Source organism: Streptomyces sp. NPDC058663 (assembly GCF_042716745.1).
In the GTDB taxonomy this organism is placed as follows: domain Bacteria; phylum Actinomycetota; class Actinomycetes; order Streptomycetales; family Streptomycetaceae; genus Streptomyces.
Window position 1 is genome coordinate 1 of the sequence record NZ_JBHXRV010000050.1, and the last position, 55,721, is coordinate 55,721.

At 71.2% G+C, this 55,721-nt stretch carries 52 protein-coding genes and 2 pseudogenes (1 of these 54 running past the window's edge); 20 read left to right on the forward strand and 34 right to left on the reverse strand.

The annotated features are described in order from the left end of the window. The first annotated feature begins 708 nt into the window (after nt 1–708). From ACFWVV_RS30030 to ACFWVV_RS30040, 3 genes are all read left to right on the forward strand, one after another. Nucleotides 709–1,302, forward strand: a complete 594-nt coding sequence (locus ACFWVV_RS30030; RefSeq protein ID WP_384355613.1) for a DJ-1/PfpI family protein — start codon at nt 709–711, stop codon at nt 1,300–1,302. After that, the gene (locus ACFWVV_RS30035) at nt 1,299–1,793 is read left to right on the forward strand and encodes a MarR family winged helix-turn-helix transcriptional regulator (RefSeq protein WP_384355611.1); all 495 of its coding nucleotides are present in this window, start codon (nt 1,299–1,301) and stop codon (nt 1,791–1,793) included. The genes ACFWVV_RS30030 and ACFWVV_RS30035 overlap by 4 nt, the downstream gene beginning before the upstream one ends. Before the next feature lie 88 nt (nt 1,794–1,881). After that, entirely contained in the window at nt 1,882–4,017 is a 2,136-nt protein-coding gene (locus ACFWVV_RS30040) for a serine/threonine-protein kinase (RefSeq protein WP_384355609.1), read from the forward strand. Nucleotides 4,018–4,035: 18 nt separating this feature from the next. On the opposite strand, the gene ACFWVV_RS30045 is transcribed toward ACFWVV_RS30040, so the two are convergent. Next, a complete protein-coding gene (locus tag ACFWVV_RS30045) occupies nt 4,036–4,998 on the reverse strand; it encodes a hypothetical protein (RefSeq protein WP_384355607.1) in 963 nt (320 codons plus the stop codon). Between the two features lie 132 nt (nt 4,999–5,130). Then, a complete protein-coding gene (locus ACFWVV_RS30050; RefSeq protein WP_384355605.1) occupies nt 5,131–5,562 on the reverse strand; it encodes a hypothetical protein in 432 nt (143 codons plus the stop codon). 146 nt (nt 5,563–5,708) lie between these two features. On the opposite strand from ACFWVV_RS30050, the gene ACFWVV_RS30055 reads away from it, so the two are divergent. From ACFWVV_RS30055 to ACFWVV_RS30075, 5 genes are all read left to right on the forward strand, one after another. Next, nucleotides 5,709–6,545, forward strand: coding sequence for a Scr1 family TA system antitoxin-like transcriptional regulator (locus tag ACFWVV_RS30055; protein ID WP_384355603.1), 837 nt, complete (start codon nt 5,709–5,711; stop codon nt 6,543–6,545). Next, the gene (locus ACFWVV_RS30060; RefSeq protein ID WP_384355601.1) at nt 6,542–6,784 is read left to right on the forward strand and encodes a DUF397 domain-containing protein; all 243 of its coding nucleotides are present in this window, start codon (nt 6,542–6,544) and stop codon (nt 6,782–6,784) included. Before ACFWVV_RS30055 ends, ACFWVV_RS30060 begins: the two co-directional genes overlap by 4 nt. Before the next feature lie 65 nt (nt 6,785–6,849). Beyond that, entirely contained in the window at nt 6,850–7,260 is a 411-nt protein-coding gene (locus ACFWVV_RS30065; protein WP_384355599.1) for a VOC family protein, read from the forward strand. Nucleotides 7,261–7,347: 87 nt separating this feature from the next. Further along, entirely contained in the window at nt 7,348–7,695 is a 348-nt protein-coding gene (locus ACFWVV_RS30070) for a VOC family protein (protein ID WP_384355597.1), read from the forward strand. Between the two features lie 108 nt (nt 7,696–7,803). Beyond that, a complete protein-coding gene (locus tag ACFWVV_RS30075; RefSeq protein WP_384355595.1) occupies nt 7,804–8,160 on the forward strand; it encodes a TetR-like C-terminal domain-containing protein in 357 nt (118 codons plus the stop codon). Nucleotides 8,161–8,298: 138 nt separating this feature from the next. On the opposite strand, the gene ACFWVV_RS30080 is transcribed toward ACFWVV_RS30075, so the two are convergent. The 3 genes from ACFWVV_RS30080 to ACFWVV_RS30090 all read right to left on the reverse strand — a co-directional run bounded on the left by ACFWVV_RS30080 (nt 8,299) and on the right by ACFWVV_RS30090 (nt 13,770). After that, nucleotides 8,299–10,917 (reverse strand): RICIN domain-containing protein, encoded by a 2,619-nt coding sequence (locus ACFWVV_RS30080; protein WP_384355593.1) that lies wholly within the window; start codon nt 10,915–10,917, stop codon nt 8,299–8,301. Between the two features lie 271 nt (nt 10,918–11,188). Beyond that, the gene (locus tag ACFWVV_RS30085) at nt 11,189–12,817 is read right to left on the reverse strand and encodes an ABC transporter permease (protein WP_384355591.1); all 1,629 of its coding nucleotides are present in this window, start codon (nt 12,815–12,817) and stop codon (nt 11,189–11,191) included. Continuing rightward, a complete protein-coding gene (locus tag ACFWVV_RS30090; RefSeq protein ID WP_384355589.1) occupies nt 12,814–13,770 on the reverse strand; it encodes an ATP-binding cassette domain-containing protein in 957 nt (318 codons plus the stop codon). Before ACFWVV_RS30090 ends, ACFWVV_RS30085 begins: the two co-directional genes overlap by 4 nt. 252 nt (nt 13,771–14,022) lie before the next feature. Between ACFWVV_RS30090 and ACFWVV_RS30095 the strand changes: the two genes are divergently transcribed. Further along, complete coding sequence (locus tag ACFWVV_RS30095) at nt 14,023–14,460, forward strand: GbsR/MarR family transcriptional regulator (RefSeq protein ID WP_384355619.1); 438 nt, start codon at nt 14,023–14,025, stop codon at nt 14,458–14,460. A gap of 9 nt (nt 14,461–14,469) precedes the next feature. On the opposite strand, the gene ACFWVV_RS30100 is transcribed toward ACFWVV_RS30095, so the two are convergent. Beyond that, nucleotides 14,470–15,063: a Uma2 family endonuclease gene (locus ACFWVV_RS30100; RefSeq protein ID WP_384355587.1), complete on the reverse strand. Its 594-nt coding sequence runs from the start codon at nt 15,061–15,063 to the stop codon at nt 14,470–14,472. Between the two features lie 119 nt (nt 15,064–15,182). After that, nucleotides 15,183–15,995, reverse strand: a complete 813-nt coding sequence (locus ACFWVV_RS30105; protein ID WP_384355617.1) for a diacylglycerol kinase family protein — start codon at nt 15,993–15,995, stop codon at nt 15,183–15,185. Between the two features lie 218 nt (nt 15,996–16,213). Here ACFWVV_RS30105 and ACFWVV_RS30110 point away from each other — a divergent pair, with 218 nt between their 5' ends. Further along, the gene (locus ACFWVV_RS30110) at nt 16,214–17,497 is read left to right on the forward strand and encodes an adenylosuccinate synthase (protein ID WP_384355585.1); all 1,284 of its coding nucleotides are present in this window, start codon (nt 16,214–16,216) and stop codon (nt 17,495–17,497) included. A gap of 140 nt (nt 17,498–17,637) precedes the next feature. Here ACFWVV_RS30110 and ACFWVV_RS30115 read toward each other — a convergent pair whose 3' ends face one another. From ACFWVV_RS30115 to ACFWVV_RS30185, 15 genes and pseudogenes are all read right to left on the reverse strand, one after another. Beyond that, the gene (locus tag ACFWVV_RS30115) at nt 17,638–18,300 is read right to left on the reverse strand and encodes a response regulator (protein WP_384355583.1); all 663 of its coding nucleotides are present in this window, start codon (nt 18,298–18,300) and stop codon (nt 17,638–17,640) included. After that, on the reverse strand, nt 18,297–19,838 hold the full coding sequence (locus ACFWVV_RS30120; RefSeq protein WP_384355581.1) for a sensor histidine kinase: 1,542 nt from the start codon (nt 19,836–19,838) through the stop codon (nt 18,297–18,299). The genes ACFWVV_RS30115 and ACFWVV_RS30120 overlap by 4 nt, the downstream gene beginning before the upstream one ends. Nucleotides 19,839–20,042: 204 nt before the next feature. Continuing rightward, nucleotides 20,043–20,912, reverse strand: a complete 870-nt coding sequence (locus ACFWVV_RS30125) for an alpha/beta hydrolase (protein ID WP_384355579.1) — start codon at nt 20,910–20,912, stop codon at nt 20,043–20,045. A gap of 186 nt (nt 20,913–21,098) precedes the next feature. Continuing rightward, nucleotides 21,099–22,460, reverse strand: coding sequence for a kynureninase (kynU, locus tag ACFWVV_RS30130; protein ID WP_384355577.1), 1,362 nt, complete (start codon nt 22,458–22,460; stop codon nt 21,099–21,101). Further along, nucleotides 22,453–23,310, reverse strand: a complete 858-nt coding sequence (locus tag ACFWVV_RS30135) for a tryptophan 2,3-dioxygenase family protein (RefSeq protein WP_384355575.1) — start codon at nt 23,308–23,310, stop codon at nt 22,453–22,455. The genes kynU and ACFWVV_RS30135 overlap by 8 nt, the downstream gene beginning before the upstream one ends. A 108-nt stretch (nt 23,311–23,418) precedes the next feature. Next, on the reverse strand, nt 23,419–24,216 hold the full coding sequence (locus ACFWVV_RS30140) for a DUF3152 domain-containing protein (RefSeq protein WP_384355574.1): 798 nt from the start codon (nt 24,214–24,216) through the stop codon (nt 23,419–23,421). Nucleotides 24,217–24,512: 296 nt separating this feature from the next. Further along, on the reverse strand, nt 24,513–24,926 hold the full coding sequence (locus tag ACFWVV_RS30145; protein WP_384355572.1) for a DUF3151 domain-containing protein: 414 nt from the start codon (nt 24,924–24,926) through the stop codon (nt 24,513–24,515). 20 nt (nt 24,927–24,946) lie between these two features. Further along, nucleotides 24,947–26,460: pseudogene (locus ACFWVV_RS30150) on the reverse strand (MFS transporter). 198 nt (nt 26,461–26,658) lie between these two features. Beyond that, nucleotides 26,659–27,681, reverse strand: coding sequence for a class II fructose-bisphosphate aldolase (gene fbaA / locus ACFWVV_RS30155; RefSeq protein WP_384355570.1), 1,023 nt, complete (start codon nt 27,679–27,681; stop codon nt 26,659–26,661). 231 nt (nt 27,682–27,912) lie between these two features. Beyond that, the gene (pyrE, locus tag ACFWVV_RS30160; protein ID WP_384355568.1) at nt 27,913–28,452 is read right to left on the reverse strand and encodes an orotate phosphoribosyltransferase; all 540 of its coding nucleotides are present in this window, start codon (nt 28,450–28,452) and stop codon (nt 27,913–27,915) included. A 21-nt stretch (nt 28,453–28,473) separates the two neighbouring features. Beyond that, entirely contained in the window at nt 28,474–29,298 is an 825-nt protein-coding gene (locus ACFWVV_RS30165) for an aldose 1-epimerase (RefSeq protein WP_384355566.1), read from the reverse strand. Between the two features lie 157 nt (nt 29,299–29,455). Beyond that, nucleotides 29,456–30,316 (reverse strand): SRPBCC domain-containing protein, encoded by an 861-nt coding sequence (locus ACFWVV_RS30170; RefSeq protein WP_384355564.1) that lies wholly within the window; start codon nt 30,314–30,316, stop codon nt 29,456–29,458. Between the two features lie 109 nt (nt 30,317–30,425). Continuing rightward, on the reverse strand, nt 30,426–32,162 hold the full coding sequence (locus ACFWVV_RS30175) for a polyamine aminopropyltransferase (RefSeq protein ID WP_384355562.1): 1,737 nt from the start codon (nt 32,160–32,162) through the stop codon (nt 30,426–30,428). A 126-nt stretch (nt 32,163–32,288) separates the two neighbouring features. Then, complete coding sequence (locus tag ACFWVV_RS30180; protein ID WP_384355560.1) at nt 32,289–32,870, reverse strand: DUF2617 family protein; 582 nt, start codon at nt 32,868–32,870, stop codon at nt 32,289–32,291. Between the two features lie 555 nt (nt 32,871–33,425). Continuing rightward, entirely contained in the window at nt 33,426–33,680 is a 255-nt protein-coding gene (locus ACFWVV_RS30185; RefSeq protein ID WP_384355558.1) for a hypothetical protein, read from the reverse strand. Nucleotides 33,681–33,819: 139 nt separating this feature from the next. On the opposite strand from ACFWVV_RS30185, the gene ACFWVV_RS30190 reads away from it, so the two are divergent. Then, nucleotides 33,820–35,022 carry a pyridoxal phosphate-dependent aminotransferase gene (locus tag ACFWVV_RS30190; protein WP_384355556.1) on the forward strand — a complete coding sequence of 401 codons (1,203 nt, stop codon included), beginning with the start codon at nt 33,820–33,822 and terminating at the stop codon, nt 35,020–35,022. 200 nt (nt 35,023–35,222) lie between these two features. Then, a complete protein-coding gene (locus ACFWVV_RS30195; RefSeq protein ID WP_384355554.1) occupies nt 35,223–36,422 on the forward strand; it encodes a glycosyltransferase family 39 protein in 1,200 nt (399 codons plus the stop codon). An 87-nt stretch (nt 36,423–36,509) separates the two neighbouring features. On the opposite strand, the gene ACFWVV_RS30200 is transcribed toward ACFWVV_RS30195, so the two are convergent. The 3 genes from ACFWVV_RS30200 to clpB form a co-directional block, all read right to left on the reverse strand. Continuing rightward, nucleotides 36,510–36,698, reverse strand: coding sequence for a hypothetical protein (locus ACFWVV_RS30200; RefSeq protein WP_384355552.1), 189 nt, complete (start codon nt 36,696–36,698; stop codon nt 36,510–36,512). Between the two features lie 255 nt (nt 36,699–36,953). Next, on the reverse strand, nt 36,954–37,490 hold the full coding sequence (locus ACFWVV_RS30205; protein ID WP_384355550.1) for a YbjN domain-containing protein: 537 nt from the start codon (nt 37,488–37,490) through the stop codon (nt 36,954–36,956). Between the two features lie 132 nt (nt 37,491–37,622). Further along, the gene (gene clpB, locus ACFWVV_RS30210) at nt 37,623–40,244 is read right to left on the reverse strand and encodes an ATP-dependent chaperone ClpB (RefSeq protein WP_384355548.1); all 2,622 of its coding nucleotides are present in this window, start codon (nt 40,242–40,244) and stop codon (nt 37,623–37,625) included. Between the two features lie 79 nt (nt 40,245–40,323). Between clpB and ACFWVV_RS30215 the strand changes: the two genes are divergently transcribed. Both ACFWVV_RS30215 and ACFWVV_RS30220 read left to right on the forward strand, forming a co-directional pair. Beyond that, entirely contained in the window at nt 40,324–40,452 is a 129-nt protein-coding gene (locus ACFWVV_RS30215) for a hypothetical protein (protein ID WP_384355546.1), read from the forward strand. Between the two features lie 10 nt (nt 40,453–40,462). Continuing rightward, nucleotides 40,463–40,861, forward strand: a pseudogene (locus tag ACFWVV_RS30220) (pyridoxamine 5'-phosphate oxidase family protein); the annotation flags it as partial. Nucleotides 40,862–41,133: 272 nt separating this feature from the next. On the opposite strand, the gene ACFWVV_RS30225 reads toward ACFWVV_RS30220, so the two are convergent. Continuing rightward, nucleotides 41,134–41,490 (reverse strand): (2Fe-2S)-binding protein, encoded by a 357-nt coding sequence (locus tag ACFWVV_RS30225; protein ID WP_384355615.1) that lies wholly within the window; start codon nt 41,488–41,490, stop codon nt 41,134–41,136. Next, nucleotides 41,487–41,669 carry a hypothetical protein gene (locus tag ACFWVV_RS30230; RefSeq protein ID WP_384355544.1) on the reverse strand — a complete coding sequence of 61 codons (183 nt, stop codon included), beginning with the start codon at nt 41,667–41,669 and terminating at the stop codon, nt 41,487–41,489. Before ACFWVV_RS30230 ends, ACFWVV_RS30225 begins: the two co-directional genes overlap by 4 nt. Before the next feature lie 169 nt (nt 41,670–41,838). Between ACFWVV_RS30230 and ACFWVV_RS30235 the strand changes: the two genes are divergently transcribed. From ACFWVV_RS30235 to ACFWVV_RS30245, 3 genes are read left to right on the forward strand one after another with little or no spacing between them, the layout of a single operon-like run. Further along, nucleotides 41,839–42,777, forward strand: coding sequence for a helix-turn-helix transcriptional regulator (locus ACFWVV_RS30235; RefSeq protein WP_384355543.1), 939 nt, complete (start codon nt 41,839–41,841; stop codon nt 42,775–42,777). A 34-nt stretch (nt 42,778–42,811) separates the two neighbouring features. Further along, nucleotides 42,812–43,525, forward strand: coding sequence for a helix-turn-helix transcriptional regulator (locus ACFWVV_RS30240; protein WP_384355541.1), 714 nt, complete (start codon nt 42,812–42,814; stop codon nt 43,523–43,525). Continuing rightward, the gene (locus tag ACFWVV_RS30245; protein ID WP_384355539.1) at nt 43,522–44,103 is read left to right on the forward strand and encodes a hypothetical protein; all 582 of its coding nucleotides are present in this window, start codon (nt 43,522–43,524) and stop codon (nt 44,101–44,103) included. The genes ACFWVV_RS30240 and ACFWVV_RS30245 overlap by 4 nt, the downstream gene beginning before the upstream one ends. 79 nt (nt 44,104–44,182) lie before the next feature. Here ACFWVV_RS30245 and ACFWVV_RS30250 read toward each other — a convergent pair whose 3' ends face one another. From ACFWVV_RS30250 to ACFWVV_RS30270, 5 genes are all read right to left on the reverse strand, one after another. Next, nucleotides 44,183–44,632: a heat shock protein transcriptional repressor HspR gene (locus ACFWVV_RS30250; RefSeq protein ID WP_384355537.1), complete on the reverse strand. Its 450-nt coding sequence runs from the start codon at nt 44,630–44,632 to the stop codon at nt 44,183–44,185. A 7-nt stretch (nt 44,633–44,639) separates the two neighbouring features. After that, on the reverse strand, nt 44,640–45,818 hold the full coding sequence (gene dnaJ, locus ACFWVV_RS30255) for a molecular chaperone DnaJ (protein ID WP_384355535.1): 1,179 nt from the start codon (nt 45,816–45,818) through the stop codon (nt 44,640–44,642). Between the two features lie 45 nt (nt 45,819–45,863). Continuing rightward, complete coding sequence (gene grpE, locus ACFWVV_RS30260) at nt 45,864–46,517, reverse strand: nucleotide exchange factor GrpE (protein ID WP_384355533.1); 654 nt, start codon at nt 46,515–46,517, stop codon at nt 45,864–45,866. Then, nucleotides 46,517–48,379: a molecular chaperone DnaK gene (dnaK, locus tag ACFWVV_RS30265; protein WP_384355531.1), complete on the reverse strand. Its 1,863-nt coding sequence runs from the start codon at nt 48,377–48,379 to the stop codon at nt 46,517–46,519. Before dnaK ends, grpE begins: the two co-directional genes overlap by 1 nt. Before the next feature lie 229 nt (nt 48,380–48,608). Next, entirely contained in the window at nt 48,609–49,703 is a 1,095-nt protein-coding gene (locus ACFWVV_RS30270) for an LCP family protein (RefSeq protein ID WP_384355529.1), read from the reverse strand. Between the two features lie 254 nt (nt 49,704–49,957). On the opposite strand from ACFWVV_RS30270, the gene ACFWVV_RS30275 reads away from it, so the two are divergent. The 3 genes from ACFWVV_RS30275 to ACFWVV_RS30285 all read left to right on the forward strand — a co-directional run bounded on the left by ACFWVV_RS30275 (nt 49,958) and on the right by ACFWVV_RS30285 (nt 54,862). Beyond that, complete coding sequence (locus ACFWVV_RS30275) at nt 49,958–50,887, forward strand: sugar transferase (RefSeq protein WP_384355527.1); 930 nt, start codon at nt 49,958–49,960, stop codon at nt 50,885–50,887. A 330-nt stretch (nt 50,888–51,217) separates the two neighbouring features. After that, nucleotides 51,218–53,485, forward strand: coding sequence for a (Fe-S)-binding protein (locus tag ACFWVV_RS30280; protein WP_384355525.1), 2,268 nt, complete (start codon nt 51,218–51,220; stop codon nt 53,483–53,485). 414 nt (nt 53,486–53,899) lie between these two features. Then, complete coding sequence (locus ACFWVV_RS30285; RefSeq protein WP_384355523.1) at nt 53,900–54,862, forward strand: Yip1 family protein; 963 nt, start codon at nt 53,900–53,902, stop codon at nt 54,860–54,862. Nucleotides 54,863–54,955: 93 nt separating this feature from the next. Here ACFWVV_RS30285 and ACFWVV_RS30290 read toward each other — a convergent pair whose 3' ends face one another. Continuing rightward, a complete protein-coding gene (locus ACFWVV_RS30290) occupies nt 54,956–55,453 on the reverse strand; it encodes a phosphoribosyltransferase (RefSeq protein ID WP_384355521.1) in 498 nt (165 codons plus the stop codon). Nucleotides 55,454–55,460: 7 nt separating this feature from the next. Further along, nucleotides 55,461–55,721: the final stretch of a dCTP deaminase gene (gene dcd / locus ACFWVV_RS30295; RefSeq protein ID WP_384355519.1), read on the reverse strand. 315 nt of this gene lie beyond the right edge of the window; 261 of the gene's 576 nt are visible here — the last part of the coding sequence; the start codon falls outside the window, past its right edge; the stop codon is at nt 55,461–55,463.

Consider the following 55,721-nt stretch of genomic DNA (forward strand, 5'->3'; position numbering starts at 1 on the left):
CCAGAACACCCACCATCACCCTCGCCGCATAACCACCTCAAACAGCCCCCACACCCGGCACCACGTCCTTGACGAAGGACATAGAGACACCCCCCAGTCCGCTTGGGCGACGGGGCCGCCCGGGTCACCCCGCCCCCCCTGGGCGGCGGGGTAGCCCGACCCTCCCCCCCCCAGCCCGCTTGGGCGACGGGGCCGCCCCCCGGGGGCGGGACGGGCGGGCAAGGGGGCGGCCCCCGGCGGAGCCGCACCCTCGGGCCCCGCCCCACCCCGGCTCCGCCGTGAAGGTTCCGCTCCGCACCAGGAGTGGTCCGCTGCGCGGAGCCTCACCCCACCCCGCCCCTTCCCGACTGTGACACTTTGCGGCTCCGCCGCGCGGGGGGCTCCGCCCCGGACCCCTGGGTGGCAGCCCGGCCAGGGTGGGAGGGGTGTGCGGCTCATACGTGGCTGGCCGCGCAGTTCCCCGCGCCCCTGAAGGGCGCACCCGCAGCTGGCCGCGCCCACGCGGCGGAGCCGCACAAAGACACAGCCCCGCGCCCCTGAAGGGCGCACCCGCAGCTGGCCGCGCCCACGCGGCGGAGCCGCACAGCGATACAGCCCCACGCGGCGGAGCCGCACAGTGACCCAAACCCATTGACAGCACACTGTCTCAATGACAGCATTCTGTCATCGCCCCAAAGGCCGATCGCCACGATCCAGAGGAGACACCCCATGTCCCGCAAGACCGTGCACCTCGCCGTCTACGACTCCTACGCCGACTGGGAGTCCGGCCACATCACCGCCGAGCTCACCGACCACGGCTACACCGTCCGTACGGTGGCCCTCACCGACGCCCCCGTCACCACCAAGGGCGGCCTCCGCGTACTCCCGGACATGGTGCTCGGCGACCTGCGCCCCGACGACAGCGCCGTCCTCATCCTCACCGGCAGCGAGCTCTGGGACACGGGCGACGAGCTGGCACCGTTCGCCGCCACCGCCCGCACCTTCCTCTCCGCCGGCATCCCCGTCGCCGCCATCTGCGGTGCCACCGCCGGGCTCGCCCGCGAAGGGCTGCTCGACGACCGCCCCCACACCAGCAACGTGTCCTTCTACCTGGACGCCACCGGCTACAAGGGCTCCGCCCACTACGTCGACACCGACGCCCTCACCGACGGCGACCTGATCACCGCCAACAGCACCCAGCCCGAGGCCTTCGCCCGCGAGATCCTGCGCCGCCTCGACGTGTTCCCGCCACAGAAGCTGGACGCCTGGTACCGGCTCTTCCACGACTCCGACCCCTCGGCGTACGAGATCCTGGCCTCGTGACCGATTCCCCCACCGCAAGCCCCGAAGGCACGGACCCCCAGCAGCTCCTCACCCGTACCGCCCTCGGCGTCTTCCACCTCAACGGCCAGTTCATCGCCGTCTCCGACCGGATGGCCCGCGAGGTGGGGCTCACCGCCGCCTGGTGGCAGGTGCTGGGGGCGGTCAACCGCGCCCCGGCCCCCGTCGCCTCCATCGCCCGCACCATGGGCATCACCCGCCAGAGCGTGCAGCGCATCGCGGACCTCCTCGTCACCAAGGGGCTCGCCGAGTACGCCGACAACCCGGCGCACCGCCGCGCCAAGCTCCTGCGCATCACCCCCGACGGCGCCGAGGCCGTCCGCCGCCTCGACCCCTCCCACGCCGCCCTCGCCGAACGGCTGCGCACGGAACTGGGCGAGGAGGGCTTCGCCGAGACCGTCCGCGTAATCGAACGCCTCTCCGCAGCCATGGCCACGGTCCCCGATTCGTTCCCCTCAGTGACGGAACGGTAGCGATCGGCTGACTCCTTCGTCGTACAACGGCACTAAACTCGGGGCCATCGCTGTCACATCGGGGGAGGGTGGCACCACAGTCATGGCCATGGAGAAGCTGGGGCCCTCGGACCCCCAACGCATTGGCGCCTACCGCCTGTTGGCCCGCCTCGGCGCAGGCGGGATGGGCCAGGTCTATCTCGCCCGCTCCGACCGGGGCCGCACCGTCGCCGTCAAGCTGGTCCGGCGCGAGCTCGCCGAGCAGGAGGAGTTCCGCAGCCGCTTCCGGCAGGAGGTTCACGCCGCCCGACGCGTCGGCGGCCGGTGGACCGCGCCCGTCCTCGACGCCGACACCGATGCCGACATCCCCTGGGTCGCCACCGGTTACGTCGCCGGGCCCACTCTCCAGCAGGTGGTCTCCGGCGGCCACGGCCCCCTCCCCGAACGCTCGGTCCTCGTGCTCGCGGCCGGCCTCACCCACGCCCTCCAGGACATTCACGCGGCGGGCCTGATCCACCGCGACCTCAAGCCCTCCAACGTCCTGGTCACCATCGACGGCCCCCGGGTCATCGACTTCGGCATCGCCCGCGCCCTCGTCACGGTCACCGACAGCGGCCTGACCCGCACCGGCGCACTGGTCGGCTCGCCCGGTTTCATGGCCCCCGAGCAGGTGCGCGGTGAGCGCGTGACCGCCGCCTGCGACGTCTTCTGCCTCGGCTCGGTCCTCGCGTACGCGGCCACCGGCAGGCTTCCCTTCGGTACGTCGCACAGTGGCGTGCACGCGATGATGTTCCGCATCGCCCAGGAGCCGCCGGACCTCACCGACGTGCCCGAGAGCCTGCACGACCTGATCCGCGACTGCCTCCAGAAACCGCCGGAGGCCCGCCCCACCCTCGCGCAGCTCCGCACCCGCACGGGCCCGGGTCCCACCCCCGGCGATCCCTGGCTGCCCGCCTCCCTGGTGGCCCAACTGGGCATTCACGCGGTCCAGTTGCTCGACCTGGAGAACCCCACCACCTCCTTCGCCACCGATGCCGTTCCCGGACCGGGACTGGGTCACGGGCCGGGGCACGGGCAGGGGCCCGGGGTGGCCGGGCCAGGGCCCGTCCCCAAGCCCGCAGCCGCCGCAGCCGGGGTCGCAGCCGGAGCCGCCGCGTCCGCCGCGCCTTCCCCGGCCGCACCCGGCAAGTCCGCGCCGTCCGACGCACCCGCATCCCGCTCCGGCGAAGACCCCTCGCCCCAGCAGCCGCCCCAGCCCCCCGCCTCCCACACGCCCACCGAGGCCGTCCGCACTCCCCCGCCCCCCGGCACCCCGCACCACTCCTCCACCCCCAACGGCATGCACGCCATGCCCACGTACGTCGTCCCGTCCCAGACCACACCCCCGGCCGGAAGCACGGGAGGCACAGGAGGCACGGGAGGCACCGGAAGCACCACGGAAGGCACCGGCAGCAGCCCCGACGCCCCGCCCGCCCCCGGCACCCCGCACGGCCCTCCCCACTCGTACACGCCCCACATCCCGCAGACCCCACTCCCCGCACTGCCCCCAGCCGGTTACGGCTACCCCAACCAGCAGAACCAGCCCGGCCAGTTCGGCGGTTACGGGTTCCCCACCCCGCCCGGGGCCTACGCCTACCCCGAGCCCGGCGGCCCTCAGCCTCCCCGGCCGCCGGACCGTTCCAAGCGGTCGACCCTCGCCCTGGTCGCGGTCGCGCTGATAGTGGCCATCGGCTCCGGCGGCGCGGTCTACGCCTTCATGAACAGCGGCGGCGAGAGCAAAGGCAGCACAAGCAGCGGGAGTTCCCCGAACACCGACGCCAAATCCCCTACCGAGCAGGGCGGTTCGGACACGCCGTCGTCCGATGGCCCGCCCTCGGACGAGCCGGACCGGAACTCCGACACCCCCAGCTCAGACTCCGGCGACGGCACCGTCCCCGCCCGGTTCCTCGGCACCTGGCACAGCTACATCAAGGGGTCCCCGTACGCCCTCACCCTCAGGGAGGGCGGAGTCGGTGACACCGTGTTCTCGCTGTCCGTGAACGGGGACAGCTTCAGCTGCCAGTTCGCTGCCCACCTGGTGTCCGATCCCGGCGCCTCGGGCCCGCTGCACCTCTCCGCGTCCCGCGTCGTCAGCGGCCCCGCGGCCTCCTGCGCACCCGGCAAGAGCTCGACCCTCGCGCTCCAGTCGGACGGCTCCCTCCTGCGCACCGCCTCGGACGGCGTCACGTCCACGTACACGCGGTAGGGCGGGCGAGGGGGGCTACTACGACGGTTCGGCCGTCAGCCCTGCCGGCCCTCCCAGCTGGAGTACGTCGCCCCAGCGCACCGCCTCGCCCGCGCAGGCCTTGCAGCGGCCTGGCCGTGGCAGCCGCGCCGAGCAGCCCTCGCACGCGGCGGACAGCCGGGGCTCGGAGCGGCGTACGGGCACGGCCGCCGTCTTCCCCGCGGACTTACGGGACAGACGGCTGGCCAGCAGCCCCGGCGCCGAGTACACGTCCTCCGGCAGCCCGCTCGTCAGCGACCTGCGCAACGCGGACTCGCTCACCCCCTTGTCCCAGCAGTCCACGACCAGCGGCGCCAGCTTCAACGCCTCCGCGATGCCCAGCGACAGGCCGGGAGCGACATGGCCCAGCGTGTGGAGGAAACGGGCCGCCCTCCCGTGCCGCGCGTCGTCCTGGCCGGGTGCAGCCACGGACTGCTCCACGGGAACCTCAGCCGCCCGCCTGGACGGGGGCGCCTTGCGAGGCGGGGGCACCTTCCCGCCCGGGGCCACCGCCCCGACCGGGGCGGGGCGCTTCGCGTCGCGCAAGGTAGGTGGTTCTTGAAGAGAGGTACTGGAAACCGAAGGTTTCGGGCCCGACGCGCGGGCCGCCCCGTCGCCGGAGGCCCGGTTCTGGCCACTCTCCGGTTCACCCTCGGCGACCGGCGAATCGTACGGCTGATCGAAGACCTCGTAGACGGTACGGAACTCGCCGGTCTCGGGGACCTTGACGACCAGCCGCCGCAGATAACGGGCTGCCTCCAGGTCACGCAACGCCTGGGCGATCCGGGCCCGCCCCTCCGTCCGCTTGCCCGCGAGGGCGCGCACGGACGCCTTGGCGCTCTCGGGGAGGCTGAGGAGGTACAGCAGTACGCCTGCCGCGCACCATGAGATGCGATGATCTTGAGCTAGGGCGTTCTGAATGATGGAAAAGGCGCGCGTGGGCGCGGTACGGTGAATCTGCATCGGGAGTCCTTCTCTCCGGGTGCCACGCCCCCGGGTGTTTGCGCACCGCGGGGGTTTTCTGTGGCTGAAGCTGTGGTCACCATTACGCGACCACCAAGCACGGCTCCCGCAAGCCCAGTTCCCCCATTCCACTCATTCGAGTGAGGGCCTGCTGGCGGGTGACAACAGGGCCTCCGCCACTCCGGCCAATAGCTTGACGTGCACGAACCGCCCCTCCTCGGTCGGCGGACACCACCACGCCAGCGGCCAAGTCCCGCCCCCGAGTGCGCACACGGGTACGTAACTGACCTTGTCCGGCCCGGCATTCAGTACGCTCACCCCGTCCGGCCACGCCCGGAACGCGGTGCTCCCCGGCGGCACCAGGAAGTAGAGCGCCCTGGCCCCCTTGGACTCCGCCACGATCGGCCCGGGGTCCCCACCGGTGATCGCCTCCATCAACTCCGCCACCCGCCGGCCGTCCTCGCCTCCGATGCGTACGGCATCGAATTGCACGCCTGCTTTGCGGAGTTGGAAGCCGGAAGCGGGAATCCAGCTGATGTTTAGTCCATGACTTTGCGTATCCACGCTGACAGCTTGACGGGGTGGGCCTTACGTTTTCCATAGGGTCCGGCGGAGCGTTGAATATCCGGAAGTTCCGTTGCGCTGGATTGAATTCGGCTGGATCTGGTTGAGGCTGGTTGAGACCAGTTGAGTTTGGGACGGTGGTGGGGATGGCGCGCGCGGAGAACAAGGAATCGGCAGGTCCGACAGCACGGCTGGTGGCGAAGATGGTTCTGTCGATCAGGAAGCAGCGGGGGTGGTCACAGGAGCGTCTGGGCCAGGAGCTTGGCTACTCCGGTGCGGCAGTGAGCGCCTTGGAGACGCTCGCCCAGCCTCCGAGCGACCAGATGCTGATGCGACTGGAAGCGGTCCTCGGAGAGGGCTCGGGTTTCTTTCTGAACGCGATGGTCACGATCCGGCGCGAGAGGTACCCAGCCGAGTTTCAGCGGTTCGCAGAGCTGGAGCGGGACGCCGTGTCATTGCTCGCCTTCTCGATGCATACGATCCATGGACTCTTCCAGACCGAGGGGTACATGCGTGCACTCTTCAGCGGGACTTACCCACTGACCTCAGAGGCGCGGGTCGAAGAGCTGGTGGTAGGGCGCATGGAACGCAAACAGCTCTTCGACCGCGAGCCGACCGCCATGATCGGGGTCATCCTCGACGAGTCAGTCCTCACCCGCATGATGGGCAGTGTGGAGGTCATGCGGAATCAACTGCTCCACCTCATCGAGTGCTCCGAGCGCAGAAACGTCACCATGCAAGTGCTTGCGCTGGACTGCGGGCTGGATGGCGAATACGCCGCCGATCGGGGTCCGTTGACGCTCATCGAAACGCGTGGGCATGAGCATCTGGCGTACATGGAGATCCAGGACGTCAGCATGCTGGTCGATGATCCTGCAGCGGTCAGCGTCTACTCGCAGCGATATGCGAAGATCCGGGCACAGGCCCTGAGTCCACGTATGTCGCTGGACCTCATCGCGCGGTTGGCAGGAGAGCAGAGATGAGCAAGTTCCTGGGGCGGGCCAAGTCGAGCTACAGCAGCCGTAGCGGCTGCAACTGCATTCAAACCGCCTACGACTGGCACAAATCCTCGTACAGCAGCGGCAGCGGCGGCGAGTGCGTAGAAGTCGCCACCTGCCCCCACACCATCCACATCCGTGACACCAAGCTCAGCGCGACCAGCCCCATCCTTACCGTCCCCGGGTCCAGTTGGACCGACTTCCTCGCCTGGCAGACGCACTAGTTCCGTCTCCCCCCTCCCGATATAAGCCCTGGTGAACGGGGTCCGGGTCGTGGCAGGATCGCGGGATGCTGCGACTCACCGATTTCATCATCGACTGCCCGGACACGCTGAAGCTGGCGGCCTTCTACTCCGAGGTGACCGGCCGCCCGGTCAAGGAGGGCAGCGACGAGGACTGGTCGGGCATCAAGTTCGGTGAGATCGAACTGGCCTTCATCCGGGTGGACGACTTCCGTGCCCCGCAGTGGCCCGACAGCGAGCACCCCAAGCAGTTCCACCTGGACTTCGAAGTGGACGACATCGAGGCCGAGCAGCGCCGCGTCGTCGACCTCGGCGCGACACTGCGGCAGGACTTCATCGGCCCCGAGGGCTACGGCTGGCGGGTCTACACCGACCCGATCGGCCACCCCTTCTGCCTGTGCCGCAACAAGGGCGTCACCTGGACCGACCAGGGCCCGGTCTGGCCCCAGCGCAGCTAGGCGCCTATCGAAAGTGCATGTGGCGACAGGTGTGTCGTAGTACTCCTGGAGAGCACCCAGGACACGTCTCGTCACTTGGAGTTGTCGATGGCCGTTCGCCGTGTCGTACCCAATGTCCAGTCGGACGCTGTGCAGGAGAGCCGGGAGTTCTACGACCTGCTCGGGTTCGAGGAGGTCATGAATCACGGCTGGATCATGACGCTCGGCTCCCGGTCCAACCCGGGGGCTCAGGTCAGTTTCATGGCCAGCGACAAGACAGCACCGGTCACGCCCGACATGAGTGTCGAGGTGGACGATGTGGACGCGGCCTACGAGGTCCTGCGGGAGAGCGGCGCGGAGATCGTGCACCCCTTGCAGGACGAGGAATGGGGAGTGCGCCGGTTCTTCGTCCGCGACCCCAACGGCCTGGTGGTCAACGTGCTGGGCCACCGCTGACGATCATTCCGACCTTGGGCGAGGGTGCTGGTCACAGCCATTCGTAGAGGGCCGCGGCCAGCACGGTCGCTTCGTAGCGGACAGCGAGATGCAGCCCCGAAGTCGTGCATGCCCGCACCGAATCCGACGCGGGCAGGGCGAATTGCCGATCTGGAAGGCAGACCACAACACGGCTGGTACACCGGCGCCCTTCTCGCTCCGGCGGACGGTGACGAGGAGGACCGCCGCGTCAGCGAGGAGGTGTTGCAGGTACTGCTCGACGTCCTCGCCGGTTTCGGCCTGCCCGACGCGCGCGTGGTCGACTCCGCGCGGGCGCTGCGCTCGGCACTTCACGGGTTCGTCACCCTGGAGGGCACCGGGGGCTTCGCGATGCCCCGCGATGTCACGCGGAGCTTCCACTTCCTCGTCGACACATTGATCGCAGGCTTCCAGGCCGATCCACCTGCTCACGCCCCCGAAGACTGAACCGCCGGTGTCGAGCACCTGACGGATGGGCCATGCAGGTCACCGGGTCCGGCCACAGGCAGAAGTGCCCGTGGCCGGACCGGGTGTCGGACCCGGTCGCAGGCGGAGGTACGGAAGTACCCGCGGCCGGGCCGGGCGTCAGGACGGGTCGCCGTACTGGAGACCGCGTCCGTTCGTGCCGATGTACACGCGTCCGAAGGTGTCGGGGTCGCCGGTGACGACGCCGACCGCGCCGATGCTGCCCCACTGGTGGGCGTCGTCGTTGACGCGGATCCAGGTGGCGCCCCTGTCGGTGGAGCGGAAGACTCCGGTGACGCCCTCGACCGTGCCGATCATGTACAGGGCCTGGTAGTCGGCACCGGGGGCGGCCTTGCCGAAGCCGAGGGCGGAGGCGGACTTCACCGTCTTGAGCGTGGTGAAGGTCCGGCCGCCGTCGGTGGAGTGCCGCAGCCCGCCGTCGCCACCGGCGATCCACAGGTCTCCGGCGGCACCGGGAACGGCCGCGAGCCTGCCGCCGGGCAGGCCGGTGGCGCGGGCGGTGAAGGTCGCACCGCCGTCCGTGCTGGCGTGGAGCGTGCCCCCGGACAGCGCGTAGAAGGTACGGGCCGAGGAGCGGTCGGCGACGACTTCGGCACCGGTGCCGAGCCCGCCGGACTTCTGCCAGCTCGTACCCCTGTCGGCCGAGCGGTACGGAGCCTGGCCGGCCTGGGTCCAGACGAGGGCTGAGCCGTCCGCCGACAGCGCGACCTGGCCGCTGGCCCCGCCGGCGACCGGCTCGGTCTTGAAGCCGGTCCAGGTGCTGCCGCCGTCGGTGGAGAAGGCGCCGTCCTGCGCGCCACCGCGGCCGACGCGGACCATCAGCGAGGGGTTCGACTGGGCGAAGTCGATGCCGGTACTGGTAATCATCATCGGGTTGTCCAGCCGCCCGGCGGGCACCTCGGTCAGGGAGTCGTGGCGGAAACCGCCCAGGTCACCCATGGCGGTGACGACGGTGGCGCCGCCCGGCGGGGCGATCGCGTCCAGCACGGCGGTCTCCTCCAGGCCCTTGGCTCCCACGGTCCAGTGGCTGGTGCCGCCGTTGTCGGTGGCGTTGACGTCCTTGCTGCGCCAGATGCCGCCGCCGGTGCCGTAGAGCATGTGCCCGGAGTGGAAGGGGTCGATGGCCATGGCGCTCATCCAGTGCCCGATGCCGGTCCCCATGAAGGGGGCGGCGGACGGGTCCCGCTTCGACTTCGCGGCCTGCGCCTGCCAGGTCGTACCGCCGTCGGTGCTCCGGTACAACTCGTCCTCGGGCCACCAGCGGTGCAGGGTGGCGACCATGACCGTGTCCGGCTTCTGCGGGTCGACGGCCAGGCCCGAGAACCCGTAATTGCCCTGGGAGGGGGAGATGTTCTTCCACGTCCCGGCCGACGGCGTGTGCTTCCACACCGAACCGGCCGTGGCGTCGCCGATGGAGTTGGCGTACGTCAGGTACAGCGAGCCGTCACCGGAGATCACCCCGTGCTGCGGCAGGTGGCCGACCGGCTGCCCGGGGACGGCCTGCCAGGTGGAGCCGCCGTCGGTGGAGCGGTACAGGGAGGTGGTCCTGTCGGCCACGCCCGCGTAGACCGTGTTGCTGCCCGCCGGGCCGTACGTCACGAAGGCGATGCCCGCGCCGCTGCTCGCACCGTCCTTGACGGGGAACGCGGAGACCTGGCGCCAGGTCGCGCCGTGGTCGGTGCTGCGCCACAGGCCGTTCTTGCGGGTGCCCAGCAGCAGGGTGCGGTGGTCGGCGGGGTCGACCGCGAGTCGCTCGCCCGCGCCGCGGCCGTGCTCGTTGGCGCCCAGCTTGAAGGGCAGGGCGGTGCGCTGGAAGGTGCGGCCCCGGTCGGTGGAGCGCAGCAGCTCGGCGTTGCCCGCCCAGTCGTTGGTGTAGGTGCCCGCCGCGAGGTAGAGCCGGCTGGGGTCGACGGGGTCGGTGGCCAGCGAGTCGATGCCCAGCAGGTTCCAGTCCTTCTCGCCGACCCAGTCGCTGAGCGGGGTCCACTGCTCGGCCGCCGCGTCCCAGCGGTAGGCGCCGCCCATGTCGGTACGGGCGTACAGCAGGCCCTTCTCCTTCGGGTGGAACACCAGCCCGGTGACGTAACCGCCGCCCACCACCTGGGCGTTGTTCCAGCGGTACGTTCCGCCCGCGGCCGCCGGTGCCTCGGGGACGCGCACCAGCTTCCACTGCTGGTTGGCGCTGCCCTTGGCGCGGTACTGGACGACTGCCGCGCCGTCGGCCCTCGAGCTGCCGGAGACGTCCAGGACCCGGCCGCTCCTGCGCGAGGTGAGGGTGACGGCGTCGGAGCCGCTCACGTCGTCGATGCGCCACTCCTGGGAGGTGGCGGAGCTGTCGGTCTGCTGCTCGGCGGCGGCGTTCTCACCGGTCGAGTCGCCGGCGATGCCGAGCACCTTGCCGCTGTTGCGGTTCACCAGCTCGTAGTGGCCGTCGCCGGTGCCCTTCAGCTTCCACTGCTGGTTGGCGGTGTTCTGGTCGGTCCACTGCTGGATGCGGGTGCCGTCGGCGGTGGAGAAGCCGTTGACGTCCAGCACCTTGCCGCTCTGCACGGAGACCAGGCGGTAGTAGGCATCACCGTCGACCGTCGCGGCCTGCGAGCCCTCCTGCACGAACAGGAGGTACGGAACGACGAGGGCGGGCGCGCCGATCAGCAGACCGGTCGCGGTCCAGCGACGGCGGTGACGCCCGCGGCGCGTGCCGTGCTTGGGGTGGGTCATGGGGGGAGGTTCTCCTTGCGGCGGTACACAGGACAGGAGGCGGGTCCGGGCTCCGGGTCCGGATGGGGGTCCGGGCCCGGGGGGGTCCGGGTCCGGCTCCGGGCTCCGGAAGCACCGGACCCACGCCTCTTGTCGCCGCGGGTGCCGCAAAGGTTGCCGCGAGGCCGGAAAGTCGCCTCTCGCGGCCGGTGGGAGTGGCGGTGACCAGCGGGCGGGTCAGTTTGCGACCCGTCAGGGCGGCGGTCGCAAACCCCCGCCGCCGCACCCTGCCTCAGCCCACGTCCCGCCGCCGCAGGCCCGCCAGACCCGCCGCCGTCAGCAGTACGGCGAGGGCCGTCAGGAGCAGGAGCGGGGGCCACGACAGCTCCGCGCCCGGCAGTTTGGGCAGGTGGGCGAAGGGCGAGAGGTTCAGGACGGGGCGGGGCAGGTCCAGGGCGGGGCCGATCCAGCCGATGGCCAGGCACAGGCCGACCACGCCCCAACTGGCAGCCGCCGCCCGGGGAAAGGCCCCGTACAGCAGGACCGTCAGGCCGCCGAGCAGCCAGATCGCGGGCAGCTGGGCCAGGGCCGCGCCCAGGATCGGGCCCAGGTCCCGGCCGTAGCCGAGGGCGAGGGCGCAGCCGAAGACGACCATCAGCAGGACCGTGCCGCCGAAGGCGATCACCAGGTGGCCGGCCGCCCAGCGGAGCCGGCCGACCGCGCCCGCGAGGACCGGTTCGGCGCGCTGGGAGGTCTCCTCGCCGTGCAGCCGGAGGATCGAGGAGACCACGTACAGCGCCGCGACCATGCCCAGCATGCCGACCACCGCCGCCAGGAACGCTTCGCTGAGGCCCTGTTGGCCGCCCATCCGCTGGAAGATCTCCTTGGTCTGCTCGTTGCCCGCGACGAGGTCGCCGACGCCCGAGGTCATGCCGCCGAAGAGGACACCGGCGGCCAGGAAGCCCAGCGTCCAGCCCAGCACGCTGCCGCGCTGGAGCCGCCAGGCAAGCCCGTACGCCGTCGAGAGGCGGCCGGTGGCGGGTCCCGCGCGCGTGGCCAGGAAGCTCATGCCGACGTCGCGGCGGCCGGACAGGAAGCGGGCCGCCGCCATGAGGGCGAGGGCCGACGCGGCCAGGACCAGCAGCAGCCACCAGCGTTCGCCGGCGTACGGGCGGACGTTCTCCGCCCAGCCGAGCGGGGAGACCCAGTTGAGGACGGAGGAGGCGTCGGAGGTTCCCGCGTCACCCGCCGCACGCAGCGCGAACGCGGCACCGAGGACCGCCGCCGCGAGCCCCTTGGCCAGCCTGGCGCTCTCCGTGAGCTGCGCCGTCACGGCCGCCGTGCCCGCGAAGAACGCGCCGCTCGCCCCGATCGCGAGCCCCAGCGCGAGCGAGCCCGCCGTGTCCCCGGTGGACGACGCGAGGGCGCCGGCCACCAGGAGCGCAACCGCCGCGTTGGCGATCAGCGCGGCGACGAGCGCCGCCGCCAGCGGGGCGTGCCTGCCGACCCGGGCCGCCGAGAGCAGCTCCTGCCGCCCGGTCTCCTCCTCCTCACGGGTGTGCCGTACGACGACGACCAGGCTCATCGCCCCGGCGAGCAGCGCGGCGAACACGCCGAACCGCCAGGCGACCAGGCCGCCCACCGACGGGTCGAAGACCGGCCCGTACAGCGCGCGCAGCGAAGCGTTGGACGCCATCGACGCGGCGGCCTGCGCCCGCTCGGCGGGGGTGTCGTACAGGGTCCTGATGGTGTTTGCGCCGCTGCTGACCATCACGGCGATGACCAGCACCCAGAGCGGCATCACGAGGCGGTCCCTGCGCAGGGCGAGCCGCAGCAGGATCGCCGTACCGGTGAGTTGACCTGCCCGCTCCCGCGCGGGAGCCGGGGCAGGGCCGGACGCGCGGGTCGCGGTGGCGGTCATCGGGGCACCGCCTGCTCGTCGACGGCCTGCCCGGCGGTTGTTGCGGCTGCCTCTCCGTAGTGGCGCATGAAGAGTTCTTCGAGCGTCGGCGGGGTGCTGGTCAGGGACCGCACGCCGGACGCGGTGAGCGCGCCGAGCACCGCGTCCAGCTTGTCCGTGTCGACCTGGAGGCGGACGCGGTGGCCCTGGACGTCGTCGCGGTGGCCCTGGACGTCGACGTCGTGGACGCCGGGGAGAGTGGCGAGGCCGTTCGGCGGGGTGGCCAGTTCGGCGGTGATCGAGGTGCGGGTGAGGTGACGCAGTTCGGTCAGCGAGCCGGTCTCCACCGTGCGCCCCTGACGGATGATGCTCACCCGGTCGCACAGCGCCTCCACCTCGCTGAGGATGTGCGACGACAGCAGTACGGTGCGCCCGGCGTCGCGCGCCTCGGCCACGCACCGCTGGAAGACCGACTCCATCAGCGGGTCGAGGCCGCTGGTCGGCTCGTCGAGGATCAGCAGGTCGACGTCGCGGGCGGCGAACGCGGCCACCAGCGCCACCTTCTGCCGGTTGCCCTTGGAGTACGTGCGCCCCTTCTTGGTCGGGTCCAGCTCGAAGCGCTCCACGAGCTCGGCCCTGCGCGCCGGATCGAGGCCGCCGCGCAGCCTGCCGTACAGGTCGATGACTTCACCTCCGGAGAGGTTGCGCCACAGGGTCACGTCGCCCGGCACGTACGCGATCCGCCGGTGCAGCGCGACCGCGTCCTGCCAGGGGTCCCGGCCCAGCAGGGTCACGTCGCCGGAGTCGGCGCGCAGCAGGCCGAGCAGGACCCGGACGGTGGTGGACTTGCCGGACCCGTTGGGCCCGAGGAAGCCGTGGACCTCGCCGGCCCGGACGTCGAGGTCCAGGCCGTCCAGTGCATGCGTGCGGCCGAAGGACTTGTGCAGTCCGGCCACGCTGATTGCCTTGGTCATGTTTCTGAACGTACGCTCGCTTCACAAATTTGTGAAGTTAAGAAACCGTATAAACTCCGGGGCGTGGCCGAACGTGGCCGAGCATGGGGAGACGATGGGCCAGTGACCAGCAGCGAGCCAGTGACCAGCGAGAACAGCACCCGGGACGCGGAGGTGGTGGCCGCGCGGAATTCTGCAGGGGCGGCCGCGCGGGACGCGGACGCCCGGGATGCCGACGTGGTGTCCCGTTTCGTCGAGCGCTTCGCGTCGGAGATGTCCGAGGCGGGCATGCAGCGGATGGGCTCCCGGGTCTTCGCCGCCCTGCTGGCCTCCGACAAGGGCGCGCTCAGCTCCCCGGAACTGGCCGAGCAGCTGCACATCAGCCCCGCCGCCATCTCCGGCGCGGTCCGCTACCTCACCCAGGTCGGCATGGTCCGCCGCGAACGCGAACCGGGCACCCGCCGCGACCTCTACCGCCTGCACGAGGAACTCTGGTACGAGGCCTTCGGCCGCCGCGACCAGATCATGGCCCGCTGGAACGCGGTCCTCCAGGAAGGCGCGGAATCCCTCGGCCCGGACACCCCGGCGGGCCGTCGCATAGCGGAGTCGGCGGACTTCTTCGCCTTCGTCCAGAAGGAGATCCCGCTGATGATGGACCGCTGGCGCGCCCAGCGGTCGGGCGGGGCGGGGGCGGGCGGGGCAGCGTCCTGAGGCCGTGCCCTACCGGACGTACTGCTTGAGCACCTCGGTGTCGAGCACGATGCCGACCGGGGCGGGCAGCGCGACGGGGGCCGCTCCGAAGCGGACGGTGTGGACGTCGCCGTACCCGGTGGGGGACGGTTCGCTGTGCACGAGCACGGCCCCGGCGTCCCGGTCGACCAGCAGATAGACGGGAATCCCAGCGGCGGCGTACGCGACGGGCTTCTCCTGGCGGTCCCTGCGGTCCGTGTCGGAGTCGTACGAAGTCACCTCGACCACCATGAGGACGCCGTCGGGGTCGGCCCACTCGCCCTGGCCGGCGAAGGTGCCGCGCGGTGCGAGGATGCCGTCCGGGCGAGCTCGCCCTGCCCGGTACGTCTCGACCTTCAGCCCCTGGTCCGAGCCGTACAGCGCCCAGCTCGGCTGGTGCTGCATGCAGAGGGCTCGCAGCCACTCGACGATCTCGTTGTGGTCCCCGTCCGGCACGATCTTTTCCCTGGCCCGTCCGTCGATGTACTCGAACCTGGCGGCGTCGGACTCCGCTGCGGCCGCCTTCGCGATCGCCTCGAACTCCTCCACCGACATGCCGGACGTGCGCTCAACCATGACTGTCATGGTGCACCTCCTCTCTGGCGAGCACCAGCGTGCCGGGCCCGGAGCCACGGGGCACGGGTTTCCCATGACGCTCACCCGGACGGGTGACTATGCCCTTCGAATATGCGCCGTGCGCTCCCTCACGACACCCCCGGCACCACCAGCGACCAGGCGTTCTCCCGCACCGTCCACGTGCGCGTGCGGACCGGGCCGCCCACTGTCGTGTCGGCCCGGTAGCGGAAGTCGGGGCCCGAGACCGTGACCGTCAGGGCCTGCGCCGTCACCGGGGCGGAACCGGCCGCGCCCCGGCCCACCGACACCTCCGCCAGACCCCCGCCCCAGGAACGTACCGACACTCCCTCCACCGGCTCGTCCAGGTCGCTGAGCAGCACCCCGTCCGCCTCCACCCGCAGCCGGTACGTCCGCAGCACGGCCTCGGGGGCCGGGCGCACCAGCGTCCGTACCAGCGAGCGGCAGGCGGACCAGGACGCCGACCACATGGACGGGCCCACGCCGTGCAGCGGCACCGTCGCGGGGACGGGCGGCGGAGCCGGTACCAGGACGCCGCCCAGCACCACCGCGCCCCGGTCGTCGGCCAGCAGGTCCATCCGCCGAACCGTTCCGTCAAGGACCGCGCGGGCGGCCGCGACCGTGCCCTCCGGGACCCCCAGCGACCTGGCCAGCGACACCTCCGCCCCGACCGGGACCAGTGCCAGCGGGCCGCTGCCGACGGGGTGGCGTTCGCGCTGCAGCTGGCCCACCGCCCGTACCAGCGCGAGGTCGTCGCCGATCACCACGACCCTGCGCCTGCCCCGGCGGGCGAGGGCCCGCGCGAACTCCTCGGCGGTGTCGGGAAGACACATTCTGGTGCGCGCGCCGGCGCACAGCACATCCTTCGCGATACGCACGGACTCACCGTCCGTCCGCCGGGCGACCGGGTCGATGACCACCATGAGCTGGTCGGGAGCCGACACCTCGGTCCTTCCTCGGGTAGCATCTTTGTGCAAGAGCCCCTTGCGCTATTGCGCCAGGGGCTTCGTCTATTCCGGGGCAGCTCGTTCAGCGGTCAAGGCACGCGATGGACGGCATGCACGTCGACACAGTCGTCGACGCATGTCATCGCGTACGCCCCTGACCTTGGACATGCCCCGCCCGGAAGGGGTGTACGCCTGTGCCCGCACTTGTGCTGCTCGGTGCTCAGTGGGGTGACGAAGGCAAGGGAAAGGCCACCGACCTGCTCGGTGGATCCGTCGATTACGTAGTGCGATACCAGGGCGGCAACAACGCCGGCCACACGGTCGTCGTTGGCGACCAGAAGTACGCGCTGCATCTTCTCCCTTCCGGAATCCTCTCTCCTGAGTGCACGCCCGTCATCGGAAACGGTGTCGTCGTCGACCCCGCCGTCCTGCTCTCCGAGCTGAGCGGACTCAACGAGCGCGGTATCGACACGTCCAAGCTTCTGCTCAGCGGCAACGCGCACCTGATCACGCCGTACAACGTCACCGTCGACAAGGTGACGGAACGGTTCCTCGGCAAGCGGAAGATCGGTACGACCGGCCGCGGCATCGGCCCGACGTACGCCGACAAGATCAACCGCGTCGGCATCCGCGTCCAGGACCTCTACGACGAGTCGATCCTCGTCCAGAAGGTCGAGGCGGCGCTGGAGACCAAGAACCAGCTGCTCACCAAGCTGTACAACCGCCGTGCCATCGACGCCGGGAAGATCGTCGAGGAGATGCTCCAGTACGCGGAGCAGATCAAGCCCTACGTGGCCGACACGACGCTCATCATCAACAAGGCGCTGGACGACGACAAGGTGGTCCTCTTCGAGGGCGGCCAGGGCACGCTGCTCGACGTCGACCACGGCACGTACCCCTTCGTCACCTCCTCGAACCCGACCGCGGGCGGCGCCTGCACGGGTGCGGGCGTGGGTCCGACGAAGATCAGCCGGGTCATCGGCATCCTGAAGGCCTACACGACGCGCGTCGGTGCGGGCCCGTTCCCGACCGAGCTGTTCGACGAGGACGGCGAGGCGCTGCGCCGCATCGGTGGCGAGCGCGGTGTCACCACAGGACGTGACCGCCGCTGCGGCTGGTTCGACGCCCCGATCGCCCGTTACGCCACCCGCGTGAACGGTCTGACGGACTTCTTCCTCACCAAGCTGGACGTGCTGACCGGCTGGGAGGAGATCCCCGTCTGCGTCGCGTACGAGATCGACGGCAAGCGCGTCGAGGAGCTCCCGTACTCGCAGACCGACTTCCACCACGCGAAGCCGATCTACGAGAAGCTCCCCGGCTGGTCCGAGGACATCACCAAGGCCAAGACCTTCGCCGACCTGCCGAAGAACGCGCAGGCGTACGTGAAGGCCCTGGAGGAGATGTCCGGCGCCCCGATCTCCGCGATCGGCGTGGGCCCGGGCCGTACCGAGACGATCGAGATCAACTCGTTCCTCTAGGGCGGTCGACGGGGCGTCCGTGGGCGCCCCGAGTACGAGACGATGCCCCGGCGACCGGTCGATGACCGGCCGCCGGGGCATCGCCGTGTCCGGCGGCGGGGCCGGGTGCGGGCGTTGGAGCCGCCGGGCCCCCGGCCCGCTCAGCCCGGTGTCACCAGTCGGGCCTCGTACGCGAAGACCGCCGCCTGGGTGCGGTCCCGTAGGCCCAGCTTCACCAGGATCCGGCTGACGTGCGTCTTGATCGTCGACTCGGCGACGACCAGGTGGGAGGCGATCTCCCCGTTGGAGAGGCCCTGCGCGATGAGGACCAGCACCTCCGTCTCGCGCTCCGTCAGCTCGCCGTACTGGCCCGGCACCGGGGTGCGCGGCCCGATGGTCCGCTTGGCGAACTCCGTGATCAGCCGCTTGGTCACGGTCGGCGCGAGCAGTGCCTCGCCGGACGCCACCACCCTGACGCCCTCGGCCAGCTGACGCGCGGACGCGTCCTTGAGCAGGAACCCGGACGCGCCCGCCCGCAGCGCCTGGTAGACGTACTCGTCGAGGTCGAAGGTGGTGAGGACCAGTACCTTCGCGTCCGTGTCGGCGGCGACGATCTCGCGGGTCGCGTCGATGCCGTTCATCTCGGGCATCCGGATGTCCATCAGTACGACGTCCGGCCGCAGAGCGGCCACCTGCGCGACCGCCTGCCGTCCGTCGACCGCCTCGCCGACGACCTCGATGCCCGGCATCGCGTTCAGCAGGACCGTGAAGCCCTCGCGCACCATCATCTGGTCGTCGACGATCAGGACCCGGATGTCCGTCATACGGCGCCGTCCTTGGCGAGGTTCGGCTTGGCGGGGAGCGTGGCGGTGGGGGTGCCTGTCGTGGGGGCGGCGCCTGCCGCGGGGGCGGCGCCTGTCGCGGGGGCTGTGCCTGTCGCGGGGGCCGGGGCCGTCCCGGGGGCTGTGCCCTCCGCTGCGGCGTGGCCCGCCACTGCGGCCGTGACCGGGATCGTGTCCTCGGTCGTGCTCCGCTGCGGCGGGACCGCGTCCTCCAGCGCCGGCCGGTCGGCCTGTACGGGGACGAAGACCGCCACCTCGAAACCCCCGTCCTCGGTCGGCTCGGCCGTCATCTCACCGCTCAGCATGGCGACCCGCTCCCGCATGCCGGTCAGGCCGTGCCCGGACCCCTCCGAGGGCGGCACCTCGCCGGACGCAGGACCGTTGACCACCCGCAGGCCGAGCCCGCCGAGCACATGGCTCACCTCCACCCGTGCCCGCGCCCCCGGCGCGTGCCGCAGCACATTGCTCAGCGCCTCCTGGACGATGCGGTACGCCGACAGCTCCACGCCCTGCGGCAGCGCCCGGGCCGCCCCGGTCGTGACGTGCTCGACGTCCAGCCCGGCGTCGCGCACATTGGCAAACAGCTTGCCGAGGTCGGCGAGGGTGGGCTGCGGGGCGTCCGGGGCCTCGTAGTCGGCGGCCCGCACCACCCCCAGCACGCGGCGCAGCTCGGTAAGTGCGGCCACCGCGTTCTCCCGGATCGTGACGAACGCGGCCTGGAGCTCCGGCGGCGGGTTCTCCACCCGGTACTGCGCGGCCTCCGCCTGGATCGCCACCACCGACATGTGGTGCGCGACCACGTCGTGCAGCTCGCGGGCGATGGTGGACCGCTCTTCGAGGAGCGTGCGGCGGTCCCGCTCGACCGCCGTCACGGTGCGTTCCGCCACCACCTCGCGCGCGGCGTCCCTCCGGATGTGGACGATGCTGACCACGAGCAGCAGCACCCCGGTGCCCACCAGCATGGGCCCCGCGTTCGACGGGCCCTCGGAGCTGCCGGGCGCGAAGATCAGCGCCCACAGTGCCAGGAACACCCACATCCAGGCGGCCGTACGGACCCTGGTGCGCGCGGCGACCACGGTCACCACGGCGACGTGCATCAGCGCCGTGGCGGGAATCCACGGACCGCTCCCCGCCTCGGGGGTCGCCACCAGGCCGATGGGCACCGCCGCGAGCGAGAGCCACCAGGCCGCCCCCGGACGCACCAGCGTCAGCAGCACGGCGCCGCCGGACACCGCCGCCACCAGGAGCGTCGGGAGGGGGAAATCCTCGTTGTCGGCGAACACCCAGGCGTACACCACGGTGAAGAACGCAGCGAGCAGGATCAGCCCGCGCGGAAGCCACGCCACGAAGCTCCGCACCCACCGGGGCAGGTGACTCAGGATCCGGCCGTCCGTGGGGACCGGCGGCAGCGGCTGGTACTCCATCGCGTCCCGCAGCAGGTCGCTCCGCAGGCCTTCCAGCGCGCGCCTCAGCAACTGGGCTTCGGGACTGCGGCCCATGCGGGATGTGGTCTTGGTCATGGACCTACCGTAAGGAGGCGGGGGCCCGGGGTCGTCCCCCGTGCCACCGACCTTCCGCGTCCGTCCCAAGTACTACGCGCGCCGCCCGGCCGGGGGGCGCCAGTGCGCGAGCCGCGCGCTCGCCCCGGTACGTGAGCCGCGCTCGCCCCCATACGTGAGCCGCGCTCGCCCCAGTGCGCGAGGCCGGGCCCCCGCTGCGGCCGTTCAGTACGCGAGCTGGGCGATCTCCTCAGCCACCACCGCGCAGGCGTCCGCCGCCGGGTCGATGAGCGGGAAGTGGCCCACGTCCTCCAGCAGGGTCAGGCCCACCACCTCGCCTGCCTTGGCCGCAGCCTCCGCGTACGCCTCCGACACCTCGTACGGGACCGTGGTGTCGGTGCGGCCCTGGACGACCGTAGTGGCGATACCGGTGGGCAGCAGGGCGGCCGGATCGGCGTACCCGAGCCGCTCCTCGTAACCCTGCTCGCCACCCAGCAGCTGGGTGACCGCGCCGCCGCACACCCCCCTCTCCACCGCCGTGGCGAAGTCCGCGATGGGGGCGAGTGCAACCACCCCGCGCAGGGGCGGCGGGGACGGCAGCCGCCACGGCGCGTCGTCCGGCAGCAGGTGCCGGGCGGCGGCCCACAGCGCGAGGTGTCCGCCCGCGGAGTGCCCGGTCAGGACGGTGCGCCGGACGTCCGCTTCGGGCAGTGCCGTCTTCGCCAGGTCGGGCAGCAGGTCCAGGGCGGCCGCGACGTCGTCGAAGGTTTCCGGCCAGCGTCCCGCGACCGGCCCTTCCACCCCCTGGTGCGGCAGCGAACTCCCGCGCCGGTACTCCACATTGGCGACGGCGAACCCGCGCCGCGCCAGGAAGTCGGCGAACGGGGTGATGTGCTGCCGGTCGTAGGGGGCCCGCCAGGCGCCGCCATGCAGCACGACCACCAGCGGTGCGGCCCCGCTCCGTTCGCCCCGGGGTGCGTAGAAGTCGACGACCTGGTCCGGGTGTTCGCCGTACGCGGCGCTGCTGTCCGGTGCGACGGCGGGGTGTTCCGGCGGCTCGTCGGGCAACGGCGCACAGCTCGGCACGCTCGGCATACGGCTTCAACCTCCGGGCACTGAGGGGGTGTTCACACGCCAGAACCGGACGCTCGAAAGGCCGGTGTTTCACGTGAAACATCCATGTGGATCACTCAGCGGGGACGCTACCAGCCACTTTGCGCCGGCGTGGCCACGCCGGAGGGGCCTCCTCCGGCGTGACCACCCGTCGAACCACGGCTGGGGCTAGGGCTGGAGCACCTCGGCGAGCACCCGGGCCGCCCGCTCCACGTCACCGAATCCGACGTACAGCGGGGTGAACCCGAAGCGCAGCACGTCCGGGTGACGGAAGTCCCCGACCACGCCCCGGGCGATCAGCGCCCGCATGACCTCGCCGGCATCCGCACAGCGCAGGGCGATCTGGCTGCCCCGCTCCTCGTGCGGCAGCGGAGTGACCAGCTCGACCCGCCCCTGCGGCACGTACCTCTCCACGCACTCCACGAAGAAGTCCGTGAGCGCCAGGGACTTCGCCCGTACGGAGTCGATGCCGACCCCGCCCCACACGTCGAGGGCCGATTCCAGCGCCAGCATCGAGAGGATGTCGGGGGTGCCGACCCGGCCGCGCGTCGCGCCGTCCGCCGGCGTGAAGTCCGGTGCCATACCGAAGGGGTTGGCGTGTCCGGTCCAGCCCGGCAGCGGCGAGTCGAAGCGGTCCTGGTGACGGGCGGCGACGTAGAGGTACGCGGGCGAACCGGGGCCGCCGTTGAGGTACTTGTACGTGCAGCCGATCGCCAGGTCCACGCCGTGCGCGTCCAGACCCACGGGCAGGGCGCCCGCACTGTGGCACAGGTCCCAGACGGCGAGGGCGCCCGCCTCGTGGATCGCGGCGGTCAGCCCCGGCAGGTCGTGGAGGCGGCCCGACCGGTAGTCGACGTGGTTGAGCAGGACGGCGGCGGTGTGCGGGCCGAGGGCGTCGCGCACCTCCTCCGGGCGGACCGGACGCAGGGTGCGTCCGGTCATCCGGGCCGCCGACTCGGCGATGTAGCCGTCGGTCGGGAAGGTCGTCGCGTCGACGAGGACCTCGGTGCGGGCAGGGTCGTCGGCCAACCGGACCGCACCCACCAGCGCCTTGAAGACATTGACGCTGGTCGAGTCGCCGACCACGATCTGCCCCGGTGCCGCGCCGACGACGGGGGCGATCAGGTCGCCGATCCGCTCCGGGGCGCTCCACCAACCGCTCTCGTCCCAGGAGCGGATCAGCAGCTCGCCCCACTCACGGGCCGCCACGTCCTGGAGCCGCCCGGGGACGGCGCGCGGGAGGGCGCCCAGGGAGTTGCCGTCGAGATAGGTGACGCCCTCGGGGAGCGCGAACAGCTCGCGGAACTCGGCCAGTCCGTCCACCGCGTCGAGCTCGGCGGCCTTGCTCGCGGCAGCGGTCTGGCTTGCGGCGGGGGCCTTGCTCGTGGCGGCGGGCGTGCTTGCAGCAGCGGTCTCGCTCGCGGCGGCAGGCGTGCTCGTGGCAGCGGCCCTGCTCGCGGCAGCGGTCTCGCTCGCGGCGGCAGGCGTGCTGGTGGCGGCGGTCCTGCTCTGGACTTCGCGCTCAGACATGGCTGCGCGCCGTCCACAGCTCCGGGAACACGTTCTTCCGGGCCCGCTTCTCCAGCCAGGCCACACCGGCGGAGCCGCCGGTGCCGACCTTGGAGCCCATCGCGCGGCGGGTCGCCACCAGGTGGTCGTTGCGCCAGCGCCAGACGAGCTCGCCGACGTCGGTCAGCGCCTCGCCCAGCACGACGAGCTCGGAGTGCGGGGTGCCGACCTCCTCGGTCCCGTACACCTGCGCCCAGACGGCCTCGATCTCCGGCGAAGGCTCGTACTTCTTCGTGAGGTCGCGCTCCAGCACCTCCTGCGGCACCGGCAGGCCGCGCCGGGCGAGGAGCCGAAGCACCTCGTCGTACAGGCTGGGCTGGTGCAGTGCCTTCTCCAGCTCCGCGTGCACCCGCGGGGCGCCCCGGTGCGGGACGAGCATCGACGCGGACTTGTCGCCGAGCAGGAACTCCAGCCGCCGGTACATCGCGGACTGGAAACCGGAGCCTTCGCCGAGCGCGCTGCGGTAGGAGTTGAACTGCGTGGGGGTGAGGTTGGCGAGCGGCTTCCAGGAGGCGTTGAGTGCCTCCAGCTCACGGGTGGAGCGCTTGAGTGCGTCCAGCGCGACGGGGATGTTCTCCTCGCGCAGCGCGGCCGCGGCCGTCTCCCACTCGTGGACTATGACCGTGAACCACAGCTCCATCACCTGGGTGGTGACCAGGAAGACCATCTCGCCGGGGTCGTCGGAGAGGGGGTGCTGGAGGTGGGTGAGGACGTCCGCCTGGACGTAGTCCTCGTACGGCGTGGTGCCCGCGAAATCGAGGTTCGGAGTGTCCGAGCCTTCGGTTCCGGGGGCCTCGGGGGTGTGCGTCATCGCATGCTCCTCGAAACGAACTTCCAGGTAGCGGTCCGCCCCTTCCTAGGATGTGTGGAGCCCCGGTCCCCTCCCGGCATCATAGGCCGGGGTACGGCGGGCTGCGCCTCAGAGGGTGGGGCCGGTCAGATACGTCCCGTCCGCGGCGTACGGCCAGGCGTGGGAGCGGCACCCGTCGAGACCCTTGATCTGCTGCATCATCACGGGTGCGGGGCGGCCGGGTCCCGGGCAGCCGAGGTGGCCGAGGCCGAGCGCATGGCCCAGTTCGTGGTTGATGATCAGGTGGCGGTAGGTGGCGGGAGGGCCGTCGAACTGCGGCGAACCGAGCAGCCATCGGCGCAGATTGACCACGACGCCCTTGCCCGTCTCGCAGTTGAGCTGGCCGCCGGTGTCGAGTCCCGCTTCGGCGCAGAGCTTGTCGGCGGTGACGGGGGTGGCGATCTTGATCACGAAGTCCGCGCGGTCGGCGACGAGTTGGAAACGGCCCCTGCCGTTCCTGGCCCAGCCCTGGCGGTGGGCGACGATCGCCTGGATCTCGGCGGCTGCCCGGGTCGGGGAGACCCCGCTGCCGTTCTCCACCTGGACCTGGTAGCGGCGCAGCCTGCCTGAGCCGATGGGGGATCCGTGGACACGGGCCGTGGCGAAGCTCCCGGTGCCGGACTCCGGGACGTCCGGGGCGCCGGCGTCGCGCTCGCGGCTGGGCGGGTTCGACGAGGCCTCACCCGGGGGTCTCGCGTCGCTGCCCTCACGGGGCCGCTCTTCGGCCGCCCACGGTTTTCCCGCGGAACCACCGCGCCCCTGCCAGGTGGCCCACGCGAGCCCACCGCCACCGGCCAACGCGGCCAGGCACACCAGGGTGACCAGGAATCTGCCACGCCGGGTGAGGCGGGTACCACTAGGACGCACACCACGCTGAGTCACGCCAGCCGATCGTACAGGCGTACATACCCCGCCCCTCGGACGGCGAGGCCGCCCCCCGCCCCCTTGGACGACGGGGCCGCCCACCCCCCCCTACGCCCCCGCCCCCTTGGGCGACGGGGCCGCCCCCGGGGGCGAGTGGGGTCTCCCCTGCTCGAGCGAAGCCGAGAGCTTGGGGAAGGGCGGGCAAGGGGGCGGCCCCCGGCGGAGCCGCCTGACGCACCCCGCCCGGCCAAGGCCCGCCCCGCAACCCCGTACCGCCCCCGCCCCCGCCCCAGGGAACCTCAGCCCAGCGTGTCCGCCGCCACCGCCGAAGACTCCCGCAAGAAGGTCGAGCACCGCTCGTACTCCTCCTGCTCACCGATCGCCTGCGCCGCCCGCCCCAGCGCGTGCAGCGCCCGCAGGAAGCCCCGGTTCGGCTCGTGCTCCCACGGCACCGGGCCGTGCCCCTTCCAGCCCGCCCTGCGCAGCGAGTCCAGCCCGCGGTGGTACCCGGTCCGCGCGTACGCGTACGACTCGACGACACCACCCTTCTCGTAGGCGTCGTCGGCGAGCTGCGCCCATGCGAGCGAGGAGGCCGGGTACTTCGCGGCCACGTCGGCGGGCGCCGCCCCGGTGGCGAGCAGCTCGCGCGGCTCCGGGTCGTCGGGCAGGTGGGTCGGGGGCGGTCCCCCGAGAAGGTCCTGGTGAATAGCCATGCCCCTAGTCTGCCTGCCCGCTAGGGCATCCGGCGCCCATCCCGGGACTCCCCCTCCGACAACTGGTCCGGTTCCAGCGGCGGCGACGCCACCCCGCAGTGCGTACGGCACTCCGGCGTACAGCACCCCGCATGCGGATTGCGTACGGTCACCAGCGCGATCAGCGCCCCCAGCACCAGCACCCCCGCGCACATCGGCATGGCCCGCCGGAACGTCGCCCCGAACTCCGCCGCCGACCGGTACGCGTCCGGCCCCATCCCCGCCAGCAGCGGCAGCGCGGCGACCGCGACGAGTCCGGCAGCCTGGCGGCGGCGTTGTTGATGCCCGAGGCGAGCCCGGCACGCCCGTTGTCGACGGAGGCGAGCACCGTGGCGGTCAACGGGGCCACCAGGGTGACCATTCCCATGCCCATCACCAGCACCGCGGGCAGCACGGCGGTGACGTACGAAGCCCCCTCCCCCACCCGCAGCATCAGCAGCATGCCCGCCGCACACAGCAGCGGCCCCACGGTGAGCGGGAGGCGCGGCCCGATCCGCTGGGCGAGCTCTCCGGAACGGGCCGACAGGAACAGCATCAGCACCGTCGTCGGCAGCAGCGCCGTGCCCGCCTGCAGCGCCGAGTATCCGACCACCACCTGCAACTGGAGCGCGGTCAGGAAGAAGAAGCCGCTGAACGCCGCGTACACGCACAGCGTGACCAGGTTGATCGCGCTGAACTGGCGCGAGGCGAACAGCGAAAGCGGCATCATCGGCTCCGCCCGCACCCGCTCCACGTACAGGAACGCCGCCGCCGCCAGCACGCCCGCCACCGCGCACCCGACCACGACCGGCGAGGACATGCCCAGCTCCGGCGCCTCGATCAGCGCGTACGTCAGCAGGGCGAGCCCGAGGGCCGCCAGCGTCGCTCCGAGCACGTCGAACCGGCCGTGCGCGCGCGGGTTCTTCGACTCCGGTACGTGCCGCAGGGCGACGGGTACGCAGAGGGCGGCCAGCGGCACATTGATCAGGAACGCCCAGCGCCAGCCGGGCCCGTCCACGAGCCATCCGCCCAGGAACGGCCCCACCGCGGCCCCGATCCCGCCGAGCCCGGACCACAGGCCGACCGCCCTGGCCCGGTCGTCCGGGTGGAAGGAGGCCTGGATCAGCGCGAGCGAACCCGGCGTGAGCAACGCCCCGCCGATCCCCTGGAGGGCGCGGGCAGCGACGAGCACCGTGGCGTTCGGCGCGAGCCCGCACAGCAGGGACGCGGCGGCGAACCACACCACACCGATGACGAAGACCCGCCGCCGGCCATAGCGGTCACCGAGGGCGCCGCCCAGCAGGATCAGCCCGGCCAGCGTCAGCATGTACGCGTTGACGGTCCACTGGAGCCCGGCGAGGTCGGCTCCGAGGTCCTCGCCGATCCTCGGCAGCGCCACGTTCACGATCGTCGAGTCGAGCAGCGCCATGCTGGACCCGAGGACGGTGGTGAGCAGCACCCACCGCCCGGTCGCGGTGCCGACCCGCAGGGCCCCGGTGCTCTCGGATGTGGCCATACGCAGATCGTCCCCGCATTCGACGGGCACGGCGAGCGGAAACCCGCAGGACGTCCGGCATCCAAGGCCCGGGCTGCGGCCCCGGCAACCCGCACCCGCACCCGTGCCCACGCCCACGCCCATGCCCACCAAAAACGGGCCCGGCGCGCTCCGGGGGAATCCCCCGCGCACCGGACCCGTCACCCCTCGAAGGGCCGACTACTTCAGCCGCGTACCCGTGGAACGAAGCGCCGCACACGCCTCCGTGACACGCGCCGCCATACCGGCCTCGGCCGCCTTGCCCCACGTGCGCGGGTCGTACTTCGACTTGGTGCCGACCTCGCCGTCGACCTTCAGCACCGCGTCGTAGTTGCGGAACATGTGGTCCACGACCGGCCGCGTGAAGGCGTACTGGGTGTCGGTGTCGAGGTTCATCTTCACGACGCCGTTCTCCAGCGCGGTGGCGATCTCCTCGGCCGTGGAGCCCGAGCCGCCGTGGAAGACGAAGTCGAACGGCGAGGTCTTGCCGTACTTCGAGCCGACGCCCTCCTGGAGGTCCTTGAGGAGCTCCGGACGCAGCACGACGTTGCCCGGCTTGTAGACGCCGTGCACGTTGCCGAACGAGGCGGCCAGCAGGTAGCGGCCCTTCTCGCCCAGACCCAGCGCCTCGGCGGTCCGCAGCGCGTCGTCGACGGTCGTGTACAGCTCGTCGTTGATCTCGTGGCTGACGCCGTCCTCCTCGCCACCGGTCGGGGTGATCTCGACCTCAAGGATGATCTTGGCGGCGGCTGCCTTGGCCAGCAGCTCCTCGCCGATGGCCAGGTTGTCGGCCAGCGTCTCGGCGGAGCCGTCCCACATGTGGGACTGGAACAGCGGGTTCTCACCGCGCGCGACGCGCTCGGCGGAGACGTCCAGGAGCGGGCGGACGTAGCCGTCCAGCTTGTCCTTGGGGCAGTGGTCGGTGTGCAGCGCGACGGTGATGCCGTACTTCGCGGCGACGATGTGCGCGAACTCGGCCAGGGCGACCGCACCGGTCACCATGTCCTTGTTGTGCTGGCCACCCAGGAACTCCGCACCACCGGTGGAGATCTGGATGATGCCGTCGCTCTCGGCCTCCGCGAAGCCGCGCAGCGCAGCGTGCAGGGTCTGGGACGAGGTCACGTTGATCGCCGGGTAGGCAAACTTCTCCGCCTTCGCCCGGTCGAGCATCTGGGCGTAGACCTCGGGGGTTGCGATGGGCATCTGTCCGCTCCTTGGGATATGCGGGTGTGCGTGCTGGTCCCTGACCTGGGGGCGACGTCATCGTCGCCGCCCATCTTTCCAGACTCTTCACGGGACTCCACCCGGCGGACCGGCGCATCCCGCGCCCGGGAATGCGCAGAGGCCGGGGTGTTTCACGTGAAACATCCCGACCTCCGACAAAACCCCAGGTCACAGCGCCACAGTCACGGTACCGGGACCTACGTCACCACTTCACGCCAGGTCCAGGTCCGCCAGCTGGTAGCCGGTCAGGTACGGCAGGCCCGCGTCGGCGATCGCCTTCGCCGCACCGCGGTCGACGATCGTGGCGACCGCGACGACCTCGCCGCCGGCCTCGCGGACCGCCTCGACGGCGGTCAGCGGGGAGCCGCCGGTGGTCGAGGTGTCCTCGACCACCAGGCAGCGGCGGCCCTTGACCTCGGTGCCTTCGATACGGCGCTGCATGCCGTGCGCCTTCTGGGCCTTGCGGACCACGAAGGCGTCCAGCCGCGTGCCGCGGGCGGCCGAGGCGTGCAGCATCGAGGTGGCGACCGGGTCGGCGCCCAGCGTCAGCCCGCCGACGCAGTCGAAGTCGAGGTCGGCGGTCAGGTCGAGCATGACCTGACCGACCAGCGGCGCGGCCTCGCCGTCCAGCGTGATCCGGCGCAGGTCGATGTAGTAGTCGGCCTCCAGACCCGAAGAGAGGGTCACCTTGCCGTGCACCACGGCCTTGTCCTTGATCTGCTGGAGCAGGTCAGCGCGTACGTCAGTCATGGCAATGAGCTTAAGTGCGGGTCACCCGAGCCTGCGCCACGACCACGTCGTGGTGGCCTCCAGCGGGTTCACCGGCGTGACCAGGCGCGGCAGGCTGTTCAGCCCGTTGGGCGGGCCGCTCTGCGGTTCGACGCAGACCGCGGCCGCCTGCTCGTCGTAGACGACCACCCACTCCTCGCGGCTGGTCACCCTGATCTCCAGCTGTCCGGGCCAGGTCAGGGTGACGTCGACGCCGTCCGGCATGCCGAAGCAGTCGTCCCACGGGCCGGGGGCGGGGTCGATGCGCCGGCCGGTGGGGAGGTGGTCGTCGCCGCGCTCCTCCTGCCAGGCTGCGTCGAAGGCCAGCTCGACGTCGGCCGCGCCCTCGCCGCCGAGGTTGCGCCGGAACCACGGGTGCCAGCCGGCCTGCGCCGGGAAGGAGTCGTCGTACGTCTCGACGCCGAGGGAGAGAGTGAGGGCGTCCGGGGTGAGCGCGAAGGTCTGGGTGACCCGGCCCGCGTACGGCCACGGGTCGGCGAGGTCGTAGGTGAACGAGGCCGACGCGGTGTCGCGATGCGCGGTGCGCCAGCTGACGTCGCGTCCGGTGCCGTGGATGGCGTGCGGGGGCGAGTTCAGCGGGAGCTGGTGGACCTTCCCGCCGTCACGGAAGCGTCCGTTGCCGGTCCTTCCGCTCCAGGGCACCATCGGGAAGCTGCCGAAGTGCTTGCCGTTCTCGCTCTGGCGCAGCACTTCGGTGCCGCCGATGCGCAGGCTGTCGACGCGGCAGCCGTCGGCCGGACGCACGGTCACCTCGACGTCGCCCGCGCTCAGCAGGACGCCGGATTCCTTCTTCAGTTCGCTACTCACGCCCCGACACTACTGGCGACCGGCGTCTCGGCCACCTACGCGGCGCAGCACCCTTCCGACACCGGCGTCACAGCTACCTACGCGGCGCAGCACCCTTCCGACACCGGCGTCACAGCTACCTACGCGGCGCAGCACCCTTCCGACACCGGCGTCACAGCTACCTGCGGCGGCGCAGCACCCTTCCGACGACCACCGCCGAGGCCACGGCGAGGGCGGCGGCCGGGGCGAGACGGCGCAGGGTGAAGGTGCCGGAGGACTGGGCGGGCGCCATCACGGGGGCGTACCGGCCGCGCGGCGGCGCGTGGTCCACCTCCTCGGCGCTGCGGCCGATCATGGTGCGGCGGGCGTGCGCGGCCTCGGCCGGCGGCTCGTCGGGGAACGCGTCGGGCAGTTCCCCGGGAATGTCCTCCAGGGCTGCCCGCAGGGCCTCGTCCTCCTCCTCGCGCCGCGACGCGGGCGGCAGCGGGTCCTCGAAGAGCAGCTCCTCATCACTGAGCCCGGTCGGCCCGGCGGGCCCGTTGGACCCGGTCGGCCCGCCGGCGGGTGCCGGCGGTGCTTCGGCCGCCTCGCCGAGACGGGCGGCGAACCGGTCGAGCAGCCGGTGCACCGCGGACTCGACCGCGGGGGCGTCGAGTTCGGCGATCCGTCCTTCGCCGTGCGCGGTGCCGCTGAAGCGCAGCGTCGTACCGCCGTCGGCTTCCTCGGTGCGCAGGGTGAGGGCGAGCTTGACCGAGCCGTTGCCGCGGGCCTCGGTGCCTTCGCCCTCGATGGTGAACGCGGCGGGGGCCCCGGCCGCGGACGGGGCGGAGTCACCGTCCTCGGCCGCGGTGATGCTCAGCGCCCCCCGGTAGGTGATGGTGTGGCCGTCGGCCCGGACCTTCATCCGGCCGGTCAGCGGCGGGGACGACTTGTCGGCGTCCTGCTGGAGGCCGGGCACGCACGCCGCGACCCGTGCGGGGTCGGCGAGCGTCTGCCGTACGGCGGCGGGCAGAACCGGAACGAACACCTCATGCTCCATGGTTCCCGAGCCTACTCACGCGGGCCCGGTTCACACCCGACTCCGCCGAGATCCGTGCGCCCGGGTCGCCCCCGGGGCCAGGTGCGCCACCCGTGCGGCGGCGGCCCGCTCACTTCGCGTAGCGCGGATGCACCAGGGTCGAGGGCGGCAGGCCGGGGACGCGGGAAGCCTCCGCCGCCCGGGCGCCGTGGAGCAGCAGGGGCGTGGTGAGCGAGCGCAGCACGGGCACGTCGGGGTCGAGCCCCAGAACGGGAGGGGTGCGGCCGGCCAGCACGAACCCCCAGTCGCGGGTCGTTTCGGTGGTGCCGGAGGCGCGGTCGGGGCCCCCGCTGAAGCCCGAGAGACGGCCGGCGGTCCGGTACGGGCGGGTGGCGAGGCCCGCCGCACGCAGGGTCGCGTCGACGGTCCAGTACACCCGGGGGCGGGTGGTGAGCGGTCCCGCGTGCACGACGATCCGGCCGCCCTCGGCCAGCACGTCCGCCGCCAGTCCGTAGAACTCCTGCGAGTAGAGCTTGGTGGCCGCGGTGATGCCGGGGTCCGGCAGGTCGGAGATCACCACGTCGTACGGCGGGTCGCCGAGCCGTGCGTCGCGCAGCCACTGGAACGCGTCCGCCTGGACGTAACGCAGCCGGGCGTCCCCGTGGACGCCGCCGTTGAGCGCGACCAGCGCGGGATCGGTGCGCGCCAGCCGCACCACTTCCGGGTCCAGGTCGACCAGGGTCACCGAGCGGACGCCGGGGTGGTCGAGCACCTCGCGGGCGGCCAGGCCGTCACCGCCGCCGAGGATCAGCACCCGGGCGTGCGGTCCGCGCATCGCGGGATGCACCAGCGCCTCGTGGTAGCGGTACTCGTCGCGTCCCGAGACGCGGAGCCGGCCGTCGAGGAAGAGATCGAGCGGGCCCTGCGGGCCCCCCGTGATGACGACCTCCTGCTGGTCGGTGTGGACGGCGACCCGTACCTGGTCCCCGTACACCGCGCGTCTGGCCGCCCGTTCGAAGTCGTCGACGAGGACGGTGGCGGTGGCGAGGAAGGCGAGGACGGCGACGTTGACCACGATCAGCAGCCAGCGGCCCCGGCGGGTGAGGTCGCGGCGGAACAGCCACAGGACGAGGGTGCCCCCGGCGGCCGTGTTGACGGCCCCGGTGACCAGGGCGCCCGTCAACTGGCCCAGCATCGGCAGCAGGAGGAACGGGAACGCGAGGCCGCCGACCAGCGCCCCCACGTAGTCAGCGGCGAACAGGTCGGCCACGTCCCCGCTGGTGTCGTCCCCCTCACCGGGCGGCTCGCCGCCTCCCGCCGGGTGCGCGCGGCCCTGCCGCCCGATCCACTGGATCAACGTCATCAGCAGCGGGATCTCGGCCCCGATGAGCAGGCCGATCGCCAGCGAGTAGGCCACCAGTACATACCGGGCGCCGCCGAACCAGGCGAACGACGCGTACAGCACCAGCGCCGAACTGCCGCCGAGCGCGGCGAGACCCGCCTCCAGCAGCCCGAACCCGACGGCCGCCCGGCACCGCAGCCTTTTGGCGAGCAGCGAGCCGACGCCCATCGCGAAGACCATCGTGGACAGCACGACGGACGCCTGGGTGACCGAGTCGCCGATCAAGTACGTGGCGAGGGCGACCAGTTCCAGTTCGTAGACCAGCCCGCAGGCGGCGCAGATGAACACCACGCCGAGCACCAGGAACCGGGCCGCCCGCGGACTCACCGGCAGCGGGGCCGGCTTCCGCCCGCGCGGCACCGCGGCACCGCGCGCGGGCGGCACCGCGCTCCCGCCCGGAGCACCGGGAAGGCCCGGGGCGCCGGAGGAGTCGGGGCCGGCTGGAGCAGAGGCCGGTTGGATCATGCCGGGAACGCTACGTCACTACATGCTTGCGTTCTGTCACCCACAAGGGTTCAACTGGTGTGCGGGCGGCCTGAACAGCCCGCGCCACACCCGGCGCACGCGCACCGCCCGCACCACCGTCCGGCCTCACAGCACGGCAGGCACCCGCAGCCCCGGAACCGGAACCGCTGCCGCAGCCGCCGGCGCGGCCACCTCCGCCGCGGACCGCGTCCGCACCCGGGTCCTGGTCACCACCAACTGCCCCTCCTGCGGGTACGCGTGCCAGGTGCGCCAGCTGTACCGGCCGTCGCCCTCGCTCTGTGCGAGCAGCGCGGTGAAGGCGTGCGGGCTGCCGGGGAACGTACCGGCGAGGCCGTGGGGGTGGTCGGCGACCAGGGCGAGCAACTCCTGCGCGCGGCCCGCGAAAGCCGCCTCGGAGAGGGATTCGACCCGGGCGGCGAACTCGTAGTCCCATGCGCCGACCTGCTTGGAGACGCCCAGCGGCAGCGGGGTCCGACTGCCGGGGATGCAGGCCACGGTCTCCGAGCAGGAGCCGTCGCCTTCGTCGAGAAGTACCTGGTGGGAGGCGCCGAGCAGGCGCAACTGAAGTGTCGCCCCGGCCAGTTCGAGGTCGAGGACGGCGAGGGCGGGCAACGGTTCCCGGCCCAGCGCCCAGGCCAGATCGGAGGCACACGTGTCGGTGTAGTCGGTCTTGAGGGTCCTGAGCATGTGGAGGCTCCGCAAACACGCAGTGGGGGGATGGACCAGGGACACGCCGGAATACGGGATGGGCTGAGGTCCGCCCGCTCGGGTCCGCCGGGACCGAGAGAATCCGGGGCCGGGGATTCCAGGGTCTGCCGGATCTTCCGGGTCTTCCGGGGTCTTTCGACGCTTCGGACGTGCGAGGTCTTCCGTGGTGGGGGGATCCGGTGGTGAATCCCTGGGATTCGCTGACGAATTTTCAACAGCGAGGGAATCACGAAGTGTGCGGCGCACCTAGCGTTTTTACCCAACTTGGCGTGGTTTCCATCCCCTCGGGGGCCACACGGTTCATCTGTTCAACAAAAGGAAGCCCGGAGGAAGTTCAGGACGGTCGTGCAACCGTCCTTCACTCCGCCGGGCGTGCGGTACCCCGTCCCACCGGCGTGCGGTGCCCCGTTGCACCACCGGCGTGCGGTGCCCCGTGGCACCACGGCGTCGGTGCCCCGTCCCGCCGGTGTACGGCACCGGGCCGGCGGACCAGCTGCCCCGTGTCAGCTGCCTCCGCCGGCCGGCCGACCGGTGTCAGCTGCCGCCGCCGCACCCGCCGCCTCCGCAGGAGGAGGAGCCGCCCCCACAGGACGACGAGCTCCCGCACCCGCCGCCGGTACCACCGGAGCCGCCGGCCCACCAGCTGCTCTGCGAGCGGCGCCGCGGCGCGCTCTTGCGCAACGAGGTCCTGCCCCCCGCGGGCTGCTTCGCCGTCTTCGCCGACTTCGCCGCGATCGCGATCACGCAGATCACAGCGCCGACAAGAATCACGATGCCGATGATGGCCATGGCCCTCACCGTCCTTCCGTTCCCCCGAAGCGAGGAGTTTCGCTTCTCGCACGTGCATCACGTGAACGGGGGATTCCCGGACGCCCACGCGCCCAAAGCACACTTGAGCAAGTCCAGAGGTTCCGCGCAGGATGGCGCCATGACCTCCAGCACCGGCAGTTCCGACGCACCCCGCCCGCTCCTCAACCGGCGGCTCGCCGAGTTCGGTACGACGATCTTCGCGGAGATGTCCGCGCTGGCCGCCCGTACCGGCGCCATCAACCTCGGCCAGGGCTTCCCCGACGAGGACGGGCCCGAGGAAGTGCGCGAGGCGGCGGTGCGGGCGCTGCGCGACGGCCGGGGCAACCAGTACCCGCCGGGCCCCGGCGTCCTGGAACTCCGTACCGCCATCTGCGCGCACCAGCAGCGGCGCTACGGCCTGGCGTACGACCCGGACACGGAGGTCCTGGTCACCGCCGGTGCCACCGAGGCCATCGCCGCCGCCCTGCTCGCGCTGGTCGAACCGGGTGACGAGGTGATCGCCCTGGAGCCGTACTACGACAGCTACGCGGCCTGCATCGCGATGGCGGGCGGGCGCCGCGTGCCGGTCACGCTCCGGCCGCGCGACGGCGCGTACCACCTCGATCTCGACGAGCTGCGCGACGCGGTCACCCCGCGCACCCGGCTGCTGCTGCTCAACACCCCGCACAACCCGACCGGCACCGTACTGACCCGCGCCGAGCTGGCCGCGATCGCCGAGCTCGCGGTGGAGCGGGACCTGCTGGTGGTCACCGACGAGGTGTACGAGCACCTGGTGTACGACGGCGAGCACCTGCCGCTGGCGTCCTTCCCGGGCATGCGGGAGCGCACGGCGACCATCTCCTCGAGCGGCAAGACCTTCTCCTTCACCGGCTGGAAGGTCGGCTGGGTGACCGGCGGCCGGGACCTGGTGGCCGCCGTGCGCTCGGCCAAGCAGTACCTGACGTACGTCTCCGCGGGGCCCTTCCAGTACGCCGTCGCCGAGGCGCTGGCCCTGCCCGACACGTACTTCGACGAGCTGCGGACCGAGCTGCGGGCCCGCCGCGACCTGCTGGCGGACGGCCTCGCCGAGGCGGGCTTCGGGGTGTACCGCCCGGCCGGCACGTACTTCGTGACCACCGACATCCGTCCGCTGGGCGGCACCGCGGACGGCTTCGCGTTCTGCCGGGAGCTGCCCGGCCTGGCCGGGGTCGTCGCCATTCCGAACGCGGTCTTCTACGACCACCGCGAGGAGGGCGCGCCGTTCGTCCGGTTCGCGTTCTGCAAGAGGCGTGAGGTGCTGGCGGAAGCGGTGGGGCGGCTGAAGGAACTGGCAGGGAGATGACGGAGACTTGGGACATCCCGCCGGTCGGCCGCCCCGCACCGGGGTGACACTGAATCAGGCATACACCCGGTCGGCCGAGCAGCACTCGCCGTCCGTACCGGGGCCCACCAAGGTCGGGTTGACCGCAGCGCGGACGGCCGCACCCCGGACGGCCGCACTCCGGTCGTCCAGCGACCGTCCCCGCGCCCGGAGGTAGCCCCGTGTCCGTCGACACCGCCACTGTCGATACGACCGTTCCCGCCCAGCCGGTACGCCGCCGTCCCACCGTCCCCGCGCGGGCCGCGCTCCGCCGGGCGGCGCCCGCGCTCGGGCTGTTCGCGGCGGCGCGGCTGACCGGGGCACTGACGATGGCGCTGTGGGCGTGGTGGATCGGGAAGTCGCCGCTGCGCCTTCTCGGCCAGTCCTGGGACTCGCTCTGGTACACCCGGATCGCCGAGCACGGCTACGGGTACACGGCGGTCCTCGCGGAGCGGGGCATGGTCCAGAGCGACCAGGCGTTCTTCCCGCTCTACCCCGCGCTGATCCGGGCGGTCGGCACCGTCCTGCCGGTGACCCCGGGCGGCGCCGGGCTGCTGATCTCCTGGGCGTCGGCGGCGGTCGCCGCGTGGGGGATCTTCGTGGTCGTCGACCGGCTGTACGGCCGGCGCACCGCCACCTTCACCGTCCTGCTGTGGGGGCTGCTGCCGCACTCCGTGGTGCTGTCGATGGCGTACACGGAGCCGCTGTTCACGGCGCTCTGCGCGTGGGCGCTGTACGCGGTGCTGACCCGCCAGTGGCTGTGGGCGGGCTCCCTCGCCGTACTGGCAGGGCTCTCGCGCCCCAACGCGGTCGCACTGGTCGCCGCCGTCGTGGTCACCGCGGCCTGCGAGATCGTACGGAGGCGGGGGCGGACCGGTTGGCGGGTGTGGGCCGGAGCGGCCCTGGCGCCGCTCGGCTGGGGTGCGTACGTACTGGCGGTCGGTATCAGCAGGGGTGACCCGCTCGGCGGCTACTTCGCCGTCCAGGCGGACTGGTCCTCCCGTTTCGACTTCGGCCTGGGTACGTTCCGCTTCGTCCGCCGTCTGGTGAGTGCGCCCGAGCTGCTCGCGTTTCCGATCTCGCTGGTCATCGTCTTCGTCGCGGTCGTGCTGACGGCGCTGCTCCTGTGCGGGTCGGAGCGCCGCCCTCCGCTTCCGCTTCTGGTCTACGCGGGGGTACTGGTGGTCATCGCGGCAGGCGGGGCGGGCTTCTTCGAGTGCAAGCCGCGTTTCCTGCTGCCGGCGTTCCCGCTGCTGCTGCCGGTCGCCTGGGCCCTGGCGAAGGCCAGGACCGCGACGGCGGCCGTGCTGCTCACGGCGCTGGCCTGCTTCTCGCTGGGGTACGGGACGTACCTGGTCGCGGTCGCCCCGGTGCCGGTCTAGGCAGCCGGGGCCGGGCCGGCCCTCTGCCGTACCCCGCGGTGGTGCACCGGGCGGGACAGCCCCGGACTCACCGCCTCCGCTGCCGCGTCACTGCCTGGCGCGCTTGACTGCGGCTCCGGCGAAGCCCGCCGTGACGACGATCGCCGCGCCCAGCGCGATGATCACGGCCGTCCGCACGGTGCCCTCGAAGACGTTCATCCCGACGCCGAGGAAGACAGCCAGCAGAGCGAGGAGCAGTGCGGGCTTGGCTACTGCCTGATTGCCTGGTGCAGACACGGAGTTCCCCCTGGGGTCGAGCGTTTACGTGTACCTCCCACGGTGCCATCGCCGTGCGCCCGCACCCCGCGCCCCGCGGTGCAGCATCCTGCATTCCGGTTTGCAGCATCCTGCAACACGACCACTCTGACCAGCGCATATCGCGAAGCCCCTGCCCCAGGACAGGACGAAAGCCCGGCCGCGGGGCCGGGCTTTCGTCCTGCGTGAGGTGCGGCGCGCCTGCCGTGAGGCGGCCGTGACGTGAGGGGCGGAGGCTCAGGCCTCGTCGCCCTTGTCGCCGTCCTCGACCGCGGAGTCGACGTCCTTCTCCAGGCCGAGCTGCTCGACGACCCACTTGTCGAACTCGATGGAGGCACGGACCCAGCTCACCGTGGAGGACACGAAGTGCTCCAGGGAGACGCCGGTGCCGATCAGCATCTGCGCCTCGCCGATGAGACGGACGGAGCCGTCGTCGTGGGTGTGGCTGTAGACCTTCGGCCACAGGGTGCGGCGGTTCCAGTCGTCGAGCAGCTCCAGGAGCTGGAGCTTGTCGTCGATGCTGTGCGGCCGGTCGTAGAACGTCCGTACCGAGAAGACCTGCTGGTCGTCCTCGCCGCGGAACATGAAGTACGTGCGGAATTCCTCCCACGGCGCCGCGAGGTCACCCTCGTCGTCGACGACGTACTTCAGCTCCATCTGGTCGAGAAGCTGCTTGACCAGATCCTGGTCGGGGACGACGGGGCCCGCCGGACCTTCGGACTGCGGTTCGGGCTGACCCCCGAAATTGGGGATCGAGGAGGGGTCGATGGACACCGTGATTTCCCTTCGTACGGTTCCTGTCATCCTCTCCCATGCCGGGAGGGGGATGGCAAGCCCCACAGGGGGCGATCCGCTGCGAGCTGACAGATCGCCGCGAATCGCACCCCTTACCTCACCTCGTACCCCTTACAGCTTCTTCTCCGCGGCGGGCTCCGCCCCCGGGGTCACCGGGCCCACGAGCAGCCCGTCGCCGGCCCGCTCGACCCGGACGGTGTCGCCGTCCTTGACCTCTCCGGCCAGGATCTCCTTGGCGAGGCGGTCGCCGATCGCCGTCTGGATGAGGCGGCGCAGCGGCCGGGCGCCGTACGCCGGGTCGTTGCCCTCCTCGGCCAGCCAGGCCAGCGCGTCCGGGGTGACGTCCAGGGTCAGCTGCCGGTCGGCGAGGCGCTTGGCGAGGCGGCCGACCTGGAGCTCGGCGATGTGCGCCAGCTCGTCCTTGCCGAGGGCGGAGAAGACCACCAGGTCGTCGAGCCGGTTCAGGAACTCCGGCTTGAAGGAGGACCGCACGACCTCCAGGACCTGCTGCTTCTTCACTTCCTCGGAGGTCGCCGGGTCCATCAGGTACTGGCTGCCGAGGTTGGAGGTCAGGATCAGGATGGTGTTGCGGAAGTCCACCGTCCGCCCCTGGCCGTCGGTGAGCCGGCCGTCGTCCAGGACCTGGAGGAGTACGTCGAAGACCTCCGGGTGCGCCTTCTCCACCTCGTCGAGCAGCACGACGCTGTACGGGCGGCGGCGCACGGCCTCGGTGAGCTGGCCGCCCTCCTCGTACCCCACGTAGCCGGGCGGGGCGCCGACCAGCCGGGACACGCTGTGCTTCTCGCCGTACTCGCTCATGTCGATACGGACCATGGCGCGCTCGTCGTCGAAGAGGAAGTCCGCCAGGGCCTTCGCCAGCTCGGTCTTGCCGACGCCGGTCGGGCCGAGGAAGAGGAAGGATCCGGTGGGCCGGTCGGGGTCGGCGATCCCGGCTCGGGTGCGCCGCACCGCGTCCGACACCGCCTGCACCGCCTCGTGCTGCCCGACCAGCCGCCTGCCGAGCTCCTGCTCCATCCGCAGCAGCTTCTGCGTCTCGCCCTCCAGCAGGCGCCCGGCGGGGATGCCGGTCCAGGAGCCGACCACATCGGCGATGTCGTCGGGGCCGACCTCCTCCTTGACCATGGTGTCGACCTCGCGGACCTCCGCCTCGGCCTCGGCGGCCTCCTCCAGCTCGCGCTCCAGGCCCGGGATCTCCCCGTAGAGCAGCTTGGACGCGGTGTCGAAGTCGCCGTCGCGCTGGGCCCGCTCGGCGGTGCCGCGCAGCTCGTCCAGCTTCTCCTTCAGCTCACCGACCCGGTTGAGGCCCTGCTTCTCCTTCTCCCAGCGGGCGTTGAGGCCGCGCAGCTCCTCCTCCTTGTCGGCGAGGTCGCGGCGCAGCTTCTCCAGCCGCTGCACGGAGCCGGCGTCGGTCTCGTTCTTCAGCGCCAGCTCCTCCATCTTGAGCCGGTCCACCGACCGCTGGAGCTCGTCGATCTCGACGGGCGAGGAGTCGATCTCCATCCGCAGCCGGGACGCGGCCTCGTCGACGAGGTCGATGGCCTTGTCGGGCAGGAAGCGCGAGGTGATGTACCTGTCGGACAGGGTGGCCGCGGCGACCAGCGAGGAGTCCGCGATCTGCACCTTGTGGTGGGCCTCGTAGCGGCCCTTGAGCCCGCGCAGGATCGCGATGGTGTCCTCGACGCTGGGCTCGGCGACCAGCACCTGCTGGAAGCGCCGCTCCAGGGCCGGGTCCTTCTCGATCCGCTCGCGGTACTCGTCGAGCGTCGTGGCACCGACCATGCGCAGCTCACCGCGGGCCAGCATCGGCTTGAGCATGTTGCCCGCGTCCATGGCGGAGTCGCCGCCCGCGCCGGCACCCACCACGGTGTGCAGCTCGTCGATGAACGTGATGATCTGCCCGTCGCTCTCCTTGATCTCGGAGAGGACGGTTTTCAGCCGTTCCTCGAACTCGCCGCGGTACTTGGCCCCGGCCACCATCGCGCCGAGGTCGAGAGAGACCAGCTTCTTGTTCTTCAGGGACTCCGGCACGTCCCCCTTCACGATGCGCTGGGCCAGCCCCTCCACCACGGCGGTCTTGCCGACGCCGGGCTCACCGATCAGCACGGGGTTGTTCTTGGTGCGCCGCGACAGCACCTGCACCACGCGCCTGATCTCCTGGTCCCGGCCGATGACCGGGTCCAGCTTGCCCTCGCGCGCGGCGGCCGTGAAGTCGGTGCCGAACTTCTCCAGGGCCTTGTACTGGCCCTCCGGGTCCGCGGTGGTCACGCGGCGCCCTCCCCTGCTCTTCTCGAATGCGTCGAGCAGCTTGGCCGCGCTCGCGCCCTGGTTCTTCAGTAGGTCACCGGCCTGGCCGCCCTTGGCCGCGAGGCCGATGAGCAGGTGCTCGGTGGAGAGGAACTCGTCGCCGAGCTCCTTGGCACGCTGTCCGGCGTCGGCGACGACGGCCAGCAGATCACGGTTGGGCTGGGGCGGCGAGACGGTCGACCCGGTCACGCTCGGCAGCGCGGCCAGCAGCCGCTCGGCCCCGGACCGCACGGCTGCCTGGTCCGCCTCGACGGCGGCGAGCAGGTCGGTGATGTTCTCGTTGTCCTGGCCCTCCAGCAGCGCGAGCAGCAGATGCGCCGGGGTCAGATCGGGGTGGCCGTCGGTGACGGCCCGGTTGGTGGCCGCGTTGATCGCGTCCCGGCTCCTGTTGGTCAGCTCCGCTTCCACGTCCGCTCTCTCCTCCTATGCACCGGTAATGACTCTTCCAACGTGCACAAAGTTGAGTCTATTCCACTCAGCTTTGTGCGTGGCAGCCGGGGCGGCCTCCCCGGCGTCCGTACGCGACACCCCGGCGTCCGTACGCGACACCCCGGCGTCCGTACGCGACAGCCGGGGCGGCCTCTCGGCGGCCGGACGCGGCGGCGCCCCGGGCTAACCTGCCGGGCATGGCCATCGACCCACGCAGCCCGAGCCCCGAGTACCTCGCCTTCTGGACCGGGTACCACTTCTCCACTCTGACTACTCCCCGCCCGGACGGCACCCCGCATGTGGTGCCTGTGGGAGTGACCTACGACCCGGCGGCGGGCACGGCCTGGGTGACGGCCGACAAGAACAGCAAGAAGGTCCGCAACGTCCTGGCGGCGGGCGAGGAGGGGGCACTCGCGGCGGTGTGCCAGGTGATCGGCGCGAAATGGGCCACGCTGGAGGGCCGGGCCAGGGTCCGCAGCGAGCCGGAGGTCATCGAGGAGGCGGTACGGCGCTACAGCGCGCGCTACAAGCCGGCCAGGGTCAACCCGGACCGGGTGCTCATCGAGATCACGCTCACCCGCGCGATGGGCAACGCGGGAAACCCGCCGAAGCCGGCCACGCCGCAGTCGGCAGGGGCGGGCGGGGCGGCTGGGGCGGCCGGGGCGGCTGGGGCGGCCGGGTAAGCCGGTGCGTCCGGTGCTTCCGGTGCTTCCGGTGCTTCCGGTGCTTCCGGTGCTTCCGGTGCTTCCGGTGCTTCCGGTGCTTCCGGATGAGCGCACAGCACAGCGGCGCCCTCGTGTTCAGGTGCACGAGGACGCCGCTGTGTGGGGGAAGCGCCTGAGCGATCGGTAACGACGGGGGAATCGCGTCAGGCACTGCGGGGGGTGGCTGTGGCGGTCCGGCGGCCGGACCCGGAGGCGGTGCGCGGGGCGCTGCCCGCCTCGATGAGCTGGTGGTCGGACTTCTCCAGGTTGACGAAGATGTTGCCGTACCGGATCTCGCACCGGATGGGCTGCGGCGCCCCCCGGGGCTTGCGAAGACACCGGTAGGCCCGGACATCCTCGTCCTGCTCGCGGACGATCAGGATCGGATCCCCGAAGAGGGTCACCATCAGCGAGTCGCCGGCCTCGGGGACGGCCGAGACGAGATCGATCAGGTGCCAGCCGCTACGGATGACCCGGGCCATCTCGCGTCTGAACGACGCATCGTCCGACGGCATGGTCAGGCGTCCTTGGAGACCGGGGCGAGGTCCCAGACCAGGTCCGGCGGCAGTACGCGGTCGGCCTGCGCCGCGACACTCGCCGGAGCACTGTCCCACACCAGGTCGCCGCCGCCCATTGCCGCGAACAGCACGCCCGCCGAGAAGGACAACGCGAGTACGGAGTGAAGCAATCTCTTGTACATGGTCGGCTTCGTCCTCACTTCCTAGGTTTCGTCGCCCCCGACATCAAGACGATGGCTCATTGACCCATGTCAGCACCACAGGATCGGTGCATCATGTTCCTGTACGTGCAAGACCCTGGGGGGCGGATAAATGGAGCAGAACGGGACAGAGCCGGTACATCCTCATGCGATGTCGGAGCTGTGCACCAACGGGAAGCGGCTCTACATCAGGGCACTGCGCTCCGGCCGCATCGCACGCGCCGAAGTCACGGACACACCTTGCCTGATGGACTTCTCACTTCTCCAGCCCGACCCTGACGACGCAGACTGGCTGCGTCCGGTTCCACCCTCCGCGGTTCTCGCCAAACATCTGCACCCCATCGAGCACCAGATCCAGAAGCACCGGCGCAGCGCGGTCGAACTGGTCGACTCCTTCGAGGAGTTCATGACGATCAGCGCCCAGGACCCGCCGACCACCCATGCCGTCACGGTGCTCGAAAGCAAGCCCCGCATCAACGCGGCCATCGAACTGGCCATGACGGAATGCCAGTTCGAGGTGCTCACCGTCCAGCCGGGCGGCGGACGCAGTGAGGACACCCTGCACCTCGCCGTGAAGCGCGGCCAGTCCCTGACCGACCGGGGTGTCCGGATGCGGACCCTGTACCAGCACACCGTGCGGCACAGTCAGGGCACTCTCGCATACGCGGAGATCATGGCGGAGGGCAAGGTCGAGATACGGACGCTCGAAGAGCTCATCGAACGCCTGATGATCTTCGACCGCAGGGTCGCCTTCCTGCCCGCCCGCGACGACCGGGAGAACGCCCTGGAGATCCGCCACCCCGGTCTCGTCGAGTACCTCGCCAACGTCTTCGAACAGTTCTGGCGCCGCGCCGTCCCCCTGGTCGAGCCCGTCGCGTACGGCCCGACCCCGGTCGGCATCTCCGGCGTCCAGCACTCCATCGCCAAGCTCCTGATCGAGGGGTACGTCGACGAGGCGATCGCCCGGCGCCTCGGCATGAACGTCCGCACCTGCCGCGCCCACATCGCCAAACTCGCCGCCTCCCTGGGCAGCGGAAGCCGCGCCCAACTCGGCTATCTGATAGCACAGTCGAACATCCTCGACGGGTAGCAGCGCCCGCGAACCTGCGCAGAACGGAACAGTCTTGGTCCCGGACCCGCCCCCCGCGATCACCGTCCTGGAAGGCCTCGACCGGATCAACAGGGCACTCGACGCGGCCTCCGCGGCCTGCCGCACCGAGGTCGTCACCCTCCAGCCGGGCGGGGCCCGGCCGGAACACCTGCTCGTCCAGGCCCTGGAGCGGGCCAGGCTCTTCGCCGGCCGCAACATCCGGATGCGCACGCTCTACCAGCACACCGTGCGGCACAGCTACGGCATCCACGCCTACCTGGAGGGCCTGAGCCACGTCCGGCTGGACGTACGCACCCTGGAAGAACTCGTGCCACGCCTGGTGATCTTCGACCGTACGGTGGCGTACGTCCCCGCGGGACCCGACACCACGATCGCCCTGGAGCTGCGCAACCCCGATGTCGTCGCCTTCCTCACGGCTGTCTTCGACCACTTCTGGCAGCAGGCGGTCCCCCTGCACGAACCGCTCCCCGAGCCCACCGCACCGGACGGCATCTCCGGCATCCGCCGCTCCATCGCCCGGCTCCTCGTGGAGGGCCTCGTCGACGAGGAGATCGCGCGCCGCCTCGGCCTCAACATCCGCACCTGCCGCGCCCACATCGCCAAACTCGCCGCCTCCCTCGGCGGCGTCGGCAACCGGGCCCAGCTCGGCTACCTGATCGCCAGGTCGGGCATCCTCGACACCTGGCCCACCGACCGCCCCCTCGCACCCCCGGAGTCCCCGGCATGACCGACCGCACCCCCACCGCGCCCCCGGAGCCCGTCCGCCTCGCCAAGGACTCCGAGGCGGTACCCGGGGCGGCGGCCCGCCCGCCCCTCGACGACACCCTCTTCGGCGCGGTCACCGTCGCCATCGACCCGCACCGCCGCATCACCGTCTCCGGCCCCGCGATCCCCCGTACCGACCTCGTACGCACCGGGGGCATCGACGGCGCCGACACGTACAGCGCCATCGGCACCCGGTCCGCCGCCGCGCTCACCCTCACCGTCGCGGACTCCCCGGCAGCGATACGCCCCGGCAGGGGCCGCTTCCGCCGCGCCACGTACAAGGTGGACGCCACCCACGAAGGCACCCGCTACCGGCTGACCCCGACCTCCATCGCCACCAGCACCCTCACCCGCGACGGCACCGTCCTGGGCGAGTTCACCGCCGACGGCGACGAGAGAGTCCTCGCCGCATGGCACCCGGACGCCGCCCCGCGGCCCGTCGACGCCTCGGTCGGCTACACCCTCGCGGCGGCGTACGGCACGGGCGGCCAGCCCATGTGGATGACCCTCATCGACGTCGTCACGGACCTGATTCCCTGACGGCGGGCATGCGGGGAGAAGACATGCGGGAAGGGGTCCGGGAGCAGCTGCTCCCGGGCCCCTTCCCGCACACAGGACCTCAGTCCTTCGCCCGCTTCGGCCGCCACACCACCAGCGCACTCGCCTGCTGGACGTCCTGGTACGGGACCAGGTCGCGGCGGTACGAGGCGTGCACCTGGGCCTCGCGCTGCTGGAGGGCGGCAGCCGCCCCGTCCACCGCCGCCGAGAGTTCGGCGACCCGGGACTGGAGGGCGGCGACCTGGTGCTCCAGCTCGATGATGCGCTTGATGCCGGCCAGGTTGATGCCTTCGTCCTGCGACAACTGCTGGACGGTGCGCAGCAGTTCGATGTCGCGGGCCGAGTAGCGCCGACCGCGCCCGGCCGTGCGGTCCGGGGAGACCAGGCCGAGGCGGTCGTACTGGCGCAGGGTCTGCGGGTGCAGACCGGAGAGCTGAGCGGCGACCGAGATGACGTACACCGGTGACTCGTCGGTCAACTCGTAAGGGTTGGTGCGTCGTCGGCCGTCCATCGCTCTCCTATGCTCCCTTCGCGTCCTGGAAGAGTGCGGCCCGCGGGTCTTCGCCCGCGGTGGCCTCACGGTAGGTCTCCAGGGCTTCCCTGGCCTTGTCGTTCAGTTCGGTGGGCACGTCGACCTCGACGGTGACGAGGAGGTCGCCCCGGGTGCCGTCCTTGCGGACCGCTCCCTTGCCGCGGGCCCGCATGGTGCGCCCGTTGGGCGTGCCGGCGGGCAGCTTCAGGGTGACCGGCGGGCCGCCCAGGGTGGGTACCTTGACCTCGCCGCCGAGCGCCGCCTCCACGAAGGTGACGGGCACGGTGACGGTGAGGTTGTCGCCCTTGCGGCCGAAGACCGGGTGCGCGTCGACGTGGACCACGACGTACAGGTCGCCGGCGTGGCCGCCGCGCTCGCCCGGCGTGCCCTTGCCGCGCAGCCGGATCCGCTGGCCGTCGGTGACACCGGCGGGGATGCGGACCTGCATGGTGCGCGAGGACTTGGCCCGGCCCGAGCCCTTGCAGATGTCGCAGGGGGTCTCCGCGATCAGGCCGCGGCCCTTGCAGTCCACGCACGGGTCGGTGAGGGAGAACCCTCCGCCGCCGCCGCGCGAGACCTGTCCCGTACCGACGCAGGTCGGGCACACCCTGGGGGTGCCGTTCTTGTCGCCGGTGCCGGAACACGCCTTGCAGGGGGCCTGCGAGGACATCCGCAGCGGCACGGTGGCACCGTCGACCGCCTCGGTGAAGCTGAGGGTGACCTCGGACTCGATGTCCTGGCCCCGGCGCGGCTGCGTCCGGGCCCCGGTGGCACCGCGGTTGAAGAGGCCTCCGAAGACGTCCCCTATGCCGCCGCCGAAGCCGCCGGTCTGGGCGGTGCCGCCGGCGGCACCGCCGAAGAGGTCACCGAGGTCGAAGTTGAAGGAACCGCCGCCCGCGGCCCCGGGACCGGGGCGGAAGCCGCCGTTCCCGAAGAGCGCGCGGGCCTCGTCGTACTCCTTGCGCTTCTTGGCGTCGCCGAGGACGTCGTTCGCCTCGGAGATCTCCTTGAAGCGCTCCTCGGCCTCGGTGTTGCCCTTGTTGGCGTCCGGGTGGAACTCGCGGGCGAGCTTCCGGTACGCCTTCTTGATCTCGGCCTCGGTGGCGTCCTTGGGGACGCCGAGAACCTTGTAGTAGTCCTTCTCGACGAAGTCCTTCGTGCTCATTTCCTCGACGTCCCTCCTCTCGGACCCGGACTCAACGGAGCGGTACTACCCCTTCTCGGGGTCACCGCTCTCCTTGTCGTCGGAGTCTTCCGACTTCTGCTCCGTCACGCCCGGCTGCGGCTCGGCGACCGCGACCCGTGCGGGACGGATCGTACGCTCGCCGATCCGGTAGCCCGGCTGCAGGATCGCCACGCAGGTCGTCTCCGTGACGTCCGGCGCGTAGCTGTGCATCAGGGCCTCGTGGATCGTCGGGTCGAAGGGCTCGCCCTCCTTGCCGAACTGCATCAGGCCCATCTTCGCGGCCACGGTCTCCAGCGATTCGGCCACCGACTTGAAGCCGCCGACCAGCTCGCCGTGTTCCCGTGCCCGGCCGATGTCGTCGAGCGTCGGGAGGAGCTCGGTCACCAGGTTCGCCGCGGCGATCTCCTTGACGGTGACCCGGTCCCGCTCCACGCGGCGACGGTAGTTCTGGTACTCGGCCTGGAGCCGCTGGAGGTCGGCCGTGCGCTCGGCGAGCGCCATCTTGGCCTGGTCCAGCTGCGCCGTCAGTGCGACGTCCTTCGCGGCATCGGCGTCCCCGGCCGGGGCCGCCGAGTCCTCCTCCTTGACGGAGGAGGACTCAGCGGCCTTCGGCTCGGCGTCGTCCGTGCCGGGAGAGACGTCGGGCTTCTCCTCGAAGCCCGGAGTCTCTTCCGTCATCAGGCAGCGCCGCCCTTCTTGTCCTTCTCGTCGTCGACGATCTCGGCGTCGACGACATCGTCATCTGCCTGCGCCTGGCCGGCACCCTCGGCGCCCGGAGCGCCCTCGCCGCCCGGGGCCTGCGCGCCCTGGGCGTCGGCGTACATGGCCTGGCCCAGCTTCTGCGAGACGGCCGCGACCTTCTCGGTCGCCGTGCGGATCTCGGCCGTGTCCTCGCCCTTGAGCTTTTCCTTCAGCTCGGTGACGGAGGTCTCGACCTCGGTCTTCACGTCGGCCGGGACCTTCTCCTCGTTGTCCTTCAGGAACTTCTCCGTCTGGTACACGAGCTGCTCGGCCTGGTTGCGGGTCTCGGCGGCCTCGCGGCGCTTGTGGTCCTCCTCCGCGTACTGCTCGGCCTCCTCACGCATCCGGTTGACCTCGTCCTTCGGCAGCGAGGAGCCGCCGGTGACGGTCATCTTCTGCTCCTTGCCGGTGCCGAGGTCCTTCGCGGCCACGTGCATGATGCCGTTGGCGTCGATGTCGAAGGCGACCTCGATCTGCGGCACACCGCGCGGGGCCGGCGGCAGACCGGTCAGCTCGAACATGCCGAGCTTCTTGTTGTACGCCGCGATCTCGCGCTCGCCCTGGTAGACCTGGATCTGCACGGACGGCTGGTTGTCCTCGGCCGTCGTGAAGATCTCGGAGCGCTTCGTCGGAATCGTGGTGTTCCGCTCGATGAGCTTGGTCATGATGCCGCCCTTGGTCTCGATACCCAGGGACAGCGGGGTCACGTCGAGGAGCAGGACGTCCTTGACCTCACCCTTGAGGACACCGGCCTGGAGCGAGGCGCCGATGGCGACGACCTCGTCCGGGTTGACGCCCTTGTTGGCCTCGCGGCCACCGGTGAGCTCCTTGACGAGCTCGGCCACGGCCGGCATACGGGTCGAGCCACCGACGAGAACGACGTGGTCGATCTCGGAGAGCTGGATGCCCGCGTCCTTGATGACGTTGTGGAACGGCGTCTTGCAGCGCTCCAGCAGGTCGGAGGTCAGCTGCTGGAACTGCGAGCGCGTGAGCTTCTCGTCCAGGTGCAGCGGGCCCTCGGCGGAGGCCGTGATGTACGGGAGGTTGATCGACGTCTCGGTGGACGACGACAGCTCGATCTTCGCCTTCTCCGCGGCCTCGCGCAGACGCTGGAGAGCCATCTTGTCCTTGCCCAGGTCCACACCGTGGTTGCCCTGGAACTGCTTCACCAGGAAGTCGACGACGCGCTGGTCCCAGTCGTCACCACCGAGGTGGTTGTCACCGTTGGTGGCCTTCACCTCGACGACGCCGTCACCGATCTCCAGGAGCGACACGTCGAAGGTGCCGCCGCCGAGGTCGAAGACGAGAATGGTCTGGTCGTCCTTGTCGAGACCGTAGGCCAGGGCGGCGGCGGTCGGCTCGTTGACGATGCGCAGGACGTTGAGGCCCGCGATCTCACCGGCCTCCTTCGTCGCCTGACGCTCGGAGTCGTTGAAGTACGCCGGGACGGTGATGACCGCGTCGGCCACCTTCTCGCCCAGGTAGGACTCGGCGTCGCGCTTGAGCTTCTGCAGGATGAAGGCGCTCATCTGCTGCGGGTTGAAGCTCTTGCCGTCGAGGTCGATGCTCCAGTCGGTGCCCATGTGGCGCTTGACCGAGCGGATCGTCCGGTCGACGTTGGTGACCGCCTGACGCTTGGCGACCTCGCCGACGAGGACCTCGCCGTTCTTCGCGAAGGCGACGACGGACGGCGTGGTCCTGGCGCCTTCGGCGTTGGTGATGACGGTGGGCTCGCCGCCTTCCAAAACGCTGACGACGGAGTTCGTCGTGCCCAGGTCGATGCCGACCGCACGTGCCATTTGGGATTCCTCCAGTTACGTACTTGAGTGGATCTGGCTCAAGGATGCATCACCTGACCCGCCGCGTCAACAGAGGTGAGTGGAGGGGGCTCAACTCTTCGGCTCTTATCTCACTCATACAACTGGTGCCACGCCCCTGACCTGCACCTTTACCGCACCCGGATGCCCGCCTCCACCTCACCTGGCCGTGGACCGGTACGCGCAAACCTGGTCCTGGCGGCCCACTCACTCACTCGTACTCGTCGTGCACCGGCTCGAACTCCGGCTCGTCCGGCTCCTCCGCCGGCTCCAGCCGCGCCGCCCGCAGCGCGGCCGGTACCGGCTTGTCCTTCTTCAGTGCGTCGAACACCCGCCGCGCCTCCGGCTGTTCCAGATCGAGCCGGTACCAGTGGTCCGGCGCCTGGTGGTGCGGCAGCGTCGTGAAGGTGAGCGCGCCCGGCGGCAGCGCCTGGAGGCTGTGCACGACCTCGTACAGCTCGCCGAGCGAGTCGAGCCCGGCGTCGGCGGTCAGCGAGGACGTCGCCGCGTCGAGCACGGGGAAGAGCCGGGCCGGGTTGCCGAGGGTGGCGTCGTCGCGGATCTTGGCCGCGAGCCGGTTGACGAAGTCCTGCTGCCGGCTGATCCGGTTCAGGTCGCTGCCGTCGCCGACGTACTTCCGGGCGCGTACGTAACTCAGGGCCTCGTCGCCCGTGAGGAGGTGCCGCCCGGCGTCGAGGTCCAGCCCGACGTTGGGATCGCGCTCGGGCTCCTTGACGTTGACCTCGACGCCGCCCACCGCGTTGATGATCTTCGTGAAGCCCTTGAAGTCGACGGTCAGATGGTGGTCGATCCGGATGCCGGTCAGCTTCTCCAGCGTCCGGATGGTGCAGGCCGCGCCACCGAACTGGAAGGCCCAGTTGAACTGCGCGTTCTGCGCCTGGCTGTACTCCCCGTCGGGCCGCAGACAGCTCGGCACGTCCACCCGCAGGTCGCGCGGCACGCTCAGCACCTCGGCGCGCTTCCGGTCGGCGGCCAGGTGCAGGAGCATCACCGCGTCCGAGCGCTCACTGCCCGCCGCCTCCCGGTAGTCGGAACCGAGCAGCAGGATGTTCCGGGCCTGGCCGGGATGGCGCTCGGGGCGCTCGGCACCGAACCTGGCGAGCGCCGCCGCCGTCGCCTCGTCGGTACGGATATTGCTGTTGATCTTCCGGTACGCGAGCCAGCCCGTGACCGCGGTCACCCCGATGAGCAGGGCAAGGCCCCCGCACACCAGCTTCAGCATCCGCCGGCCCCGCAGCCGCGCGGCGAGTGCGACGAGCGGCGCGGGCAGTGACACCTTCGGCATCCGGCCCACCCCTCAGACCACCGGACCGCGCGCGGCCGGGAGCGGGGCGTACGAGGTCCACCCGTCGGGGCCCGCGAAACCGGCCCCTCCTGTCACCACGGCACGCATGCCACAACCACCTCTCCGCCCTCTGCTGTCCGGCTGAGCAGCACGCGTGGCGCACCCGCCGACCGGTTTCGTCGTGCGAGAGTCATATCCCCATACACGCCCATTCGCGGCAAATCGGATGAAGATCCCACGAAAGGATGCGGCACATGCGGGAGCTGCGGGAGCGGTGGGAACTGCGGGAGCGGTGGGAGCGGTGGGAACTGCAGGACCTGCGCGCCCTGTCTGCGACGTACGCGCGGCACGCGGCCCGTTCCCTGTCCGCGAAACGGGCACGGAACGCGGCCCGCTCCCTGCCCACGGAGCGCGCGCGGCGGCACGTGGCCGGCCCGCTGCCCGCCCAGTACGCCCGGTACGTCCCGAAGGCGCTCGGCCCCCTGCCCGGCCGGCACCTCCGGGACGCCGTCGCCACCCTGTCCGCGAAGCGCGTCCTCGACGTCATCGGCGCCCTGGTGCTGCTGGTGCTCCTGTCCCCCGTGCTGGCCGTCGCCCTCGTGGCCGTCTCGGTCGGCGTTCCGGGCAGCGCGTTCGTCCGCCTGCCCCGCGCGGGCTTGGGCGGGAAGCCCTTCCGCGTACTGAAGTTCCGCACGCTGCACCCGGGAGGCCGCCCCTCCGCCCCCGTACCCGCCCCCCACGAGGGCGAGGCCCGCTCCCCACTGGACGGCGGCGAACCGCTCCACGGGGACGAACCGCTCCACGACGGCGACCCGCGCCTCACCCCGGTCGGCCGCCTGCTCCGCCGCCTCGCCCTCGACGAACTCCCCCAGCTCGTCAACGTCGTGCGCGGCGAGATGTCCCTCGTCGGCCCGCGCCCGCTCCCCGTCGCGCACACCGCCCCCCACGGCCACGCCCGCGCCCGCCTGGAGGTCCGCCCCGGCCTCACGGGCCTGTGGCAGGTCGGCACGCGCTCCGAGCTGCCGTGGGACGAGATGCTGCTGGTCGACCTCGAATACGTCGACACCCACTGCCTGGCCGTCGACCTCGCCGTCCTGGCCCGCACCATCCCGGCCGCACTGCTCGCACGCGGCGCCCGCCGCCCGCGCAACGGCCCGGACTTCTCCGTGGCGTACGCGGGATAGGCCACCGCGGAGGCAGGACGGGCCACCGCTGCCGAAGGCCCCGATCCGGTGCGGGGGCGGGCCACCCCATCGGCCCGGGGACTGGCGAGAAGAGCCCCCGTACCGCCGACCCACGACGCCCGGCACAATGATCGTCACTGAGGGTTGCCTCAGCGACGCAGATCACCGGACGCGAAGCTACTGTGCGACGGAACAAGCGGGTAATCTCAGCTCGACCGGATAAGTTACTGCTTAGTAATCCATAGGGACTGAGCACCGCTCGCGCCTGGCATCCCCGCTCGACCGCCAGGCCCTCCGCCACCCACCCTCGCAGGCCCGAGGAGCCCCCAAATGCAACTCGCCGCGATCATCGTGTCGCTGGTCCTCATGGCTGTCGGCGTCGCGCTGTTCGGCCGTGCGATCTTCCAGATCTATCGCTTCGTACGGCTCGGACAGCCCGTGCCCGCCGGCACCCGTACCGACTACCCGTGGCAGCGCGCGGTCACCGTGGCCAAGGAGTTCCTCGGCCACACCCGGATGAACAAGTGGGGCGTCGTCGGCGTCGCGCACTGGTTCGTGGCGGTGGGCTTCTTCTCGCTGCTGCTGACGATCGTCAACGCCGTCGGCCAGCTCTTCCAGGCCGACTGGATGCTCCCGATCGTCGGCGAGTGGGCTCCGTACAACATGTTCGTGGAGTTCATCGGCACGATGACGATCGTCGGCATCCTGGTGCTGATCGTCGTCCGCCAGCTGAGCAAGGCGAACAAGCCCGGCCGCAAGTCCCGCTTCGCGGGCTCCAACGCCGGTCAGGCGTACTTCGTCGAGACGGTCATCCTCATCGTCGGCGTCTGCATCTTCACGCTGCACGCGCTGGAGGGTGCCCAGCACCACGTGAACTCGTACGAGGCGTCCTTCTTCCTCTCGTACCCCTTCGTCGCCTGGTTCCGCGGCATGGACCTCTCCACGCTGCAGAACCTCACGTACTTCTTCGCCGGACTGAAGATCGCCACGTCGTTCATCTGGATGATCACGGTCTCGCTCAAGACCGACATGGGCGTCGCCTGGCACCGCTTCCTGGCCTTCCCGAACATCTTCTTCAAGCGCAGGGCGGACGGCGACGTCGCGCTCGGCGCGCTGCTGCCGATGACCACCGGCGGCAAGGAGATCGACTGGGAGGACCCGGCCGAGGACGCCGTCTTCGGTGTCTCCCAGGTCGAGCAGTTCAGCTGGAAGGGCATCCTCGACTTCTCCACCTGCACCGAGTGCGGGCGCTGCCAGTCGCAGTGCCCCGCCTGGAACACGGGCAAGCCGCTCTCCCCCAAGCTCCTGATCATGTCCCTGCGCGACCACGCGCACGCCAAGGCGCCGTACCTGCTGGCCGGCGGCGGCAAGGACATGGAGGGCAACGAGCTGGCTTCCGCGGAGCAGCTCGCCGACGTCCCGGCGGCCGCCCTCGCGGAGGCCGAGCGCCCCCTCATCGGCACCGTCGAAGAGAACGGCGTCATCGACCCCGACGTCCTGTGGTCCTGCACCACCTGCGGCGCCTGCGTCGAGCAGTGCCCGGTGGACATCGAGCACATCGACCACATCGTCGACATGCGCCGCTACCAGGTGATGATCGAGTCCGCGTTCCCGTCCGAGGCGGGCACGATGCTCAAGAACCTGGAGAAGAAGGGCAACCCCTGGGGGCTCGCCAAGAAGGCGCGCGTCGAGTGGACCAAGGAGGTCGACTTCGAGGTGCCGATCGTCGGCAAGACGATCGAGGACCTCACCGAGGTCGAGTACCTCTACTGGGTCGGCTGCGCCGGCGCCCTCGAGGACCGCGCCAAGAAGACCACCAAGGCCTTCGCGGAACTGCTGCACATCGCGGGCGTCAAGTTCGCGATCATGGGCGGCGACGAGAAGTGCACCGGTGACTCGGCCCGCCGCCTCGGCAACGAGCCGCTGTTCCAGCAGCTGGGCGCCGAGAACGTGGCGATGCTGAACATGGCGTACGGCGAGGACGACGAGGACGAGTCGACGAAGAAGCCCAAGTCGTCGAAGAAGATCGTCGCGACCTGCCCGCACTGCTTCAACACGATCGCGAACGAGTACCCGCAGCTGGGCGGCGAGTTCGAGGTCATCCACCACACGCAGCTGCTCCAGCACCTCATCGACGAGGGCAAGCTGACCCCGGTGACGCCGGTCGAGGGCCTGATCACGTACCACGACCCGTGCTACCTGGGCCGTCACAACAAGGTCTACACGCCGCCGCGCGAGATCATGTCGGCCGTTCCCGGCCTGCGCCAGCAGGAGATGCACCGCCACAAGGAACGCGGCTTCTGCTGCGGTGCCGGTGGCGCGCGCATGTGGATGGAGGAGCGGATCGGCAAGCGCATCAACACCGAGCGCGTCGACGAGGCCCTCTCCCTCAACCCGGACATCGTCTCCACCGCCTGCCCGTTCTGCCTCGTCATGCTCACGGACTCCGTGAACGGCAAGAAGAACGACGGCAAGGCCAAGGAGTCGCTGACGGTCGTGGACGTGGCGCAGCTGCTCCTGGACTCGGTGAAGACCCCGGCGGACCCGGCCGCCTCGGAGGAGACCGAGGACGCACCGGAGCCGGAGCCGGTGAAGTAATCAGCCGGAGCCGGTGAGGGCGGTCGCACGCGCGAACCGTCGGGCGCGGTCGCACGCGTAAGCCGTCGAGCGCGGTCGCACGCGTAAGCCGGTGGCGGCGCACGCACACGTGAGCCGGTGACGGCGCACACACGTGGACGGCCGACTGCGTACAGGCACATGAGCGGCCGGACCTGCCTCGGGGCGGGCCCGGCCGCTCTTCGCCGTCCGGGGCGTGTCTTCGGCCCCCGGGGCCTGTGGCCGCCACCCGGGCCCCGCGCGGCACCCTGGCACCCTGCCCGCCCCGCGCCCTCCCCGGCCCCTCCGGCAGGCCCCCCGGGGTTCCCCTAGGGGATGTCACAGGTCGGCCGCAAAGGCCCCCCGCTCCCCCGCGACCCGACCACGGGCCCATCGGGAGCGGGTACGTTCGTTCGCGTGGCTGGATTCAGGATCGGACGCGGCCGGGACAACCGCACGCAGCAGCAACCACAGCGGCAGCAGCCGTACGGAGGACCTCAGGCATCGCCTCAGCCCCCGTACGGCCAGCAGCAATGGCCGCAGGCGCCCCAGTACGGAGGTGGCGGCCACGGAGGCGGTGGCGGATACGGCGGCGGAGGCTCCGACGAACCGGAGTACTTCGGCGACCCGCACCCCCAAGGCGGGCACGGACAGGGCGGGTACGGACCTCAGGGCGGGCACGGCCCCCAGGGCGGCGGCCGCCCCCCGTACGGCCAGAGCCCGCAGCACGACCCGTACGCCAACAACCCGGGTCACACCCAGGCCTTCAGCATCAACGAGGACCCGTACGGCGACGGCGACACCTACCGGGCCGGCAGCGCCCCGGCCCCGCCGCCCGGCCCGCGCCTGCACTGGAAGCAGCTGCTGTCAGGGATCGTGATGCGCCCTGGCGCGACGTTCTGGCAGATGCGCGACCACCAGGTCTGGGCCCCGGCCCTGATCGTCACGTTCGTCTACGGCATGCTCGCGGTCTTCGGCTTCGACAAGGCCCGCGAGGAGACGATCAACTCGACCTTCGCGAGCGCGATCCCGTACGTCCTCACCACGGCCGTCGCGATGATCATCTGCGGCCTGGTGCTCGGCGCGGTGACGCACACCCTCGCCCGTCAGCTCGGCGGCGACGGCTCCTGGCAGCCGACCGTCGGCCTGTCCATGCTGATCATGTCGCTGACCGACGCGCCGCGACTGCTGCTCGCCATGTTCCTGGGCGGCGACAACAGCCTGGTGCAGATCGTCGGCTGGGCGACCTGGCTCGCCGCCGGTGCCCTGTTCACCTCGATGGTCAGCAAGTCCCACGACCTGCCCTGGCCGAAGGCGCTCGGCGCGTCGGCGATCCAGCTGGTCGCCCTGCTGTCCCTGATCAAGCTGGGCACCCTCTGACGAGGACGCCGCACGGCACACGGAAGGGCCCGGACGAGAACCACTCGCCCGGGCCCTTCCGCATACCGCAGCGCAAGCTGCGACACCGGCCCTTCACGCGTCGAGGATCTGCCCCGCACGCCGCACGACCGGCTTTTCCACGGACCACGGGAAATTGATCCACTCGTCGGTCCGCTTCCACACGTACTCGCACTTCACCAGCGAATGCGACTTCTCGTACACGACCGCGCTGCGCACCTCGGCGACGTGCTCCAGGCAGAAGTCGTGCACCAGCTTCAGCGTCTTACCGGTGTCCGCGACGTCATCAGCAATAAGAACCTTCTTGTTGCTGAAGTCGATGACATTGGGAACCGGCGCGAGCATGACCGGCATTTCCAGGGTGGTCCCGACCCCGGTGTAGAACTCCACATTCACCAGGTGAATGTTCTTCACGTCGAGCGCGTAAGCCAGCCCGCCCGCGACGAACACGCCGCCGCGCGCGATGCTCAGCACGATGTCCGGCTCGTACCCGTCGTCGGCAATCGTCTGCGCCAGCTCGCGCACCGCGTGCCCGAAACCGTCGTACGTCAGGTTCTCTCGTACGTCACTCATACCGCTCTCACACCTGCGTCCGATGGAAGTTGAGGAAGGACCGCGAGGCCGTCGGCCCACGCTGCCCCTGGTAGCGGGACCCGTACCGCTCGGATCCGTAAGGAAAATCGGCCGAGGAGCTCAGCTGGAACAGACACAGCTGGCCGATCTTCATTCCCGGCCACAGCTTGATGGGCAGGGTGGCGAGATTGGACAATTCCAATGTCACATGCCCGGAAAACCCGGGGTCGATAAACCCCGCGGTCGAATGCGTCACCAACCCGAGCCG

What these genes read in the sequence shown, in the direction of transcription:
- ACFWVV_RS30030 (WP_384355613.1), top strand. Translation starts at nt 709, where the DNA reads ATGTCCCGCAAGACCGTGCACCTCGCCGTCTACGACTCCTACGCCGAC.
- ACFWVV_RS30040 (WP_384355609.1), top strand. Translation starts at nt 1,882, where the DNA reads ATGGAGAAGCTGGGGCCCTCGGACCCCCAACGCATTGGCGCCTACCGC.
- ACFWVV_RS30045 (WP_384355607.1), bottom strand. Translation starts at nt 4,998, where the DNA reads ATGCAGATTCACCGTACCGCGCCCACGCGCGCCTTTTCCATCATTCAG.
- ACFWVV_RS30055 (WP_384355603.1), top strand. Translation starts at nt 5,709, where the DNA reads ATGGCGCGCGCGGAGAACAAGGAATCGGCAGGTCCGACAGCACGGCTG.
- ACFWVV_RS30060 (WP_384355601.1), top strand. Translation starts at nt 6,542, where the DNA reads ATGAGCAAGTTCCTGGGGCGGGCCAAGTCGAGCTACAGCAGCCGTAGC.
- ACFWVV_RS30065 (WP_384355599.1), top strand. Translation starts at nt 6,850, where the DNA reads ATGCTGCGACTCACCGATTTCATCATCGACTGCCCGGACACGCTGAAG.
- ACFWVV_RS30070 (WP_384355597.1), top strand. Translation starts at nt 7,348, where the DNA reads ATGGCCGTTCGCCGTGTCGTACCCAATGTCCAGTCGGACGCTGTGCAG.
- ACFWVV_RS30075 (WP_384355595.1), top strand. Translation starts at nt 7,804, where the DNA reads ATGCCCGCACCGAATCCGACGCGGGCAGGGCGAATTGCCGATCTGGAA.
- ACFWVV_RS30080 (WP_384355593.1), bottom strand. Translation starts at nt 10,917, where the DNA reads ATGACCCACCCCAAGCACGGCACGCGCCGCGGGCGTCACCGCCGTCGC.
- ACFWVV_RS30085 (WP_384355591.1), bottom strand. Translation starts at nt 12,817, where the DNA reads ATGACCGCCACCGCGACCCGCGCGTCCGGCCCTGCCCCGGCTCCCGCG.
- ACFWVV_RS30090 (WP_384355589.1), bottom strand. Translation starts at nt 13,770, where the DNA reads ATGACCAAGGCAATCAGCGTGGCCGGACTGCACAAGTCCTTCGGCCGC.
- ACFWVV_RS30095 (WP_384355619.1), top strand. Translation starts at nt 14,023, where the DNA reads ATGTCCGAGGCGGGCATGCAGCGGATGGGCTCCCGGGTCTTCGCCGCC.
- ACFWVV_RS30100 (WP_384355587.1), bottom strand. Translation starts at nt 15,063, where the DNA reads ATGACAGTCATGGTTGAGCGCACGTCCGGCATGTCGGTGGAGGAGTTC.
- ACFWVV_RS30105 (WP_384355617.1), bottom strand. Translation starts at nt 15,995, where the DNA reads ATGGTGGTCATCGACCCGGTCGCCCGGCGGACGGACGGTGAGTCCGTG.
- ACFWVV_RS30115 (WP_384355583.1), bottom strand. Translation starts at nt 18,300, where the DNA reads ATGACGGACATCCGGGTCCTGATCGTCGACGACCAGATGATGGTGCGC.
- ACFWVV_RS30120 (WP_384355581.1), bottom strand. Translation starts at nt 19,838, where the DNA reads ATGACCAAGACCACATCCCGCATGGGCCGCAGTCCCGAAGCCCAGTTG.
- ACFWVV_RS30125 (WP_384355579.1), bottom strand. Translation starts at nt 20,912, where the DNA reads ATGCCGAGCGTGCCGAGCTGTGCGCCGTTGCCCGACGAGCCGCCGGAA.
- kynU (WP_384355577.1), bottom strand. Translation starts at nt 22,460, where the DNA reads ATGTCTGAGCGCGAAGTCCAGAGCAGGACCGCCGCCACCAGCACGCCT.
- ACFWVV_RS30135 (WP_384355575.1), bottom strand. Translation starts at nt 23,310, where the DNA reads ATGACGCACACCCCCGAGGCCCCCGGAACCGAAGGCTCGGACACTCCG.
- ACFWVV_RS30145 (WP_384355572.1), bottom strand. Translation starts at nt 24,926, where the DNA reads ATGGCTATTCACCAGGACCTTCTCGGGGGACCGCCCCCGACCCACCTG.
- fbaA (WP_384355570.1), bottom strand. Translation starts at nt 27,681, where the DNA reads ATGCCCATCGCAACCCCCGAGGTCTACGCCCAGATGCTCGACCGGGCG.
- pyrE (WP_384355568.1), bottom strand. Translation starts at nt 28,452, where the DNA reads ATGACTGACGTACGCGCTGACCTGCTCCAGCAGATCAAGGACAAGGCC.
- ACFWVV_RS30170 (WP_384355564.1), bottom strand. Translation starts at nt 30,316, where the DNA reads ATGGAGCATGAGGTGTTCGTTCCGGTTCTGCCCGCCGCCGTACGGCAG.
- ACFWVV_RS30175 (WP_384355562.1), bottom strand. Translation starts at nt 32,162, where the DNA reads ATGATCCAACCGGCCTCTGCTCCAGCCGGCCCCGACTCCTCCGGCGCC.
- ACFWVV_RS30180 (WP_384355560.1), bottom strand. Translation starts at nt 32,870, where the DNA reads ATGCTCAGGACCCTCAAGACCGACTACACCGACACGTGTGCCTCCGAT.
- ACFWVV_RS30185 (WP_384355558.1), bottom strand. Translation starts at nt 33,680, where the DNA reads ATGGCCATCATCGGCATCGTGATTCTTGTCGGCGCTGTGATCTGCGTG.
- ACFWVV_RS30190 (WP_384355556.1), top strand. Translation starts at nt 33,820, where the DNA reads ATGACCTCCAGCACCGGCAGTTCCGACGCACCCCGCCCGCTCCTCAAC.
- ACFWVV_RS30230 (WP_384355544.1), bottom strand. Translation starts at nt 41,669, where the DNA reads ATGTACAAGAGATTGCTTCACTCCGTACTCGCGTTGTCCTTCTCGGCG.
- ACFWVV_RS30235 (WP_384355543.1), top strand. Translation starts at nt 41,839, where the DNA reads ATGTCGGAGCTGTGCACCAACGGGAAGCGGCTCTACATCAGGGCACTG.
- ACFWVV_RS30245 (WP_384355539.1), top strand. Translation starts at nt 43,522, where the DNA reads ATGACCGACCGCACCCCCACCGCGCCCCCGGAGCCCGTCCGCCTCGCC.
- ACFWVV_RS30250 (WP_384355537.1), bottom strand. Translation starts at nt 44,632, where the DNA reads ATGGACGGCCGACGACGCACCAACCCTTACGAGTTGACCGACGAGTCA.
- dnaJ (WP_384355535.1), bottom strand. Translation starts at nt 45,818, where the DNA reads ATGAGCACGAAGGACTTCGTCGAGAAGGACTACTACAAGGTTCTCGGC.
- grpE (WP_384355533.1), bottom strand. Translation starts at nt 46,517, where the DNA reads ATGACGGAAGAGACTCCGGGCTTCGAGGAGAAGCCCGACGTCTCTCCC.
- dnaK (WP_384355531.1), bottom strand. Translation starts at nt 48,379, where the DNA reads ATGGCACGTGCGGTCGGCATCGACCTGGGCACGACGAACTCCGTCGTC.
- ACFWVV_RS30270 (WP_384355529.1), bottom strand. Translation starts at nt 49,703, where the DNA reads ATGCCGAAGGTGTCACTGCCCGCGCCGCTCGTCGCACTCGCCGCGCGG.
- ACFWVV_RS30275 (WP_384355527.1), top strand. Translation starts at nt 49,958, where the DNA reads ATGCGGGAGCTGCGGGAGCGGTGGGAACTGCGGGAGCGGTGGGAGCGG.
- ACFWVV_RS30280 (WP_384355525.1), top strand. Translation starts at nt 51,218, where the DNA reads ATGCAACTCGCCGCGATCATCGTGTCGCTGGTCCTCATGGCTGTCGGC.
- ACFWVV_RS30290 (WP_384355521.1), bottom strand. Translation starts at nt 55,453, where the DNA reads ATGAGTGACGTACGAGAGAACCTGACGTACGACGGTTTCGGGCACGCG.